The sequence below is a fragment of the Flavobacterium sp. genome (genome assembly GCF_035299005.1).
In the GTDB taxonomy this organism is placed as follows: Bacteria; Bacteroidota; Bacteroidia; order Flavobacteriales; family Flavobacteriaceae; genus Flavobacterium.
The window spans coordinates 1-57,671 of record NZ_DATGXL010000005.1; the positions used below are offsets into that span (position 1 = coordinate 1).

42 protein-coding genes, 1 tRNA gene and 1 riboswitch (1 of these 44 running past the window's edge) are annotated in these 57,671 nt (G+C 31.4%); of the genes, 34 read left to right on the top strand and 9 right to left on the bottom strand.

All coding sequences use genetic code 11. The features are described 5' to 3' along the window. A partial coding sequence (locus tag VK164_RS02820) for a S8 family serine peptidase (RefSeq protein ID WP_324207892.1) occupies positions 1-3,228 on the bottom strand: 3,228 nt, incomplete at its 3' end. 108 nt (positions 3,229-3,336) lie between these two features. On the opposite strand from VK164_RS02820, the gene VK164_RS02825 reads away from it, so the two are divergent. The 5 genes from VK164_RS02825 to VK164_RS02845 all read left to right on the top strand — a co-directional run bounded on the left by VK164_RS02825 (position 3,337) and on the right by VK164_RS02845 (position 10,360). Further along, positions 3,337-3,418 (top strand) — tRNA-Leu (locus tag VK164_RS02825). A 148-nt stretch (positions 3,419-3,566) separates the two neighbouring features. Further along, positions 3,567-5,990 carry a TIM-barrel domain-containing protein gene (locus VK164_RS02830; protein WP_324207893.1) on the top strand — a complete coding sequence of 808 codons (2,424 nt, stop codon included), beginning with the start codon at positions 3,567-3,569 and terminating at the stop codon, positions 5,988-5,990. 1 nt (position 5,991) lies between these two features. After that, positions 5,992-7,647, top strand: coding sequence for an alpha-amylase family glycosyl hydrolase (locus tag VK164_RS02835; RefSeq protein WP_324207894.1), 1,656 nt, complete (start codon positions 5,992-5,994; stop codon positions 7,645-7,647). Between the two features lie 3 nt (positions 7,648-7,650). After that, complete coding sequence (locus tag VK164_RS02840) at positions 7,651-9,060, top strand: alpha-amylase family glycosyl hydrolase (protein WP_324207895.1); 1,410 nt, start codon at positions 7,651-7,653, stop codon at positions 9,058-9,060. A gap of 91 nt (positions 9,061-9,151) precedes the next feature. Next, entirely contained in the window at positions 9,152-10,360 is a 1,209-nt protein-coding gene (locus VK164_RS02845) for an NAD(P)/FAD-dependent oxidoreductase (RefSeq protein WP_324207896.1), read from the top strand. Between the two features lies 1 nt (position 10,361). Here VK164_RS02845 and VK164_RS02850 read toward each other — a convergent pair whose 3' ends face one another. Both VK164_RS02850 and mutY read right to left on the bottom strand, forming a co-directional pair. Further along, positions 10,362-10,763 (bottom strand): single-stranded DNA-binding protein, encoded by a 402-nt coding sequence (locus VK164_RS02850; RefSeq protein ID WP_324207897.1) that lies wholly within the window; start codon positions 10,761-10,763, stop codon positions 10,362-10,364. A gap of 38 nt (positions 10,764-10,801) precedes the next feature. Next, complete coding sequence (gene mutY, locus VK164_RS02855) at positions 10,802-11,851, bottom strand: A/G-specific adenine glycosylase (protein WP_324207898.1); 1,050 nt, start codon at positions 11,849-11,851, stop codon at positions 10,802-10,804. Positions 11,852-11,979: 128 nt separating this feature from the next. Between mutY and VK164_RS02860 the strand changes: the two genes are divergently transcribed. Together VK164_RS02860 and VK164_RS02865 are read left to right on the top strand one after the other, a co-directional pair. After that, entirely contained in the window at positions 11,980-12,273 is a 294-nt protein-coding gene (locus tag VK164_RS02860) for an HU family DNA-binding protein (RefSeq protein WP_008254909.1), read from the top strand. Positions 12,274-12,537: 264 nt separating this feature from the next. Further along, positions 12,538-14,088: a ribonuclease E/G gene (locus VK164_RS02865; RefSeq protein WP_324207899.1), complete on the top strand. Its 1,551-nt coding sequence runs from the start codon at positions 12,538-12,540 to the stop codon at positions 14,086-14,088. Between the two features lie 76 nt (positions 14,089-14,164). Here the strand turns inward: VK164_RS02865 and VK164_RS02870 are convergent, their stop codons facing one another. Together VK164_RS02870 and VK164_RS02875 are read right to left on the bottom strand one after the other, a co-directional pair. After that, on the bottom strand, positions 14,165-14,926 hold the full coding sequence (locus tag VK164_RS02870) for an SIMPL domain-containing protein (RefSeq protein ID WP_324207900.1): 762 nt from the start codon (positions 14,924-14,926) through the stop codon (positions 14,165-14,167). Positions 14,927-15,004: 78 nt separating this feature from the next. Further along, complete coding sequence (locus VK164_RS02875; RefSeq protein ID WP_324207901.1) at positions 15,005-15,445, bottom strand: nucleoside deaminase; 441 nt, start codon at positions 15,443-15,445, stop codon at positions 15,005-15,007. Positions 15,446-15,487: 42 nt separating this feature from the next. On the opposite strand from VK164_RS02875, the gene VK164_RS02880 reads away from it, so the two are divergent. After that, entirely contained in the window at positions 15,488-17,263 is a 1,776-nt protein-coding gene (locus VK164_RS02880) for a 1-deoxy-D-xylulose-5-phosphate synthase (RefSeq protein WP_324207902.1), read from the top strand. Then, positions 17,256-18,200 (top strand): DUF3078 domain-containing protein, encoded by a 945-nt coding sequence (locus tag VK164_RS02885; RefSeq protein ID WP_324207903.1) that lies wholly within the window; start codon positions 17,256-17,258, stop codon positions 18,198-18,200. The genes VK164_RS02880 and VK164_RS02885 overlap by 8 nt, the downstream gene beginning before the upstream one ends. 46 nt (positions 18,201-18,246) lie before the next feature. On the opposite strand, the gene VK164_RS02890 is transcribed toward VK164_RS02885, so the two are convergent. Together VK164_RS02890 and VK164_RS02895 are read right to left on the bottom strand one after the other, a co-directional pair. After that, complete coding sequence (locus tag VK164_RS02890; RefSeq protein WP_324207904.1) at positions 18,247-18,861, bottom strand: deoxynucleoside kinase; 615 nt, start codon at positions 18,859-18,861, stop codon at positions 18,247-18,249. Next, complete coding sequence (locus VK164_RS02895) at positions 18,861-19,604, bottom strand: hypothetical protein (protein ID WP_324207905.1); 744 nt, start codon at positions 19,602-19,604, stop codon at positions 18,861-18,863. Before VK164_RS02895 ends, VK164_RS02890 begins: the two co-directional genes overlap by 1 nt. 177 nt (positions 19,605-19,781) lie before the next feature. Between VK164_RS02895 and VK164_RS02900 the strand changes: the two genes are divergently transcribed. The 5 genes from VK164_RS02900 (at position 19,782) to VK164_RS02920 (ending at position 26,616) form a co-directional block, all read left to right on the top strand. After that, a complete protein-coding gene (locus tag VK164_RS02900) occupies positions 19,782-20,681 on the top strand; it encodes a GLPGLI family protein (protein ID WP_324207906.1) in 900 nt (299 codons plus the stop codon). A 13-nt stretch (positions 20,682-20,694) separates the two neighbouring features. Continuing rightward, on the top strand, positions 20,695-23,427 hold the full coding sequence (locus VK164_RS02905; protein WP_324207907.1) for a TonB-dependent receptor: 2,733 nt from the start codon (positions 20,695-20,697) through the stop codon (positions 23,425-23,427). A gap of 270 nt (positions 23,428-23,697) precedes the next feature. Then, positions 23,698-25,185: a DUF6973 domain-containing protein gene (locus tag VK164_RS02910; protein ID WP_324207908.1), complete on the top strand. Its 1,488-nt coding sequence runs from the start codon at positions 23,698-23,700 to the stop codon at positions 25,183-25,185. 12 nt (positions 25,186-25,197) lie between these two features. Next, positions 25,198-25,554 (top strand): hypothetical protein, encoded by a 357-nt coding sequence (locus tag VK164_RS02915; RefSeq protein WP_324207909.1) that lies wholly within the window; start codon positions 25,198-25,200, stop codon positions 25,552-25,554. 576 nt (positions 25,555-26,130) lie between these two features. Then, positions 26,131-26,616 (top strand): hypothetical protein, encoded by a 486-nt coding sequence (locus tag VK164_RS02920; RefSeq protein WP_324207910.1) that lies wholly within the window; start codon positions 26,131-26,133, stop codon positions 26,614-26,616. Between the two features lie 209 nt (positions 26,617-26,825). Here VK164_RS02920 and metK read toward each other — a convergent pair whose 3' ends face one another. Next, on the bottom strand, positions 26,826-28,076 hold the full coding sequence (gene metK, locus VK164_RS02925; RefSeq protein ID WP_324207911.1) for a methionine adenosyltransferase: 1,251 nt from the start codon (positions 28,074-28,076) through the stop codon (positions 26,826-26,828). 285 nt (positions 28,077-28,361) lie between these two features. Between metK and VK164_RS02930 the strand changes: the two genes are divergently transcribed. The 9 genes from VK164_RS02930 (at position 28,362) to VK164_RS02970 (ending at position 41,780) form a co-directional block, all read left to right on the top strand. Continuing rightward, positions 28,362-29,249 (top strand): T9SS-dependent choice-of-anchor J family protein, encoded by an 888-nt coding sequence (locus VK164_RS02930; protein WP_324207912.1) that lies wholly within the window; start codon positions 28,362-28,364, stop codon positions 29,247-29,249. Positions 29,250-29,713: 464 nt separating this feature from the next. Further along, positions 29,714-31,006, top strand: coding sequence for an O-acetylhomoserine aminocarboxypropyltransferase/cysteine synthase family protein (locus tag VK164_RS02935; protein ID WP_324207913.1), 1,293 nt, complete (start codon positions 29,714-29,716; stop codon positions 31,004-31,006). Positions 31,007-31,074: 68 nt separating this feature from the next. Then, positions 31,075-32,040 carry an alpha/beta fold hydrolase gene (locus VK164_RS02940; protein WP_324207914.1) on the top strand — a complete coding sequence of 322 codons (966 nt, stop codon included), beginning with the start codon at positions 31,075-31,077 and terminating at the stop codon, positions 32,038-32,040. 90 nt (positions 32,041-32,130) lie between these two features. After that, the gene (gene thrA / locus VK164_RS02945; RefSeq protein WP_324207915.1) at positions 32,131-34,545 is read left to right on the top strand and encodes a bifunctional aspartate kinase/homoserine dehydrogenase I; all 2,415 of its coding nucleotides are present in this window, start codon (positions 32,131-32,133) and stop codon (positions 34,543-34,545) included. Positions 34,546-34,637: 92 nt separating this feature from the next. Beyond that, on the top strand, positions 34,638-35,810 hold the full coding sequence (locus VK164_RS02950) for a trans-sulfuration enzyme family protein (RefSeq protein ID WP_324207916.1): 1,173 nt from the start codon (positions 34,638-34,640) through the stop codon (positions 35,808-35,810). A gap of 152 nt (positions 35,811-35,962) precedes the next feature. Further along, positions 35,963-36,068: riboswitch (SAM riboswitch) on the top strand. A gap of 96 nt (positions 36,069-36,164) precedes the next feature. Then, a complete protein-coding gene (locus VK164_RS02955; RefSeq protein ID WP_324207917.1) occupies positions 36,165-37,157 on the top strand; it encodes a homocysteine S-methyltransferase family protein in 993 nt (330 codons plus the stop codon). Between the two features lie 160 nt (positions 37,158-37,317). Continuing rightward, a complete protein-coding gene (gene metH, locus VK164_RS02960) occupies positions 37,318-39,990 on the top strand; it encodes a methionine synthase (protein WP_324207918.1) in 2,673 nt (890 codons plus the stop codon). Between the two features lies 1 nt (position 39,991). Then, positions 39,992-40,948: a methylenetetrahydrofolate reductase [NAD(P)H] gene (gene metF, locus VK164_RS02965; protein WP_324207919.1), complete on the top strand. Its 957-nt coding sequence runs from the start codon at positions 39,992-39,994 to the stop codon at positions 40,946-40,948. A 442-nt stretch (positions 40,949-41,390) separates the two neighbouring features. Beyond that, entirely contained in the window at positions 41,391-41,780 is a 390-nt protein-coding gene (locus VK164_RS02970) for a tetratricopeptide repeat protein (protein WP_324207920.1), read from the top strand. A gap of 53 nt (positions 41,781-41,833) precedes the next feature. On the opposite strand, the gene gldA is transcribed toward VK164_RS02970, so the two are convergent. After that, the gene (gene gldA / locus VK164_RS02975; RefSeq protein WP_324207921.1) at positions 41,834-42,739 is read right to left on the bottom strand and encodes a gliding motility-associated ABC transporter ATP-binding subunit GldA; all 906 of its coding nucleotides are present in this window, start codon (positions 42,737-42,739) and stop codon (positions 41,834-41,836) included. A gap of 263 nt (positions 42,740-43,002) precedes the next feature. On the opposite strand from gldA, the gene VK164_RS02980 reads away from it, so the two are divergent. The 11 genes from VK164_RS02980 to VK164_RS03030 all read left to right on the top strand — a co-directional run. Further along, positions 43,003-43,830: a prephenate dehydratase gene (locus VK164_RS02980; protein WP_324207922.1), complete on the top strand. Its 828-nt coding sequence runs from the start codon at positions 43,003-43,005 to the stop codon at positions 43,828-43,830. Between the two features lie 42 nt (positions 43,831-43,872). Next, positions 43,873-44,955 carry a bifunctional 3-deoxy-7-phosphoheptulonate synthase/chorismate mutase type II gene (locus tag VK164_RS02985; protein WP_324207923.1) on the top strand — a complete coding sequence of 361 codons (1,083 nt, stop codon included), beginning with the start codon at positions 43,873-43,875 and terminating at the stop codon, positions 44,953-44,955. A 129-nt stretch (positions 44,956-45,084) separates the two neighbouring features. Further along, positions 45,085-46,734 (top strand): hypothetical protein, encoded by a 1,650-nt coding sequence (locus VK164_RS02990; protein WP_324207924.1) that lies wholly within the window; start codon positions 45,085-45,087, stop codon positions 46,732-46,734. A 118-nt stretch (positions 46,735-46,852) separates the two neighbouring features. Further along, complete coding sequence (gene rsgA, locus VK164_RS02995; protein WP_324207925.1) at positions 46,853-47,830, top strand: ribosome small subunit-dependent GTPase A; 978 nt, start codon at positions 46,853-46,855, stop codon at positions 47,828-47,830. A gap of 24 nt (positions 47,831-47,854) precedes the next feature. Continuing rightward, a complete protein-coding gene (dtd, locus tag VK164_RS03000) occupies positions 47,855-48,307 on the top strand; it encodes a D-aminoacyl-tRNA deacylase (protein ID WP_324207926.1) in 453 nt (150 codons plus the stop codon). A 5-nt stretch (positions 48,308-48,312) separates the two neighbouring features. Then, positions 48,313-50,214, top strand: a complete 1,902-nt coding sequence (locus tag VK164_RS03005; protein ID WP_324207927.1) for a DUF3857 domain-containing protein — start codon at positions 48,313-48,315, stop codon at positions 50,212-50,214. A 4-nt stretch (positions 50,215-50,218) separates the two neighbouring features. Then, positions 50,219-52,252, top strand: coding sequence for a DUF3857 domain-containing protein (locus VK164_RS03010; RefSeq protein ID WP_324207928.1), 2,034 nt, complete (start codon positions 50,219-50,221; stop codon positions 52,250-52,252). Between the two features lie 200 nt (positions 52,253-52,452). After that, on the top strand, positions 52,453-52,779 hold the full coding sequence (locus tag VK164_RS03015) for a nucleotide pyrophosphohydrolase (protein ID WP_324207929.1): 327 nt from the start codon (positions 52,453-52,455) through the stop codon (positions 52,777-52,779). An 87-nt stretch (positions 52,780-52,866) separates the two neighbouring features. Continuing rightward, complete coding sequence (locus VK164_RS03020; RefSeq protein ID WP_324207930.1) at positions 52,867-53,193, top strand: multidrug efflux SMR transporter; 327 nt, start codon at positions 52,867-52,869, stop codon at positions 53,191-53,193. Beyond that, a complete protein-coding gene (aroA, locus tag VK164_RS03025) occupies positions 53,193-54,452 on the top strand; it encodes a 3-phosphoshikimate 1-carboxyvinyltransferase (protein WP_324207931.1) in 1,260 nt (419 codons plus the stop codon). The genes VK164_RS03020 and aroA overlap by 1 nt, the downstream gene beginning before the upstream one ends. Positions 54,453-54,511: 59 nt before the next feature. Then, positions 54,512-57,671 carry the 5' portion of a gliding motility-associated C-terminal domain-containing protein gene (locus VK164_RS03030; protein WP_324207932.1) on the top strand. 332 nt of this gene lie beyond the right edge of the window, so the window shows 3,160 of its 3,492 coding nt (coding positions 1-3,160); it begins with the start codon at positions 54,512-54,514; its stop codon lies beyond the right edge, outside the window.

Consider the following 57,671-nt stretch of genomic DNA (forward strand, 5'->3'; position numbering starts at 1 on the left):
AACTACATTGGCACCACTATTAACAGTTACTGAACAAGCTTCTAAATCTCCAGTAGAAGTGTAATTCCCCGCAAAGGTTACAGCAACATTACGCAATGGAGCGCCATTACTCCATGAAGAACCATTCCAGGTGGTGGAAATATCTCCGCATGCAATTATATTTATAGAAACTACTTCATTAGGAAGCCATCCATTATTATTGTTTTTAATATTTACTTTGAATGAAGTTGATGCAGCTGTACTTTCCGTGTTAATGTAATTTAATAAACCTGTATCAATATCATTTTGTGTAAAAGTACTACCAACAGATAGGTTTGTTGTGTTTAATCTTAAATTTCCAATAGTTGGGGGAGAAATTAATGTGTATACCTGTTGACTTGAGCTTTGAGTTGAAGTGGTGGCTTCAATATCTGTATTTGAGATAGTATAGGATGAATTTGTTAATGTTGTTATTCCATTTTTCACTAATGATGGGGGATTTGCAACAGTACTTAAACTGCACAAGTTTAACGTCCAATTATCAATGGTTCCATCATCACCTGCATATGGGTCATTTACATATAGTAACCAATTTCCATTTGAATTTAAATTCTGAAAAGTACTCATAGGTTCAAAAGGCAAACGATTTCCTGTTAGTGCAGGAACTGAAGTTGTACAAGTAACCGTACTTCCGGAATCAATAAATGTTGCATCAATATTGTCGTTATCACCACAAACTTCTTGAGCTACAATAGTGTATGTTCCGTTTGGTGCTTCTAGATAAATTGTTAAATCTTGTATATATGTATGCTGTAAAAGTAAATTAATATTTGTATCACCAACTGTAAAATTATTAGGAACATTTATTGTAGAGACGCTCCATCCATTACCCATTGCCAATGCTCCTGAATTGTCTGTAGCGTTTGAAATTGCAACATTTGTTCCGTTTGAATAAGTATAGCCGCAACCAATAGTTCCTGTTTGGAATGATTTTATAGTTGATGGATTTCCAGTTGCACATCTATTTACTGGTATAACTCTCCAATAATATACAGTCTCAGAATTTAAACCAGTAACAAGTACTGATGTCTGAGTTTCTGTAGTGTTTCTTACAAATGTTCCAAATGTTGGACTTGTAGAAATTTGTAAATTGTAATTTTCAGCATTAATATTTGGAGCCCAGGTCAAGGTAGGTGAGGTAGAAATGCCAGTACTACCATCTGCAGGAAGGTTTGTTATCTGAGGATAAGCTGTAAAACTTGGATGATATATTGTTAAAGTTATTTTTTTTATTTCGCTTTCAGTGCCATTATTTCCTACAATATCTATTTCATAAGTTCCTGCGGCAACTGAGGCTAAATTATTTACTGTAACAGTAAAAGTGCCAGAAGCACTCATTGAGCTAGGTGATATAACTACATTTGCGCCAGCTGGTACATTTTGAGCTGTTAAATTAACATTAGCACCGCCAGTTTTAGATAAATCAAAATTATAAATTACATTACCAACACTTGAGCAAACTGTTTTTGTGTCAGCTATTGATTTAAATGTAAAGTTAGAAGTAATACCTGTTACTACTAGAGCAAATCTTTGTGGGCCATCAGACAGTGTTCCTTTATGAGTAATATTAATTGTGTATATAGCTCCAGCTGTAGGTGCATCAATATTAATTCTCTCAACATTGTCAACATTGTTGTCACCAGATCTAATTGCATTTGCAGTAGCGCTAGATTGTAATGCCCATGGGTAAAAAGTACTGGCTCCTTGAGTAATTCTAATGTCTAAATCGTTTGTTAAATCTGGAATAGATTCATTAAGTGTTCCGCTATTTATTTTACTTGCATCGGGAACGTCTGTCCATGTTATTGAGCCTAAAAGAGGAGTTGTGCCTCCCGTAGCAACTACTTGCATTGTAAATGTTTGCCCCTGATTTAATGTTTCTTCAGAAATCCAAGAAGTTAATCCGTTATTTGTAATGGCTTCTGCACAACTTTTAGCATCCAGATAACCCCAACCGTATTGAGCGTCAGGGCCAGGTCTACCTCTATCTGTTGCAGTATGAGTTGCTAAACCTTTTAATGTGGCAGCTCTCATGAATTTTCCATTCACATTGTTATAATGTTGTTGTATTAATGTTAATGTGCCTGTAACATTTGGTGCTGCCATTGATGTGCCTAGCATTGTTGTGTATTGTGTGGCTGTACCGCCAGTTCCAGAACCATTTCCTGTTGAATAAATTCCAGATCCAGTGCCAGCTCCATCTCCAGTAATGTCTGGCTTTATTCTTCTGTCATCTGATGGTCCTTGGCTAGACGAGCTATGAATGGTTCCGCCTAGAGTAATTGCTCCAGTTGTAGCGTTAATTGTTGCATCTTGAGCATTTGCTACAGTTAGTATATTTTTTGCATTTTTATTTCCGTTTAATTTGTCATAATTTGCTGTTGTTGGACTAGGATTTGCAGTGCTTCCATCATTTCCTGCAGACATTACAGGTAGATAGTAAGGAAAGTTATAGGTTATGACATCCCAATTATATGCTTCAGCAGAGTATGCGCCAATATACCATGGGGTACCTGAAACGCTTGAAATAGGTACTCCATAAGAATGATTTGAAAGTAACATTCCATTCATTGCTTCTGCTATGGCTTCTGATTCATCATTGTCCCAATCAAAAGTTCTTGCTGTAGCTGTTGGTGCCATTCCTTTTGATGCAGCTACAACACCACTAGCTAATACAGTTCCTGTAACATGAATAGCATGAAAACTATTCGTATTTCTTACAGTGACTCCATCTCCAAATGTTGTTCTTCCATTATATTCTTGGTGAGTTGCTAATATTGCACCACCATCCCATATTCTAGGGACCATTCCAGTTCCAGTAAGATTAAGTCCTAGGCCGCCTCCAGAACGTAAAAAATTTACTCTGGTTGATGTTGCAGCTTCAACATTATCTATAGAATAATAAATAGGAATTCCGTCAGAAGTGATATACATTAATTGATCAAATCCACCTTTTGTATTTTCTCTGAAAATAGGTAAATTGTGTTTCTTTGAAAAAAGTAGCACTTCTTTTTTTTGTGTTTCTTCTCTTTTTTTAACCTGTAGGTAAAGTTCTTCGCCTTTTTTTAGATCATATTCGGCAGTTATTTGAGCAACTTGTTCTTTTGTTTGGCTAAAAGAAATACAAGAAAGTGTTAAAAACACTACTAAAAATTGAAATTTGATTAGGTTTTTGTAATTATTAGTCATAAAATTGGGGGATTTATAACGGCTAATGTAATAAAAATAAATTAAGTAAAAAATTTGTTATTTGTTTGATAGTTAAAATTGAATATTTATATTTGCACTCCAATTATCGCGGGTATGGTGAAATTGGTAGACACGCCAGACTTAGGATCTGGTGCCGCAAGGTGTGAAGGTTCGAGTCCTTTTACCCGCACATTTAAAATAAACCCTTAGCTACTATAAAGTTAAGGGTTTTTTTATTGTGTTTAATTTTATAAATCTATGCTCTTTTGTTACATTCAACACAACTCTTATTTTTTTGTTTTCTTTTTTGTTTATACATTTGAATTCACACAAAAAATATGAGAAAACTACTTTTTTTTCTTTTTTTATCTGCATTTTCCTTTGCTCAAAGTGTCGATAGAAAATATATAAATTTATCACAAACTGAAGATGGAATTTCAATAGCCGTTTCTGATGGAAATTATTACATAAAGTTTATTAACGAGAAAATAATTGAAACTACTTTTGTTCCAAATGGTGAAACAAATAACACAATTTCTAATGCAGTAATTTTAAGTACTAAGATTAAAAATCTCACTTTTTATTCTGAGGCAAATTCAATAGATTGTTATCCGAGTTTTGGTACATTTAAAATTAGTATTCAAAAATCACCATTTAAAATCACTTACATCAATAAAGGTGTAGAAATTCTTTCCGAAAAAGATGGCTATGTCAAGCATAAGCACATTCCGTTAGAATCAGTTCGAGAAAACATAAAAGTTGATTCTACAGAAATGCTACAATTTAATATTTCATCAGATGAAGTGCTTTATGGTGGCGGTGCTAGAGCAATAGGCATGAATAGAAGAGGAAATAAATTAGCACTATATAACAGAGCACATTATGGTTATGAAACCCGTGCTGAGCTTATGAATTTTTGTATTCCTCTGGTTTTGTCTTCTAAATTATATGCAGTACATTTTGATAATCCTGCAATCGGCTACTTGGATTTGGATAGCCAAAAAAATAATACATTATCCTACGAAACCATTTCAGGAAGAAAAACATATCAAGTAATTGTCGGTGATTCTTGGGATGATTTGTTGAATAATTATACTGATTTAACAGGTAAACAACCTCTTCCACCGCGATGGACATTTGGAAATTTTGCTTCTCGATTTGGTTACCATTCCCAGCAAGAAGTTGAGAATACTATTCAAAAATTTGAAGATGAAAAAATTCCTGTCGATGCAATAATTCTGGATTTGTATTGGTTTGGAAAATCTATACAAGGTACAATGGGAAATTTGGATTGGGATAAAGATAATTTTCCAAATCCAGAAAAAATGATGGCTAATCTAAATGAAAAAGGAGTAAAGACCATTTTGATTACGGAGCCCTTTATATTAACCACTTCATCAAAATGGCAAGAAACTGTTGATAAAAAGGTGCTGGCAATTAATAAGAATGGAAATCCAGCGACTTGGAATTTCTATTTTGGAAATACGGGTATTATTGATATTTTTAAATCAGAAGGGAAAGAATGGTTTTGGCATGTATATAAGCGACTAATAAGTCAAGGTGCACAAGGAATTTGGGGTGATTTAGGTGAGCCTGAAGTTTTTCCATCAGAGGTTATAACAGTAGGAGGGAATGCTGATGAAATACATAATATTTATGGGAATAATTGGGCAAAATTAATTGCAGAGGGTTATAAAAAAGATTTTCCAAATGCTCGACCATTCATTTTAATGCGTTCTGGTTATTCAGGTTCTCAGCGTTATGGAATGATTCCTTGGAGCGGCGATGTGAATAGAAGTTGGGGCGGTTTGCAGAGTCAAATGGAAATTGCTTTGCAAATGGGCATGCAAGGAATGAGTTATATGCACAGTGATTTAGGTGGATTTGCTGGAGCTAACTTAGATGATGAATTATATGTCCGTTGGTTGCAATATGGTGTTTTTAACCCTGTCTTCAGACCTCATGCTCAAGAAGAAGTGGCCTCAGAACCAATTTACAGAAGCGATTGGGCAAAAAAGCTTGCAAAACAAGCCATAGAATTACGTTATCAATTATTGCCTTATAATTATAATTTAGCATTCGAAAACTCCCAAACAGGAAAACCTTTAATGCGACCTTTGTTTTTTGAAGAACCAAATAATAAAGAGCTACTATTAAAATCTGATGGCTATTTATGGGGGAACGATTTTTTAGTATATCCAGTTACAGAAAAGGGCCAAAAAACAAAAGAAATCTACTTTCCAAAATCAGCTAACTGGTATGATTTCTATACAGGTAAAAAATATGAAGGTGGGTCGACACAAATTGTAGATTTAAAAGAAAATGAAATTCCAACTTTTGTTAGAGGAGGAAGTTTTATTCCTATGAGTAAATTAATGCAAAACACCCAAAACTATAGTCTAAATAATTTTGATGTTCATTTTTATTTTGATGAGTTTAATGAAAAAACAAAATTAAACTTATATAATGATGATGGTGTTACGCCAAATTGTTTTGAAAATTTAAAATATGAAAAATTTGATTTTAAAAGTAAATATAAAAATCAAATTTTAAATTTAAAAATAGAATATGATCGAGCATTTTTAAATACTGAAAGTAGAAAAGTAAATGTAATAATTCATGGTTTTGATCAAAAGCCATCTAGTGTTATTTTGAACCAAAAAAGAATAAAAAAATCTAAATATAAATTTGAAAATAATCTAATAATAATTTCTTTAGACTGTGAATTAGATTTAACACATGAAATCGAAATTAAACGTTAATATGAAAAAATCACTTCTTACAATTGCACTTGTTTCTTTATTAATTTCAAGTTGTTCATCAACAAAAGAGATAAAGAATACTACTACTAAAACACCTTTCATATGGGAGGGAGCAAATGTTTATTTTTTAATGACGGATAGATTTTTAAATGGAAACCCAAATAATGACAACATCATCAAAAGAGATAAACCAACAGCTAAATTGCGTGGTTTTGAAGGCGGAGACATTAGTGGCGTGATTAAAAAATTAGACGAAGGTTATTTTTCAGATTTAGGAATTAATGTAATCTGGATGACTCCTGTTGTTGAACAAATTCATGGTTCGGTGGATGAAGGAACAGGTAATACTTATGGTTTTCATGGTTATTGGACAAAAGACTGGACAACACTTGATCCAAGTTTTGGTACCAAAGAAGAGTTAAAAGAGTTAGTTGATAAAGCACACGCTAAAGGAATTAGAATTATGCTTGATGCCGTGATTAATCATACAGGTCATGCAACAGAAATAGATGATAAATATCCCGATAGTTGGGTGCGTTCAACACCTAATTGTAAATATAATTCATATGATTCTAACATAAATTGTACTTTGGTTACAGGACTTTTTGATGTAAAAACCGAAAGTAAAGAAAATGTAGAATTGCCACCTTTTTTAGTTGAAAAATGGAAAAAAGAAGGGCGTTATGAACAAGAAATTGTAGAATTAGAAGCTTTTTTCAAGAAAACTGGTTATCCGAGAGCGCCTAGATATTACATTATGAAATGGTTATCTGATTATATTTTAGATTTTGGCATAGACGCTTATAGAGTAGATACCGTAAAACATACTACTGAAGATGTTTGGGCAGATTTTGGAAAAGTTTGTGATATGTCTTTTGCTGAATTTAAAGCTAACAATCCTACAAAGGTATTGGATAATAACGCGTTTTTTATTGTTGGAGAAGTTTATGGGTACAATATTGGTAGCAAACGATTATACGATTATGGTGATAAAATAGTTGATTATTATGCCAATGGTTTTACAGGATTAATCAATTTTGATTTTAGAAACGAAGCAAAAATGAATTATGAAGAATTATTTTCAAAATATTCAAATATTCTTCAGAATGATTTAAAAGGAAATACGGTAATGAATTACGTCTCTTCGCATGATGATGGCTGGCCTTTTGATAAAAAAAGAGAAAAGACGTATGAAAGTGGTACGAAACTATTACTTGCTCCTGGGATTTCACAAATTTATTATGGAGATGAAACAGCTCGATCATTAGATATTGAAGGAACCACAGGTGATGCAACACTTCGTTCTATGATGAATTGGGATGATATTGCAAGTAAAAAATCAACAAAAGAATTGTTAGTACATTATCAAAAATTGGGAGTTTTTAGAAAAAATCATCCTGCAATTGGAGCTGGTGTACACCAAAAGATATCAAGTAATTATTATTTGTTTACTCGAACATTTTCGTCGGAAAACTATATAGATAAAGTTATAGTGGGCTTAGATTTTCCCATTGGAAACAAAGAAATAAATGTTGCAAATTATTTCCCTGAGGGCACTAATGTAAGAGATGCTTATTCAGGACAATTAGCTAAAGTAGAAAACGGAAAAATTACAATCAATACAAATTATACCATATTATTAATAGAAATTTTATAAACAATGAAAAAGATATTTTTATCAGTTATGATGCTTTCAGCTCTATTTAGTTGTAAGCAAGAACCTAAACAAGAAGACACAACAGCAGAAATTGCAGCATTTTCTCCTGAAGTAGAAGAAAACGGAGTAATATATGAAGCAAATATTCGTCAATATTCTCCTGAAGGAACTTTTAATGAATTCACTAAAGATATCCCAAAATTAAAAGAATTAGGAGTAAAAGTTATTTGGTTAATGCCTGTTTTTCCAATTTCTGAAACCAAAAGAAAAGCAACTGGTGGAGCGGATAGCAAATTTGCATCTGAAATGCCAAAAGAAGAGCAAGCTAAATATCTAGGAAGCTATTATGCAGTAACCGATTTTAAAGCGATTAACCCAGAATTTGGTACCATTGAAGATTTTAGAAAATTAGTAAAAACAGCACACGAAAATGGAATTTATGTAATTTTAGATTGGGTGCCAAATCATACGGGTTGGGATCATGTTTGGTTAAAAGAACATCCAGAATTTTATACTAAAAATGAAAAAGGGGAAATTACACATCCGAAAGATACTGACTGGACTGATGTTGCAGATTTGAATTATGACAACAAAGAGCTTCATAAAGTGATGACGGCTGATATGATGCATTGGATTAAAAATGAAGGAGTTGATGGATTTCGTTGCGATGTAGCTGGTTCGGTTCCTGTAGAATTTTGGCAAAAAGCAATTCCGGCGTTACGTAAAGAAAAAAATATTTTTATGTTAGCAGAAGCTTGGGAACCAGCTTTACTAAAAGATAATTTATTCGATATGGTTTATGGATGGGATGCACATCATACATTCAATAAAATTGCGCAAGGGAAAGAAACTGTTGCTGCTTGGGATGCATATATTGAAAAACGCATGAAAGACTATGAAGCAAATGATATTTTGATGAATTTTGTGGACAATCATGATGAAAATTCATGGAATGGAACTATTAAAAGTAGGTTAGGAGCAGCAGAAGAGGCAATGACGGCTCTGTCATATGTTATGCCAGGTATGCCATTAATTTATAGCGGCAACGAGTATGGATTAGACCATAGTTTAAAATTCTTTGAAAAAGATTCAATTCCAAAAACAAAAGGTGCCGATTGGGAATTAAGATCAAAATTAGGAAAATTAAAAGCGGAGAACATAGCTTTAAATGGTGGAAAAAATAAAGCAACTTATAAGAGAATTAAAGCCTCTAATGAAAATGTTTTAGTATTTGAAAGAGAAAAAAACGGCAAAAAAGTAATTTATATGGCAAACTTTTCTGCAAAACCAGTTGATGTAACTATACCATTAAAAGGTAAATTTAAAGATTATATGACTGGTAAAACTATGGAGTTAAATGAAAAACAAATTCATTCATTAACACCTTGGCAATATTATATTTTGACAGAATAGTCAAATAAAAAATAAAATTTTAAAGTCCTGTTGTTTTCGGCAGGACTTTTTATTTAAAAATTATAACCGATATTTGTAAAAAACAAATCCTTTGAATTCAAAATACGACATCATCATAATAGGCGGAGGTGCAGCCGGATTTTTCACAGCAATCAATATTGTTGAAAAAAATAGCAATCTAAAAGTAGCTATTCTTGAGAGGGGGAAAAACGTTTTAGAAAAAGTACGAATCTCGGGAGGTGGAAGATGTAATGTAACACACGCTTGTTTTGTTCCAAATGATTTAGTAAAATTTTATCCACGAGGAGAACGTGAACTAAAAGGGCCATTTCATCAGTTTTGTTCTGGTGATACTATTGAATGGTTTGAAAAACACGGTGTGGATCTTAAAATTGAAGAAGATGGAAGAATGTTTCCTGTTTCTAATTCATCACAAACTATTATTGATTGCTTTCTAGATGCTGTTAAAAAACTAAAAATAGATGTTTTAACGAATCATAGTGTTCAGGAGCTTTATAAAACTGATGTGCACTGGAAAGTGACTACATTACAAGGAGTTTTTGCTTGTCAAAAAATTGTAATGGCTTCTGGTAGTAATCCAAAAATGTGGGAATTGCTTCAAAACTTAGGGCATAGAATTGTGGTACCTGTTCCGTCTTTATTTACTTTTAATATTAAAGATCCACGAATTAAAGATTTGATGGGACTCTCAGCTTTTGCGACTGTAAAAGTTAAAAAATCAAAATTACAAGCCTCTGGCCCATTATTAATAACACATTGGGGTATGAGTGGCCCCGGAATTTTGAGGCTTTCAGCTTGGGGAGCAAGAGAATTAGCCGAAAAAAAGTATCAGTTTTCTATCCAAGTAAATTGGTTAAATGAGACCACTATTGAAGAAACAATAGATATGTTAAAAAAGATTAAAGAGCAAAATGCTAAAAAACTAGTTGCAAAATATGCGCATTTTGAATTACCAAAACGGCTATGGGAAAATCTTGTAAAAGCGTCTGGAATTGAAGAAGAAACCAAATGGGCAGATGTAAGCAAAAAGCAATTAAACGCTTTTGCAGAACAACTTATTAATGCAGAATTTCATGTTAGCGGGAAAAGCACCTTTAAAGAAGAATTTGTAACCGCAGGTGGAATCGACTTAAAAGAAGTCAATTTCAAAACCATGGAAAGCAAAATTCTTCCAAATATTTATTTTGCAGGTGAGATACTAAATATTGACGCCATCACAGGTGGGTTCAATTTTCAAAACGCCTGGACAGGTGGATTTATAGTTGCAAATTCGATTTAAATTAATAAGTTGAATCATCTGGTGCACTTCCAGTAGGAAGCGAAGATTTGCTTAAATCCGTTTCTTTTTTGGTTGTTAAAAACGTAAATTCTGTTACTTGAATTTCTGTGGTATATTTTGTTGCGCCATCTTCAGCTTGCCATTGACGAGATTTGATTCGTCCTTCAATATAAATTTTATCACCTTTAGAAAGATATTTTTCACAAATTTCGGCAGCTTTATTACGAACTACAATGTTATGCCATTCGGTAGAAGTAATTTTTTCACCTGTTGTTTTATTTATGTACACTTCGTTAGTAGCTAAAGGAAATCTTCCTATACAATTACCTCCTTCAAAGTAATGCATTTTAATTTCATCTCCAAGATGTCCTATCAAAATGACTTTATTTAATGTTCCGTTCATGGCTTGTATGTGTTTTTGGGTTATTCAAAAGTAATAATTTATAATGAATTAAAACAATTTGAAAGCATAAAATTATGAATTACAATTGGAAATGGCAATTTTTCAATTTCAGCAAGTGTTTTTGAATCAGGTAATTTTGCATTAAAATTTAATTGAAAAAAACTAATATGTAAATTTTGATGCGATAATTTATGAAGAATAATCTTCTGATTTAAAATAAAAATCTCATTAGGTTTTTGATTAAAAAAAACCATAGAATTAAGTTGACTCATAAAATCATGTTCTGAAACTAACTCTTCCGTTTCAATCATCGGGAATTCATATAGATTTTTCCAAATACCTTTGCCTTCTCGTTTTTGAACAATATAATTGGAATCATTGTCCTTTAAAATCAAATAATTCAAATAACGATTAGTTACTTTTGTTTTTTTAGTCTTTACAGGTAATTCTAAAACTTTTTTATGTTGAAGCGCAGCACAACTTGAATTTAAAACACAAGAATTACAATCTGGATTTTTTGGGACACATTGTAAGGCGCCAAATTCCATTATTGCCTGATTAAAAAGAGCTGGATTGTCTATAGGTAATACTTCTTGAGCGATATTCTGAAACTCTTTTTTGGTTTTACCAACTGAAATATCACTATCAATATTAAAATAACGACTCAATACTCTAAAAACATTTCCGTCTAAAACAGCAACGGGTTCGTTGTATGAAAAAGAAGCAATTGCTGCGGCGGTATATTCGCCAACACCTTTTAATTTTAATAAATTTTTATAATTTTCAGGAAAAACACCATTTAATTCAATTGCAATAAATTTTGCAGTTGCATGTAAATTTCTTGCTCTGGAATAATATCCTAAACCTTGCCATAATTTCAATACTTGTTCTTCTTCAGCGTTTGCTAAATCAAAAATAGTAGGAAAAGCTTTTGTGAAAGCATTAAAATAAGGCAAACCTTGAGCAACACGCGTTTGTTGCAACATGATTTCTGACAACCAAATTAAGTATGGATTTGTGGTGTTTCGCCATGGTAAATCACGCTTATTTTGTAAATACCATTTAATTAAAGAGTTAGAAAATTGCATATTTTTATATTGGTCAACAAAAATAAATCTTTAGTAATTAAAATTTAATCAATTATGATTGATTTATTATTTTTTTAATTCTTATATTTGCAAACTCAAAAAAATACACAATATAAATACGAAAGAAAATGACGAAAGCAGATATCGTAGCGAAAATTTCAGAAAAATTAGGACTTGAAAAAGGAGATGTTCAAGCAACTGTTGAAACTTTTATGGAAGAAGTAAAAAATTCATTAGAAACTGGTGACAATGTTTACTTAAGAGGTTTTGGAAGTTTTATTATCAAAACAAGAGCTGAGAAAACAGGAAGAAACATTTCTAAAAACACTACAATTAAAATCCCTGCACACAACATTCCAGCATTTAAACCGGCTAAAGTGTTTGTAGAAAGCGTTAAAGAAAAAACAGAAGTTACAGTATAAAAATAAATTATTAATCTAAACACCAACATGTTATGCCAAGTGGTAAAAAAAGAAAAAGACATAAGGTAGCAACTCACAAACGTAAAAAAAGAGCGAGAGCAAACCGTCATAAAAAGAAAAAGTAGTTTAAAACTACTTTTTCTTTTTTTAGAAAAAAGTTCATTGAAATTAGCCAATTTGAAATTGGCTATCGGGAAAAATCCTGTAAAATTATTGTTTAATCCATTTGTTCCAAGTTAATTGGAATGGATAAAAATGTACCGCATGAACAAAGAATTAATTATTCGATCAGGTTCAGACGCTGTAGATTTTGCCTTATTAAAAGATGGAAAACTAATTGAATTACACAAAGAAGAGGAAAAACAAAGCAATTTTGCTGTAGGGGATATTTTTATCGCCAAAATACGCAAACCTGTCGCTGGTTTAAATGCCGCATTTGTTAACCTAGGTTATGAAAAAGATGCTTTTTTGCATTATCATGATTTAGGCCCAAATCTTCCTTCTTTGATGAAATTCATCAAACTTGTAAGCGCAGGTAAAATAAAAGATTATTCACTCAAAAATTTTCCTTTTGAAGCTGAAATCAACAAAGACGGATCTATTATGGATATTTTAAGTCCAAATCAGTCGATTTTAGTTCAAGTGGTTAAAGAACCTATTTCTACAAAAGGTCCCAGAATTAGTTCTGAGATTTCTTTAGCAGGAAGATACGTGGTTTTAGTCCCTTTTTCAGATAGAGTTTCTGTTTCTCAAAAAATAGAATCAAGAGAAGAAAAAGACAGATTAAAAAGACTGGTTCAATCCATTAAACCAAAAGGATTCGGTGTTATTGTACGAACAGTAGCCGAAGGCAAAAAAGTAGCCGAACTTGATAAAGATCTACAAACCCTTTTAGACAGATGGTCATCGATGAGCAGAAGATTACAAACTGCACATCATCCATCAAAAGTTCTAGGAGAGTTAAACAAAGCTTCATCTATTTTAAGAGATGTATTTAACGATACATTTTCTTGTATTCATGTAGATGACGAAGATTTGTATTTAGAAACGAAGGAGTATTTGCAAGAAATAGCTCCGGATAAAGTGTCTATCGTAAAACACTATCAGTCAAAAGAACTGCCTCTTTTTGAGAAATATCATATAGAACGACAAATAAAAACGTCTTTTGGAAAAACAGTTTCCATGAGCAAAGGTGCTTATTTAATTATTGAACACACAGAAGCTTTACACGTTATTGACGTAAATAGCGGAAACCGTTCAGCAAAAGCATCAAGCCAAGAAGATACTGCTCTTGAAGTTAACATGATTGCTGCAGCAGAAATTGCTCGACAACTAAGACTCAGAGACATGGGCGGAATTATTGTGGTGGATTTTATCGATATGCAAAATCCAGAAAACCGCAAAGTGTTATATGATTTCTTGAAAGAAGAAATGAGTGACGATAAGGCCAAGCATAAAATCTTGCCTCCTAGCAAATTTGGATTAATTCAAATAACTAGACAAAGAGTTAGACCTGAAGTTAATATCAAGACTAGAGAAGAAGACCCTAACAATGAAAATGGGGAAATTGAAGCTCCTATTTTGATTATTGATAAAATAACGGCTGACCTAGAACGCATTATCAAAGACCATAAAAAAGTTGTACTTAACGTGCATCCGTTTGTGGCAGCATACCTTACCAAAGGTTTTCCATCATTACGTTCAAAATGGTTTTTTGAACATAAAAAATGGGTGAAAATTATACCTCGTGACGCTTACACGTATCTAGAGTTTCATTTCTTCGATAAAGAAGGCAATGAAATTATAGTAAAATAATATAGGATGTATCCTGTAAAAATAAAAACCGCCTTTCGAAAGATTGGCGGTTTTTTTATGTCTTAAAATTCAAAATTTAATCCAACTCATATTCCAATCTCACAGTAATTCTAGCTGTTTTGTTTTTGCTATACGTATCATTGTTCCCGCCATAGCTATCTTCTTCGGTAGAACCTTGACCTGTAATTTGGAAAACACCCATGCTTGCCGATTTCAATTTTCCTAAACTTCCATCTGCCGTTTTTACAATTTTTTGTGCACGTTCACTAGCGTCTTTTGAAGCATTTTGAATCAAACTGTGCTTTAAACTTGGCAAATCAGAATACGTATATTGAATAGAATTAGAAGACAATTCAATTCCCGAATTAATCAATTCAGATGTTTTGCTTGAAACTTCTTCAATTCGTTTCATTAATTCAGGGTTTTTCTTGGCTGAAAAAGTAATGGTTTGTGTAGCTTCATAACCATCAAAAACTTGTTCGTATTTAGTTTGGTAAGCTACTTCTGAATTTTCGGTTCTAACCTCTCTAAAGCGTTTGTTGAATTGTACCGCTCCAAACGTAAATTCTTCTTTCTTGAAACCTTTGTTCAAAAAGAAATCAGAAACAATTTTTTGATCAGAAATCATCTTGTTATAAGCTTCTTTAATGTCAAAACTCTTGGTTGTAAAACTTCCCGACCATAAAATCTCATCAGAAACGAAATCTTTTGTTCCTAATCCAATTACTGAAATAGTGTCTAAATTTTCATTACGATTTTTAAATGCTGAACCTAAAATAAATGCTGTAATAATTATTGAAATTCCAATAATTAAGGTTGATTTTAATCTACTTTCCATACTTTATAAAATTAGCTTGTTTTCTAATGCTATATCAAAAGGTATACCAAGTTACAAATTTTTAACTCGCTTTGAAAATTATCGCTTATTTTTAAAAAAAGCTTTCATCAAATCACTACACTCTTTTTCTAAAACACCTGAAATTACTTGAGTTTTCGGATGTAATTGTGTTCCCATTTTTTGAAAACCTCTATTTTCATCGGAAGCACCAAAAACAATTTTAGAAATTTGAGACCAATACAAAGCGCCTGCACACATTTGGCAAGGTTCTAAGGTTACGTACAAAGTACAATCTTTTAAATATTTTCCACCTAAGAAGTTTGCAGCGCTGGTTATGGCTTGCATTTCGGCATGAGCGGTTACATCATGAAGCAATTCGGTCAAGTTATGCGTGCGAGCAATTACTTTATTATCGATAACAATAACAGCTCCCACAGGAATTTCGCCTTTTTCAAAAGCTACTTCAGCTTCTTGTAAGGCTTTCTTCATAAAAAAGGCGTCGTTAAAAATATTCTCCATAAGTACAAAAATACGATAACCAATTCTTACTTTTGTGCTGTAATGGAAAATTTGCTTTCAAAAATTAAAAATCCTACCGATTTAAGGAAACTTCCTGGAAATCAATTACCTCAATTGGCCAAAGAATTGAGAGACTTTATCATTGATATTGTTTCCAAGAAAGAAGGGCATTTGGGTGCGAGTTTAGGCGTTGTGGAATTAACGATTGCGCTACATTACGTTTTCAATACACCAGAAGATTTACTGGTTTGGGATGTGGGTCATCAAGCTTACGGACATAAAATCTTAACCGAAAGACGCGCTGTTTTTCATACGAATAGGGAATTGAACGGGATTTCTGGTTTTCCTAAACGAAGTGAAAGTGTTTATGATACGTTTGGTGTTGGACATTCCTCAACTTCAATTTCGGCCGCTTTAGGAATGGCTTTGGCTTCGCAATTAAAAGGAGAAGTTGGTAAGCAACATATTGCGGTGATTGGAGATGCTTCCATTGCAAGCGGAATGGCTTTTGAAGGTTTAAATCATGCTGGTGTTACTGATGCAAATTTGTTAGTAATTTTAAACGATAATGCCATTGGAATTGACCCAAGTATTGGTGCTTTGAAAAACTATTTGACAGCCGTTAAAGAAGGGAAAAATCCAAAACAGAATAACATTATCAAATCCTTGAATTTTGATTATTCGGGTCCTGTTGACGGGCACGATTTGCCAAAATTGATTTCTGAATTAGAGCGATTAAAATCAGTTAAAGGACCAAAATTTTTACACGTTATCACCACCAAAGGTAAAGGATTGCAATTAGCTGAAGAAGATCAAGTAAAATATCACGCACCGGGAAAATTCGATGCTGAAACTGGAAAAATCCATCCAAAAGACGAATCGAATTTACCTCCAAAATTTCAAGATGTTTTTGGATACACTTTAGTAGAATTAGCTAAGCAAAACGAAAAAATTATAGGAATTACTCCAGCTATGCCTACAGGAAGTTCTATGAAATATATGATGGAAGCATTTCCAAAACGCGCAATTGACGTTGGAATTGCTGAACAGCATGCTGTTACCCTGGCCGCTGGAATGGCTACACAAGGAATGGTGGTTTTTTGCAACATCTACTCTACTTTTTTACAACGCGCATACGACCAAGTGATTCATGATGTGGCTTTACAAGATTTACCTGTTATTTTTTGTTTAGATAGATCAGGTTTGGTGGGTGAAGATGGCGCAACACATCATGGGGTATTTGATATTGCCTATTTGAATTGCATTCCGAATTTAATTATTGCGGCACCAAAAGATGAAATGGAGTTACGAAATATTATGTTTACCGCTTCAGAAGGATTGAATCATCCAATTGCAATTCGCTATCCTAGAGGAAGAGGCGAAAACGTGAATTGGGAACAACCTTTTGAGAAAATTGAAATCGGGAAAGTAGAAAAAATTCATAAAGGAAATAAAGTTGTTATTTTATCCACTGGAACCATTGGGAATAATGTGACTAAAGCTATACTTGAAGTGGAAAATCCAAATTTTTTCTCGCATTATCATTTTCCATTCATAAAACCATTAAATGTTGATTCTATTAAATCCATTATAAATTCACATGAGCACATTGTTACTATTGAAGATGGTGTTGTTACAGGAGGTTTTGGAGAACAAATTAATACTATTATAGTTTCTAAAAACTTGAACAAACCAGTAGTTAATTTAGGAATTCCTGATAAGTTTATTGAACAAGGTACGGTTTTTGAGCAACAACAAATTTGTAAAATCGACGTTCAAAGTTTAATTCAATTATTTAATACTATATCACATGATTAAAAAAGCCTACCTACTAGGATTTTTATTTTTTGCCTTACAAAATAATTTTGCGCAAATTGTTAGAACCGAATTACCTGATTCAACCTCAAATTGGACTAAAGAAAACAAAATAGGATTAGATATCTCCCAAATTACTTTTGTAAATTGGAATGCAGGAGGAAATAATTCAGTTTCTGGGTTGTTGAAAGGGCAATTTATAAGAACTTATACTAATGGAAATTTACATTGGAAAAATGAATTAATTACACGTTATGGTATAAATAAACAAGAAGCTCAAGATGTTAGAAAAACGGATGATCAACTTCAAGTAAATTCTACTTTTGGATATAGAAAAGATACAATTTCAAATTGGTACTATGCAGGGAAGTTTAACTTTAATACTCAATTTGCAAATGGTTACGCTTATCCCAATACTGATTTAGCAATTTCAAAACCATTTGCACCAGCCTATATATTTTTAGGAATCGGAGCTGAATATTCTAGAAAAGATTTGAATTTTAATCTTTACTTGTCTCCATTAACAAATAAAACAACCCTTGTTTTTGACCAACGATTAGCTAATCAAGGAGCTTTTGGTGTAGATAAAGCAGTTTACGATATTGATGGTAATTTAATTAGAGAAGGAAAAAACACGAGAACAGAAGTAGGTATTTTAGTGACGAATCAATGGAAAAAAGAAATATATAAAAATATTAACTTAGAACACAGAATTAGCTTATACACCGACTATATTAATAAATTTGGCAATATTGATGTAGATTGGCAATTGCAATTAGCAATGGTCGTAAATCAATATGTGAAAGCAAACATTGGAACCCACTTGCTTTATGATGATGATATCAAATTTAAAGAAGAAGAGGCTGGCGTTCAAGTTATAAAAGGACCAAGAGTTCAATTAAAGCAATTATTAGGTGTAGGAATTGAATATAATTTTTAATTATTTTAGAATAAAAAAAAGGGACATTAAATCCCTTTTTTTTATTCTAAAATAATCCGTTTAACTCGGCATCAATTCTATTAATAATATTTCCTAAATCTTCTGGATTGTTAACAAAATCTATATTGTCTACATCAATAATTACAAGTTTCCCTTTGTCATAGGTTTGAATCCAAGCTTCGTATCTTTCGTTCAAGCGACTTAAATAATCAATTGAAATTGAGTTTTCGTAATCTCTTCCTCTTTTGTGAATTTGACTTACTAAATTAGGAATTGAACTTCTTAAATAAATCAATAAATCTGGAGAACCAACCAAGCCTTCCATTAATTCAAATAAAGAAGTATAGTTGTTGTAATCCCTATTTGCCATTAATCCCATAGCATGAAGATTAGGAGCAAAAATATGTGCATCTTCATAAATGGTTCTATCTTGAATAATGTTTTTTCCACTTTGTCTAATTTGCAATACTTGACGAAAACGGCTGTTTAAGAAATAGATTTGAAGATTAAAACTCCAACGTTCCATTTGATGATAAAAATCGTCTAAATATGGATTATCTACTACATCTTCAAAGTGTGGTTCCCATTTAAAATGTTTTGCTAATAATCGGGTAAGCGTTGTTTTTCCTGCTCCAATGTTTCCTGCTACTGCTATGTGCATTATGGTAAAATTATTTTATAATTAGTAATTTCATTTTGGGTAAAAATAGCTAAAATTCCATCCGCAAAGAAAAAATTAGTAACGAAATTTTCAGCAATTTTAATTTTTAAATTCTTGTTGTTTTTAATTTCATAATAATACAGTTGATTTTCATGGCTATAGATTGCTATTTCGTCATTAATCAATTGAATTTTATCAAAATTTGGTAACTCGCCAAGTGTTTTAATTGTTCCGTAAATTGAAATAGAGTAGAGCTTATTTTTAGTATCAAGCCAATAAAAATTGGTATAGTTTGAATGATAATATTTTACAGGGCTTTCCAAACTAGTTGTAATCCAATTAAGAGCATCATTTGTTAAATTATATAGTCCAATTTTTGAAGAGATTGTATCAAAAAACCATAATTTGTTTTGAGAAGATAATGCAATTGCTTCAACATTAACAGACTCAGATAAGAAATTAAAATTTATTTCTTTTATTTCATTTAATTGATTGTCTAATAAAATTGCAGTGTTGAAATCGTTATAAAAAACCACAATTTGCAATGGATTTTGAAAATCAACTCTCGAAATTTTTCCTAAACGCACATTTTTATATTCAAAATGATTTTGTAAATGATTTTTTAAAAGAACATTGTCTTTTGTGGTATAGAAGTTTTGCTGGTTGTCAAATCCTAAAAATAGTTCAGCTTGTATTTTAGTGCAATTGATTTTTTCTGTTAAAATTGTTTCTTGAGAAAACATGCTTTTAGCAAAAAGAAAAAGAAAACAAAATAACACAGCGTTTTTTCGTAACATTGTTTTAAACTAATTTGAGATTCAAGTGTCTAATATACTACTTTAACACAAAATTAGTAGATAAATTGTGTAACAATTTGCACTTTTGAAGGTCTAAACATGTATCTAATTTATTCTATAACAATGAAAAAAATAATTATTGCTTCAATTTTAATGATTTCTGGTTTTATACAAGCTCAGAATTTTCAAGGTATGGCGGTTTATGAATCAAAAACAAGTACAGCAGATTTTATGAAAGGCATGCAAGGAAATAAAGATATTACTCCTGAAATGCAAAAACAGATTGAAGAGCGTATGAAAAAAATGTTTGAAAAAACATTTATTTTAAATTTTGATAAATCGGCTTCAATATATAAAGAGGAAGAAAAATTAGATGCACCAGGACAGCAAGGTGGAGGCAGAATGATGATGTCTATGATGGGTGGAGGCGGAACGCATTATAAAAATGTAAAACAAAAACAAGTAATTGTAGATAAAGAATTTTTTGGAAAAGAATTTTTAATTAAAGATTCATTGCCAAAATATGATTGGAAATTAGACGGAGAATCAAAGCAAATAGGAAGTTATACTTGTTTTAAAGCAACAGCAGTTGTTAAAGTAAGTGAATCTGATTTTAGAAATTTTAGATTTAGAAATAAAGAAGGCGATAAAAAGGAAGAAACTGTAAAAGATTCTACTAAAGCAAAAAAAACAAACTTTACAGATGATTGGGAAATGCCAAAAGAAAACACCATTACTGCTTGGTATTGTCCAGAAATTCCAGTCAATCAGGGGCCTGAAAATTATTGGGGGTTACCAGGGCTAATTTTAGAAGTAAACGATGGTAAAACAATTATTCTATGTTCAAAAATTGTAATGAACCCAAAAGATAAAGTAGAAATTGTTCCTGCTACCAAAGGAAAAGAAGTAACTCAAAAAGAATACGACGAAATTGTTAAAAAGAAAATGGAAGAAATGCGTGAAATGAATTCGGGTCCTGGAGGACAACAACGTGGCGGATTTAGAATGAGTGGAGGAAGATAATTTATTTTAAAGTATGAAACAATTAATCACATTTCTTATAATGGCACTTTCTACAGGTGCCTTTTCTCAAAATATTCGTTTTGAAGGTGTTATCAAGGATTCAACAGGTGTTGGGTTAGAAATGGCAAACATTATGGCTGTAAATCAGCAAACAAAAGCAATGGATGCCTATGCTATTACAAATGAAGCAGGAAAATTTGTTTTGAATTTGAATGCTAATACTGCTTATATTATCAAAGCAAGTTATTTAGGGTACGAAAATTATGAAAAAACGATTCAAACCGGTAGTTCTAATATGAATTATAACGTAGTTTTAAGAGAAGGAATTCTGTTAAAAGGAGTTGAAATTGTTCATGAAATGCCAGTGCGAATTTCGGGAGATACAATTATATATAATGCTGATTCATTTAAAAATGGAACAGAACGAAAATTAGAAGACGTACTAAAAAAATTGCCAGGAGTTGAAGTAAATAAAGATGGAGAAATTGAAGTTGAAGGCAAAAAAGTCCAAAAGGTGATGGTGGAAGGGAAAGATTTTTTTGATGGAGATACAAAATTAGCCACAAAAAATATTCCTGCTGATGCATTAGATAAAATCCAAGTTTTACGAAATTATAACGAGGTTACTAATTTAAAAGGATTAGAAAATAACGAGGAAAATGTTGCGCTTAATATTAAATTAAAAGATGGGAAAAAGAACTTTTGGTTTGGGGATATAACAGCAGGTATAGGTGTTGGACACGAAGAAGATAGGTATATTGTTAATCCGAAATTGTTTTACTACAATCCAAAATTTAGTTTAAATGTTATTGGGAATAAAAATAATATTGGTGAACTACCATTAACAGCTCAAGATTATTTTAAGTTTACAGGCGGATTCAAAAACATGATGCGAAAAGGCGGTTCTTCTTTCAATGTAGTGTCAAATGATTTAGGTATTTTGGGACTTCGTAATAACCAAGCAGCTAATATTGAATCCTCTTTTGGGGCGGCAAATTTTAGTTTCAATCCTTCAAAAGCATGGACATTAAGTGGTTTTGGAATTCTATTAGGGAACAAAACTGAAATTGAAACAAAAACCGTATCAAATCGTACGGATGAATTGCCTGATGGCTCAACTCAAATAGTTTCAGAAACAAAAGAAGATTTCACTAGACAAGACAGTAAACAAGCATTGTTGAAATTAAGTTCGAGTTATGTTCCTTCTGAGAAAGTGCATTTTGATTATGATGCGCTGGTAAAATTTTCAGATCAAAAAGAGAATACAAGTTTATATTCTAATTTGCTTTCTGATATTTATACCAATAAAAAACAGAATCCATTTTCTATCAATCAAAATCTTAATTATTATTACACATTAAGTGATAAACATGTTTTTGCTTTTGAAATGCAACACATGTACCAAGATGAAGATCCTTTGTATAATGCTAATCTAGAAACACAGCCTTTCGTTTTGTCGGGTTATGACACTACTCAAACTAGAGACGATATTAGTCAAAAACGTTTTGTAAAAACGAATAAGTTAGATTCGAAATTTGATTATTATTATATGATTACACCCAAAAGCAATATTAATTTGACTATAGGAAATACTTATTCGTATCAAAATTTCGATTCTTCTATTTTTCAAATATTAGATAATGGTACACAAAATAATTTAACCGCTACCGAGAACAGTAATGATGTAAACTATATGTTTAACGATGTGTTTCTTGGAGTGCATTATAAATTTTTAACAGGAAAATTCACATTCAATCCTGGATTTAGTGTGCATCAATACAATATGAATGACGAGCAACTAGGGACTTCAAATAAGCAATCTTTTACAAGAATTCTACCAGATGTTTATGCTTTGTGGCAAATAAAAAAATCTGAAACATTAACTTATAATTATTCGTTGACCAATAATTTTACTGATATCAACAAATTAGCACAAGGTTATGTTTTTTCAAATTATAACAGCTTGTTTAGCGGAAATAGATATTTAGAAAATTCAACTTCTCAAGTACATTCATTGCGTTATTTTAAATATAACATGTTTAATTTTGAAAATATTTTTGCAAATATTTCTTATACTAAACAAGTTGATGCTATAAAAAACAAAGCATTATTTTCTGGAGTAAATCAGGTTTCTTCTGCGGTCAATATTAATTCTAGTTTTCCAGAAGAATCATTGAGTGGAAGTGCAAATTATGGGCGTTCGTTTTTTAAATATTATAAAGCTAATGCTCGTGTTTCTATTGGATGGAATAAGTTTAATAATATTCGTGTTTATCCAGATGCTGATACAGACCCAGATAATAACCCAACAGCTATTCAAACTACGGAATCACTTAATCAAAGTTATTCATTAGGATTTTCGACTAATTTTAAACAATTGCCAAATTTAGGTGTGTCATACAATTATTCAATTAGTGATAATTTTTCTGATATTGTATATACCGATAGTCCGTCATTAACTTTAGAGTATTATTTCTTAGAAGCGTTTTCTTTCACATCGGAATATAACTTTTTTCATAATTACAATAAATCAAAAACAATTGATAGCGAATATGATTTCTTATCAGCGAATATTATGTATCAAAAGAAAGATAGTAAATGGGAATGGAAATTATCAGGAACCAATTTGTTGGATACAAAATCACTAGATAGCAATAGTTTTAGTCAATTAGGAGGTACAAGTACTTTTTCAAGTTACAAAGTACAACCGCGATATTTGATTTTAAGTTTGAAATATAATTTGTAAAAACTCATACTCCATTAAAATACGTTGTAACATATTTTTAATACGTACAATTACCTATTTAAAATAGTATCGAACGTATTTAAATAGGGTTTTAAAGAAATCCCAAATTCAAATAGAGTTTGGGATTTTTTATTAAAACTTGTCTATTAAATAAATCCATAAATATAAAATCAAAAACTTTAACAAAATGTACAGAAAATCTGTAATATAGTTTCATTTTACCTTTATTATATTTATAGCGAAAATTTCATTACTTAAAAAAACATTTTTATGAGGCAACAAATTAAATTCCTCCTTTCTTTTTTAACTATTTTACTTTTTTTTACTTCTTGTAGTGAAGATTTGTATGAAAACCAAATTCCACAAACGAAAAGTAAGTTTAATATCAAAAAAATAAATCATTCTGAAATATATAAAAACAATGCGATAGCGCAAAAGTTAGGACAAATTCAAAATTTCAAAAGCAAACTTGCCAATAGCAGAGTTGTTTATGATCCTATTTACGATTTCTTTATAAATACAGATGAAGCACTTTATATTGCTGACGGTGTTTCAGAATCGTATACATTTCCTGTTTATAGAGCCAGTGAAACTACAGTTTTAGAAAACCTTGTTATTCATGTTGAAGAGAATCAAATCTTAACCTATTTAGTTGATTATGGTCATCCTCTAAATGAACTTCAAAACATGACTCAGCAGCAATTAGAACAAAATGTAGTAAAACATTATTTAATTGATTTTAATCCAAGTAATGTATTAAGTAATCGAGTAGCAATGGCACAATATGTATGTTTTCAATCGTATGTATGGGATCCAAGTATTCCTTGTAATGAAGGGGAGCTAGTTGGTGCTGGACAAGGAATATATTGTGGTGGATGGGTTGTTCAAAGTTCATATTGTCAATGGGTATATGACACTTCAAATGGTGGTTCACTTAATGGAACTCCTGATGAAACCGAAGATATTTCTGATGGAGTTGAAAATATTGGCAATGGTGCTATTTCAAATTCAACTATAAACACATCATTTGTAGGCTGTTCAAATTGCCCAGATATTTCTTTAGAATTAGAAGAATTTTTATCAAATTTAACTTCTGATCAATTGAATTGGTGGAATAACCCAAGAAATAGAAATGCTGTAGAATCTATTGAAGGTTATCTGGCACAAAATAATTTCAACGCTCAAAGCAATCAGTTTGTAAAGGAGTTGATTGATGAATTATTAAACAATCAGCAACCTGTTTTTACTATATCTGACTATCCTGGAAAAAATGACGGAATGCCATTTGGATGGTGGAAGGACAATCAATATATGTTGTCCAATTTTGACATATTGGAGGAAGATCCAAATCCAGCTGAATTACTTGCCTTTAGTCTTTTTCCAGATAAAGCTTTATTGCATATTCAAAATTCTACAACTGCATTGGACAAAGCTCAACAATTAGTAGCAAACAGTACGTTAACAGGCATTGAAGATGGCAGGGCAGATGCATTTAGACATGCTTATTGGAATGCTCTAGGTACTGCTGAATTTGGTTCAAATATTACTCAAATATTTACTGATGCTCATGAAGCATATTCAAGTGGATTACCAAAACAAATGGATTTACATAATAACCAAAAAGGTCGTGAAAAATCAATAAGTATGTCATTTAATTTTTTAACAAGTGATTCCGACATTGCAGATTCTATTTTAATTGAAGTTTATGTTGGGCATTTACTATTCATTCTTAATGGAATTTTAACACCAACTGACTAAATATATAATCTCATGAAAACAAAAGTTATTCTATTTATTATGACTACTCTATTAATTTTATTTTATTTTTTATATAATTCTGATCCTAATTTTTCAAGCAAAAAATACAATCAAAAAGAATGGTTGGGAAATCCCAATAGCAGAATTCATATGGTTAGTGACATCATTAATCAAAAAAAATTAATTGGTAAAGATTCTGTTCAAGTTCAAAATGAATTAGGTAAATCTAATGAACCACCAAATAGTAATGAGTGGAAATACTTATTAGGTTATAAAGGATATTTGAGTGCAGAATTTTATTTCTTAACAATTCATTTTAATAATGGAAATGTAGATAAAGTATATGTTGATGTAATAAAGGAAAATTAATTCAGTCTATAACCACTGTTTGTAGTAATAGCGGCTTTCGAGCATAACTGAAAGTCGCTATTTTATTGTTAAATCTGGCAACAGAAATTTCCATTAACAAAAATTCGGGCACTATAATTTCTTCAACTATAATAAATGACTAAAATTATGAAAACTACATACTTCTTTGACCCATTTTCGGCTGCTTTACAAGTTTTATTGCTTATCGGATTTATTTTTATATTATATTATCTAATTAAATTATATAGAAAAATAGTTAAATTTTTAGATAAAAATAGTAAATAAATTTAGCCATGAAAAATATTATTTATACTATCATCTTTACAATATTATTATTAATCAGCTTTTTTTTAAAGAAGAGTTTATCTATTTTAGTATTTACGATAATTATTATGTGATTTCATATTTTACAGTTGCGGTTTATATTGCTTTGATATTTTTCTTTGTGTTCTTAGGTAGATTGATTTTTAAGAGGTTAAAAAATAATTAGAAAAAAAGAAATTACAAGCATTGAATTTAAACCTTTAGAGCTATCAACATACGAATGGTTTCATGGAGGTGAAAGAGAAAAAATATATGGAAAAGTATAACGAAACCAATCCATTAGAAAATTGGATAAGTACAGATAATAAATTATCTCAAATGTTGTCTGAAATCGAAACAGTTTCAAATTCTGAACAAGAGCAAGCTAAAATTGCTTTTCATAGATTAGCGGAAAATTATAATTTACCTAAATATCCTGATGACGTTCAAGATAGAGAAACTATACAAGTTGCTGATTTTCATTTATACAATCCTATTTCTATATATGAAGTTTTAGGCAAAATTAAGTTTGTAGATAAAAATCTTCAAAATCTAAAATCTAATGTTCTTTTAGCTGCATATCTAATAATAAATAACCTTGAACCATTTATAGATGAAGAATTAGACGAATTTTTAGGTAATAATCAATTATCTGGTTTTGGCTATAAAGGAGAGGATGTAGATGTTGAAATGATCCCAATTATTGAAGGAGAAAGTTGGTTTGAAAAAGGGTGTACATTTTTTACAAAAGAGATATAATTCTTTTTAAAATATTAAAATATGGAATTTAAAATTGACAACTTTAGCTTGAGCCTTTTTTTATGGCAACTTTTTATTTTTGTTTTTACAATTTTATTAATCTATTTATTGTATAAATTTATTAAAGGTTTAAAGAAAAGAAAATAATTAAAAATAGCAAACTTAAAAAATCCCGCAACCGCGGGATTTTTTTATTATGAATTACTAAATTATAGTTTAAAGGCAGTTTTTACTTTGTCTACAAAATCTAATTTTTCCCATGTGAACAATTCAACTGTTAATGTTTTTGTCTCGCCTCCAGGAGCAGAAAATGTTTTTGTTACTGTCTCAGGGGTTCTTCCCATGTGTCCGTAAGCAGCCGTTTCGCTGTAAATCGGATTTCTTAATTTTAAACGTTGTTCAATAAAGTACGGACGCATATCAAAAATGCTTTCTACTACTTTACTGATTTCACCATCTGTTAAGTTCACTTTTGCAGTTCCATAAGTATTTACGTTGATTGATGTTGGTTCAGCAACACCAATTGCATAAGATACTTGTACTAAAATTTCATCAGCAACACCAGCTGCAACTAAATTTTTAGCAATATGACGTGTAGCATAAGCAGCAGAACGGTCTACTTTAGATGGGTCTTTTCCTGAGAATGCACCACCACCGTGAGCACCTTTTCCACCGTAAGTATCTACGATAATTTTTCTTCCTGTTAAACCAGTATCTCCGTGAGGTCCTCCAATTACGAATTTTCCTGTTGGGTTAATGTGGTATTTAATCGCATCATTAAATAAATGAGCGTATTGAGGATTTTTAGCAATCACTCTTGGAATCAAAATTTCTATAATATCTTTTTTGATTTTCGCTAACATTGTTGGTTCGTCAGCAAAGTCATCATGTTGTGTAGAAACTACAATGGCATCAATACGAACTGGTTTGTTGTCATCGGAATATTCTAAAGTAACCTGAGATTTTGCATCCGGACGTAAGTAAGTGATTTCTTTGTTCTCTCTTCTTAAATCAGCTAAATCTTGTAATAACTGATGAGATAATTTTAAAGCTAACGGCATGAACTCAGCAGTTTCATTTGTGGCATAACCAAACATCATCCCTTGGTCACCAGCACCTTGTTCTTCTTTGCTTGCTCTGTCAACTCCTTGATTAATATCTGCAGATTGCTCATGAATTGCAGATAAAACTCCACAAGAATTTGCTTCAAACATGTATTCGCTTTTCGTGTAACCAATTTTCTTGATTACATCTCTTGCGATAGTTTGTACATCTAAATAAGTGTTTGATTTTACTTCTCCAGCTAAAATTACCTGACCTGTAGTAACTAATGTTTCACAAGCTACTTTTGACTCAGGGTCAAATGCTAAAAAGTTATCAATTAATGCATCTGAAATTTGATCCGCAACTTTGTCAGGATGCCCTTCACTCACTGATTCTGACGTAAATAAATAAGCCATAATTAAATTTTATTATAAATTAAGTGAGAAAAAATATGATTGCAAATAGCGTAAAGGAGTAGGGAATACTGCTTTAGCATTTTTTTAATGAGGTCGCAATCAGTTCAAATTTTTCCTCTTTGTTTTAGGGTGCAAATGTATGAAATGAAATTGAATTCCAAATAGTTGTTTACTTATTTTTTTTAAAAATGTACTTTATCGGAATTTTTGTATGCTTTATCGAAAATATGACTTGTAATTGCTTGTTATTCATATATTTATGTTGAATTTTTAAAACATATTGATATGGTTAAAAAACTACTTTCTTTTAGCTTTTTGTTAGTATCGCTAACATTTCAAGCGCAAAATTTAATTAGCGAAGGTTTTGATACTTATGCTAATTTAGCGACTTCTGGTTGGACATCAACTAATCAAAGTACTGTTATTGGAACTAACCCAGATTGGTTTCAAGGGAATCCTGTAGCTAGTGGAGGCCCTTTTGACTCCTATGTTGGGGCTACTAATTCTTATGTTGCATGTAATTATAATAGTACTGCTGGAGCCAATACGATTAGTAATTGGTTAATGACTCCTGTGGTTAGTCTTGTTAATGGAGATGTTATCACTTTTTATACAAGAACTGTCACTTCACCTGCATATGCAGATAGGTTACAATTAAGAATTAGTACTAATGGAGCGGCTTCAGCTAACCCAGTTGGTGCAACAGGAGTTGGTGATTATACCACTTTAGCTTTAGATGTAAATCCATCACTAGTTGCTTCAAGTTATCCTAATGCATGGACTCTGTATAGTTATACGGTTTCTGGTTTGCCAACAGCTACTAATTGTAAAATTGCATTTAGATATTTTGTTACAAATGGAGGTCCTTCTGGAGCTAATTCAGATTATATTGGAGTTGATTCATTTTCTGTAGATAGACCGTTAAGCTCTGATTCGTTTTTTAAAAATAATTTTTCACTATATCCTAATCCTGTTAATAATGTGCTAAATATTTCTATAAAAAATGAATTGTCCATTACTAAATTGACAATTACTGATATAAATGGAAGAATCGTGATTTCAGAATCTTCAGTAATTAATTCTTTAAATGTTTCAGATTTATCATCGGGTATATATTTAGTATCTATTGAAACGAATGAAGGAAAAGGGACTGCTAAATTTGTAAAAAATTAAAAGATATTTTACGTAATTTAAAAGAAAAAAGAGGCTTTTGCTTCTTTTTTCTTTTATAATAGATTTTATTTTTGTTATTTATTGTTTTATATGAATAAAAATCTATAAAATTGTTTTAAAATAACAAAATTTAGAAAAATAATCTATTTATTTTTTTATTTTAGAAAATAAATCTAATTTTGCTCCATCAAATTAAAAGAAATAAAAATGAACTTTACAATTTGCTATATCTGTATGACAATGTGGAATAATCCGCAGAGGTATTGTATTGCATATTTTTAAAGAAACTTAAATAATCAATATAACCTCTGTCTAAAGCAGAGGTTTTTTATTTCTAATAACACAACAGTATGAAAATAGCAATTTACAATCCAAGACGATGTTGTCGAATGTGTAGCTGAATCAAACTCAGTAAAATCAAAAAAATACATTTAAAAACACAATAACATCAAAAATAAAATATCATGAGCACAAATAAATTTGCAACAAACGCATTACACGCAGGACACGACATAACTAAAAATGGAGGAACAAGAGCCGTTCCAATTTACCAAACTACTTCCTACGTGTTCAATAACTCAGACCACGCTGCCAATCTTTTTGGTTTAGCCGAAGCTGGTTTTATTTATACAAGATTAAATAATCCAACAAACGATATCTTAGAAAAACGTTTAGCTAAATTAGAAGGCGGAATCGGAGCTGTCGTAACCGCTTCAGGAACTGCTGCTATTTCAACTGCTTTATTAACATTATTAAAAGCGGGCGACCATATAGTAGCTTCTAACAGTTTATATGGCGGAACATATAATTTATTAAATGTGACTTTGCCAAGATTAGGCATCACCACAACATTTGTTGATCCATCAAATCCAGAAAATTTCTTAAATGCAGCTCAAGAAAATACCAGAGTGTTCTTCGCCGAAAGTTTAGGAAATCCAAAATTAGATGTACTCGATTTAAAAGCCATTTCAAAAGCCGCACAAACCTACAAAGTGCCTTTTATTGTGGATAACACAGTGGCAACACCCTTTTTGCTAAACCCAATCGAACACGGAGCTAACATCGTCATTCATTCATTAACGAAATACATCGGTGGAAACGGAACTTCGCTTGGAGGTGTTATCATTGATGCAGGAAATTTTGACTGGAGCAACGGAAAATTCCCAGAATTCACAGAACCTTCTGCAGGTTATCACGGATTGAAATATTATGAAGTATTAGGTGCAGCTTCGTTCATAGCAAAAGTTAGAATCGAAGGTTTACGCGATTTAGGTGCTGCTTTGAGTCCATTTAATGCATTTCAAATTATTCAAGGATTAGAAACATTGGCTATCCGAATCAAAAAGCATAGTGAAAATGCTTTGGAATTAGCGAAATGGTTGCAAAAACGTTCAGAAGTGGCTTGGGTAAATTATCCAGGATTAATTTCTTCAAAATATTATGATTTAGCCCAACAATATTTACCAGAAGGACAAAGTGGTATCGTAACTTTTGGATTAAAAGGCGGTTATGAAGCCGCTAAAAAAGTAGCTGATGAGACTCAATTTTTCTCATTATTAGCGAATATTGGTGATACAAAATCATTAATCATTCATCCTGCAAGTACTACGCACCAACAATTGTCAGAAGAACAACAAATTACAACTGGAGTAACGAAAGATTTAATACGTTTATCAGTTGGATTAGAAGATATTGAAGACTTGAAAACCGATTTACAAAGTGTTTTCGAAAAATTGCCAGTTCAAAATTTAGTTTAGGTTTTTGTTTGTTTCAAAGACTGCCAATAGTTCGCACCTAAAGGCAGTCTTTGTTTTTTTAAAGAAAAATGTGTAAGATTCAAAAGTTCGTATTTAATACTGTTCCATTGCAAAATGGAGTAGTACAATCAAAAGTGATTTTGTCCTATCAATTGTTTGGTCAATCTATTGGTTCGGCTCCTTTGGTAGTGGTGAATCATGCTTTGACAGGAAATTCGCAAGTTATTGGTGAAAACGGTTGGTGGCAATCCTTAATTGGTGATGATAAAATTATCGATACCAAAAAATATGCAGTTTTAGCTTTCAATATTCCCGGAAACGGCTATCAAGACAAAGAAAATTTGATTGAAAATTATCAAGATTTTACAAACCACGATATTGCTAATTTATTCTGGAAAGGAATTGATTCGTTTAAAGTGAATCAAGTTTTTGTAGTCATTGGCGGAAGTTTAGGCGGTGCAATTGCATGGGAAATGGCAGGAATTCGACCAAAAGCGATTTCAAATTTAATTCCAGTAGCAACAAATTGGAAAGCTTCTGATTGGTTGATTGGAAATGTGTTAATTCAAGATTTGATTCTGAATAATTCCAAAAATCCAATTTACGATGCTCGAATTCACGCTATGTTATTGTATCGAACATCTGAATCATTACAAGAAAAATTTAACACCAAATTGCAAAATTCAGAAGGATTGTTTCAAGTAGAAAGTTGGTTGTTGCATCACGGAGAAAAATTGCAAAATCGATTTCAACTTTCGGCCTACAAACTCATGAATCATTTATTGAAAACTACGGATATTTTTAAAAGCAACAATAAATCAGATGTCATCAAAAGTATCTCGTCAAATATTCATCTAATAAGTGTGGACACAGATTACTTTTTTACGGCAAACGAAATCAAAACGGCTTTTCAAGAAGTCAAGAATTACAAAAACAACGCATTTTATCACGAAATCAAATCCATTCACGGACACGATGCTTTCTTGATAGAATTTGAACAATTAAACAACATACTAAAACCTATATTTAATTAAGATGAAATCGCTCACAGAACTTTTTGCGAAAGCAAAATCCAATAAAAAAGCGATACCATTTTTTACCACTGAAAAATAAAATCTAAAAAAATGAAAATATTAAAATTTGGAGGAAAATCATTAGCAAACGGAGAAGGATTGCAAAAAGTAATTCAAACGATTGCTCAAAAATATTTCAATAGCGAACCCATTGCAGTCGTAGTTTCGGCAAGAGGAAATGCTACAGACGAATTGGTAATTTTACTAAAAAAAGCGCAAGCCAACATCAGTTTTCAAGCAGATTTTGAGCAATTCAAAAAATACCAATTGGAAGGCTTGAAAGAAAACATATTTGAAGAAGAATTCTCAGTTTTACAAAAGTTATTAGAGGGTGTTTCGCTTTTAGGAGATTACAGCGAAAAAATCAAAGATCAAGTCATTGCGTATGGCGAAATTCTATCCGCAAAATATGTAGCTTATGTGTTGAATGAGAACAGCATTAAAGCACAATTTTCAGATGCGCGACAATTGATAAAAACGGATATAAATTTTGGAAATGCACAACCAATTGACGCTGTTTCAAAGCGAAATGTCTTGGATTATTTCGAAAAAAACACAGATAAAGTCAACATTGTAACTGGTTTTATAGGTTCAACGTTACACAACGAAACCACTACTTTAGGAAGAAATGGTAGTAATTACACCGCTTCATTATTAGCGAATTACTTAAACGCTGAAGAATTTCAAAATTTCACACACGTTGACGGAATTTTCACCGCCAACCCAGATTTAGTTGCTGATGCAAAAAAAATCGAGCGATTATCGTTTAACGAAGCGAATGAGTTAGCAAATTTTGGAGCACAAATTTTACATGCCAAAACCATCATTCCTTTGGTGGAAAAAAACATTCCGTTGCGCATTTTAAACACCTTCAATCCAGAAAGTGAAGGAACTTTAATCACTTCCGAACAAACCAATGAAGGGATCAAATCGCTTTCGGTTTTAACCAATGTGTCGTTGATTAATTTAGAAGGAAGAGGTTTATTAGGAAAAACTGGTGTAGATGCGCGAATTTTTCGAGTAATGGCTGAAAACGATATTAGTGTTAGCATCATTTCACAAGGTTCTTCGGAAAGAGGAATTGGTTTGGTAGTGAGTTCTGATAAGGCTTCCAAAGCATTAGTTGGTTTGGAAAAAGAATTTGAAACCGATTTTTATACGAAAGATGTCAATAAGATTTCGGTAAACGATAATATTGCTGTGATTTCGATTATTGGGCAAGATTTAACCAATTTTCATAAACCATACACGGCTTTAATCCGAAATAAAATCACACCAATTTTGTTGAATAATACAGTTACGGGAAGAAATATCAGTTTGGTGATCAGTCAAGATGAATTCAAACGCGCTTTAAATGTGATTCACGGCGAAATTTTTGGAGTAGCGAAAAAAATCAACATCGCTATTTTCGGTCACGGTACGGTTGGTGGAACTTTGATTTCCCAAATTTTAGAATCCGCAAAAAACATTGAAAAGCGAAAAGGAATCAAGCTGAATGTATTTGCGATTGCGAATTCAAAGAAAGTATTGTTGAATAAATTCGGAATTAGCGAAAATTGGAAAGCAACTTTAGAAGATAAAGGGCAAGATTATAAAGTGGAAGATATTATTGGGTACGCGAAAGAACATCATTTGGAAAATTTAATCGCGATTGACAACACCGCCAGTTCGACTTTTATTGAAAATTATATTTCGCTTGCTGAAAATAGTTTCGATTTGATTTCGTCAAATAAAGTCGCCAATACAGTAAGTTATGATTTCTATAAAAAGCTGCGAAAAGTCTTAAAAGATAACCAAAAAGAATATCTATACGAAACCAATGTTGGTGCAGGTTTGCCTCTAATTGATACGATAAAATTACTGCATTTGTCAGGTGAAAACATCACCAAAATTAAAGGTGTTTTCTCTGGGACATTAAGTTATTTGTTCAATAATTTTTCAGTTGAAAACAAAAAATTCAGCGAAGTATTGCAAGAAGCCATCGATAAAGGTTTCACCGAACCCGACCCAAGAGAAGATTTAAACGGAAACGACGTTGGACGAAAATTATTAATCCTAGCTCGCGAATTAGATTTACAAAACGAATTTGAAGAAATCCAAATTCAAAATTTAATTCCAGAGGCTTTACGTGAAGGAAGCGCAACGGATTTCTTAAAACGCTTATCAGAATTAGACGGAATTTATCAAAACATCAAAGACGCTCAAGGTCCAAATGAAGTGTTGCGTTACATTGGAGAATTATCAGGCGATTTGCAACAAGACAAAGGAAAATTGGAAGTAAAATTAATCTCAGTTTCAGCCAATTCTGCTTTAGGTTCGTTAAAAGGTTCGGATTCTATTTTCGAAATTTATACTGAATCTTATGGAGAACAACCAATCGTAATTCAAGGCGCAGGAGCTGGAGCATCCGTAACTGCAAGAGGCGTTTTTGGCGATATTTTACGTTTATCTGAAAAAAAATTATAACCACCCAAACTCCAAAACCTGCAAAATGTAAAAGTCTTGTGGGTTTTACACTTTAACAGTTCAACGACTAAACAATTCAACAAACAAAAACCATGAGTAACCAAAATTTAGGATTAGAAACCCAAGCCATCAGAACGCAATTAGAACGTACGCAATATTTAGAACATTCCGTTCCGTTATATCTAACTTCCAGTTTTATTTTTGAAGATGCGGAAGACATGCGTGCTTCTTTTGCAGAAGAAAAAGAACGCAATATTTATAGCCGATTTTCCAATCCCAATACATCTGAATTTGTTGAGAAAATTTGTTTGATGGAAGGAGCAGAAGACGGCTACGCTTTCGCAACCGGAATGGCAGCGGTGTATTCTACTTTTGCTGCTTTATTGAATTCGGGCGATCATATTGTTTCGGCGAGTAGTGTTTTTGGTTCGACACATACTTTGTTCACCAAATATTTTCCGAAATGGAACATCACCACTTCGTATTTCGATGTCAACAAACCAGAAACAATTGAAAATTTCATTCAACCAAATACAAAAATACTTTACGCGGAATCACCAACCAATCCAGCAGTTGATATTCTAGATTTAGAATTGTTGGGTAAAATTGCCAAAAAACACAATCTGATTTTAATCATCGATAACTGTTTTGCGACTCCTTACATTCAAAATCCAATTCAATTTGGAGCCGATTTAGTGATTCATTCTGCAACCAAATTAATCGATGGTCAAGGTCGTGTTTTAGGTGGAGTAACCGTTGGGCGTTCTGATTTAATTCGTGAAATTTATTTGTTTTCTCGCAATACCGGACCTGCTTTGTCGCCTTTTAATGCTTGGGTGTTGTCAAAAAGTTTAGAAACGTTGCCAGTTCGTATCGAAAAACATTCCGAAAACGCTTTAAAAGTTGCCGAATTTTTAGAAAACCATCCGAATGTTGCTTCCGTAAAATATCCATTTCTAAAATCGCATCCACAGTATGAAGTCGCTAAAAAGCAAATGAAATTAGGCGGAAATATTGTAGCGTTTGAAATTAAAGGAGGAATTGAATCAGGAAGAAAGTTTTTAGATAAAATCAAATTATGTTCCTTATCTGCGAATTTAGGTGACACACGTTCGATTGTTACACACCCAGCTTCCACAACTCATAGTAAATTGACTGAAGAAGAACGTTTAGCAGTAAGCATTACAGATGGTTTAGTTCGCGTTTCGGTTGGTTTAGAAACGGTTCAAGATGTAATCAATGACTTAAAGCAAGCGTTAGAATAAAAGTTTTTAAATTATTTTATAGATTTATATTCTTAATTAATATTAAAAAACGGAATATAAATCTATAAATAATATTTATTTAATGAAATTTCAGAAAATATTTCATTATTTCAATTTTGTCACTACATTTGCAGAGTTCATAAACATACTGTTTGTTATCACGAAAGCTGGAGGGAATAGACCCTGCGAAAGCTTAGCAACCCTACACTTGTAGAAGGTGCTACATTCTATTTCGATTTTATCGGAAGCAGATAACCTAAGGAAATTTTTTTCCAATTTCTTGATAACATATTAATAATATAAACTTTGTGAAACTCTGTGAAAACTTAGCGTAACTCTGTGTAACAAAAAAATATGTCAAAAATTCAAGAAGAAATCAAAAAACGAATTCTCGTGCTTGACGGAGCTATGGGAACGATGTTACAACGTTATAAATTTGAAGAAGAAGATTTCAGAGGCGAGCGCTTCAAAGATTTTCCGCATCCATTAAAAGGAAACAACGATTTGCTTTCCATTACCCAACCAGAAGCTGTAAAATCAGTTCATCGTGCTTATTTTGAAGCAGGTGCTGATATTGTAGAAACGAATACTTTTTCGGGAACTACTATTGGAATGGCGGATTATTATTTGGAAGATTTAGTCTACGAACTGAATTTTCAATCCGCAAAAATCGCTCGTGAAGTAGCAGACGAATTTACTGATAAGCTAAGATTTGTAGCTGGTTCTATAGGTCCAACCAACAGAACAGCATCAATGTCACCAGATGTAAACGACCCAGGATTTCGTGCGGTGAATTTTGATGATTTAAAAATCGCTTACAAACAGCAAGTAGAAGCTTTAATAGATGGTGGTTGCGATTTACTTTTGGTAGAAACTATTTTCGATACGTTAAATGCAAAAGCCGCTTTGTTTGCAATTGAAGAAGTGAAAGATGAGCGAACCATTGATATTCCTATAATGGTTTCCGGAACTATTACGGATGCTTCGGGAAGAACATTATCGGGACAAACGGTTGAAGCTTTTTTAATTTCGATTTCACATATTCCATTGTTGAGTGTTGGGTTTAATTGCGCTTTAGGAGCTGATCAATTGAAACCATATTTGAAACGTTTAGGAAATAATACCTCATTAAATATTTCGGCACATCCCAATGCAGGTTTGCCAAATGCTTTCGGGCAATACGACCAAACGCCTGAGGAAATGCAACAATTAATTCGTGAATATTTACAGGAAAATTTAGTAAATATTATCGGCGGATGTTGCGGAACAACCCCAGATCACATCAAATTAATAGCTGAGGTAGCAAAAGAATTCAAACCTAGAACGCAACAATTGAAATCCGTTTAATCGGTAAAATCCGTGGCATAAAATATTACAATGAAAAACAGAACAATAAAAATACAATTCGAATCATTTTTAAATTCACAACGATGTTGGGTTTGCCAATATGTTAGTGATAGTAAAACCTTTTGGAAGGATGTTGCAAAACACTATAAAAGAATAAGTAATGAGTTATAATTCCGATAAATATTTAAAATTATCAGGTTTAGAACCTTTGATTGTAACTCCAGAAACCAATTTTGTAAACGTTGGAGAACGAACAAACGTAACTGGTTCTAGAAAATTTCTTCGATTGATTAAAGAAGAAAAGTACGATGAAGCGCTTTCGGTTGCACGCGAACAAGTAGAAGGTGGCGCGCAAATCATCGATGTCAACATGGATGAAGGAATGTTAGATGGTGTTTATGCAATGACAAAATTCCTAAATCTAATTGCTGCCGAACCCGATATTGCTCGAGTTCCTGTTATGATTGATTCTTCAAAATGGGAAATTATTGAAGCGGGTTTGAAAGTCATTCAAGGAAAAGGCGTGGTGAATTCGATTTCTCTAAAAGAAGGAGAAGCTACTTTTATTCATCATGCTAAATTAATCAAACGATACGGAGCAGCTGTAATTGTTATGGCTTTTGATGAAAAGGGTCAGGCTGACACATACGAAAGACGTATTGAAATTTGTAAAAGAAGTTACGATATTCTGGTGAACCAAGTAGGTTTTCCAGCAGAAGACATCATTTTTGATCCCAATATTTTTCCAGTTGCAACTGGAATGGAAGAACACAAACTAAATGCTTTAGATTTCTTCCGAGCAACCAAATGGATTCGCGAAAATCTTCCGTATGCAAATATTTCTGGAGGTGTGAGTAATGTGTCCTTTTCTTTCCGTGGAAATGATAAAGTACGTGAGGCGATGCATTCTGCCTTTTTGTATCATGCCATTCAAAACGGAATGACAATGGGAATTGTAAATCCAGAAATGTTAGAGATTTATGATGAAATCGATAAAAATCTTTTAGAACATGTTGAAGATGTTTTATTAAACAGAAGAGAAGATGCTACAGAACGTTTGCTAGATTTAGCCGAAAGTTTCAAAGGTGATGTAAAATCAAATGAAAAAGCTATTGCCGAATGGAGAAATGGTTCGGTTCAAGAACGATTAACGCATTCATTAGTGAAAGGAATTGACGAATTTATCGAAATTGATGTGGAGGAAGCACGCCAGTTGGTTGAAAAACCTATAGAAGTTATCGAAAATCATCTTATGAACGGAATGAATGTGGTTGGTGATTTATTCGGAAGAGGAAAAATGTTCTTGCCACAAGTAGTAAAATCAGCTCGTGTAATGAAAAAAGCGGTGGCTTATTTACTTCCTTATATTGAAGCTTCAAAAGATGGAAAATCTTCTTCGGCTGGAAAAGTATTGATGGCAACTGTAAAAGGCGATGTACATGATATTGGTAAAAATATTGTTTCAGTAGTTTTAGCCTGTAATAATTTCGAAATTATTGATTTAGGTGTGATGGTTCCGCCAGAAAAAATTATTGAAGTTGCGGTTAAAGAAAATGTAGATATTATTGGTTTGAGCGGTTTGATTACACCTTCGTTGGACGAAATGGTGTATTTGGCCAAAGAAATGGATAAGTTGAACATCAAAATTCCAGTTATGATTGGCGGTGCGACAACTTCCCGTGCGCATACGGCTGTGAAAATTGCGCCAGAATATAAAGAAACTGTGGTTCATGTGAATGATGCTTCTCGTGCGGTAACGGTTGCAACCAATTTATTGCAACCAGAGACTAAAATTACTTATGCTAAATCACTTCGTGAAGAATATGATACGCTTAGAGAAGGGTATTTGAATAGAAGTCGTGAGAAAAATTTCTTATCGATTGAAGAAGCGCGTAAAAATAAATTCAAAATCGATTGGAATACGTTCGAACCGGTAAAACCAAATTTCATAGGAACCAAAACCATTGAAGTTGAACTATCGGAATTAGTAAATTTCATCGATTGGACCCCATTTTTTCAGTCTTGGGAATTGTATGGAAAATTTCCAGCGATTTTAGCTGATGAAATTGTAGGTGAACAAGCGACGAATTTGTTTGAAGATGCACAAAAAATGCTTGCTCAAATTGTTTCGGAAAAATGGTTTTCTGCCAAAGGAATTTTAGGAATTTTTCCAGCCAATACAATAAATGATGATGATGTTGAGGTTGTCACTTCAAACGAAGTTGAGAAATTTTTGACGCTTCGTCAACAATCACAAAAAACTGCTGGAGCTCCAAATATTGCTTTAGCCGATTTTATAACCCCAAAAGAAATTGGGAAACGAGATTATATAGGATGTTTCTGTGTGTCAACCGGTTTTGGAGTGGATGAGAAAGCTTCGGAATTTGAAAAACAATTAGACGATTATAATTCGATTTTGGTAAAAGCTTTGGGAGATAGATTAGCAGAAGCTTTTGCGGAATATTTGCATTTAAAAGTTCGTAAGGAAATATGGGGTTATGCTTCTGATGAGGTATTGTCTAACGAGGAATTAATCAAAGAAGAATACAAAGGAATTCGTCCTGCTCCAGGTTATCCTGCTTGTCCTGACCATTTAGAAAAACCAACGATTTGGAAATTATTAAAGGTAGAGCAAGAAATAGGAGTAAAGTTAACTGAAAGCATGGCGATGTGGCCAGCGTCATCGGTTTCAGGTTATTATTTTGCGAATCCAGAAAGTAAATATTTTGGTTTAGGAAAAATTAAAAAAGACCAATTAGAAGATTACGCCAAAAGAAGAAATATTAGTATTGAACAAGCCGAAAAATGGCTCTCACCCAATTTAGCAGATTAAGATGAAAGTAACTGAACATATACAAAACGCCAACGGAAAACCTTTGTTCTCCTTCGAAATTTTACCACCCTTAAAAGGACAAAACATTCAATCCATTTTTGATAGCATTGACCCTTTGATGGAATTCAATCCGCCATTTATTGATGTTACGTATCATCGTGAAGAATATGAATTCAAAGAGTTAGAAAATGGTTTACTGCAGAAAAAAGTAGTTAAAAAACGACCGGGAACGGTTGGGATTTGTGCTGGAATTCAGAATAAATATCAAGTAGATGCTATTCCGCATATTTTGTGTGGTGGTTTTACCAAAGAAGATACTGAAAATCTGTTGATTGATTTAGATTTCTTAGGAATTGATAATGTCGTAGCGCTTCGAGGTGATGCAGTTAAAAGCGAAATTTACTTCAAACCTGAAAAAGAAGGCCATGCTTATGCTTCAGAATTAGTAACACAAATCAGCAATTTGAACAAAGGGATTTATTTGGACGAAGATTTACAAAATTCCACTAAAACCGATTTTTGCATTGGAGTTGCAGGTTATCCGGAAAAACATATGGAAGCTCCAAGTTTAGATAGTGACATTCATTTCGTAAAGCAAAAAATCAAAAATGGTGCAGATTATATCATCACCCAAATGTTTTTTGATAATAAAAAATTCTTCGATTTTGTGGCAAAATGCAGAGCCGCTGGAATTACTGTTCCAATTATTCCGGGGTTAAAACCTATAGCTACTAAAAAACAGTTAAACTTAATTCCGCATCGTTTTAGCGTTGAATTGCCTGATGATTTGATTATGGAGGTAGTTAAAGCAAAAGATAATGATGCCGTAAGACAGATTGGAATAGAGTGGTGTACACAACAAAGTAAAGAATTGGTGGCAGCTGGAATTCCAGTTTTACATTACTATTCTATGGGAAAAGCCGAAAATGTAAAAGCAATAGCAAAAGAAATTTTTTAATTATAATTCTTTTTAAAGTCGAATCTCCTATGTGTTTTGCGCTTAGGAGATTTTTTTATGTCAAAATTGAATTTTGTTGTAAATAGAGTGATGTATCGCAAATTGTAACTATCATACTTTCAGATTAATAAATTGTTATTAAATCGTGCTACAATAATTTAAGAAGTGAAACTTTGTAAATTTGTCGACGAAAAACACATAAATTCGATTAAACACATAAATTTTAATAAAAAACGTATTTTTTCGAATTTTTCTGTATTTCATCGATTTTTAAATTTTTAAATTAATTTTTTTAAATAAAAAGCATTAAAAAATGAATATTATTTACAAATTGTGTTAAAATTTTTTATTGTATAATGTTAAATATTGCCTTAATTAGTAAATGTATATTTTTTTATTCAAAAAAAGGTTGTAAATTTATAATGAACAAAAACCAAATAGTATGAAAAAAATTATCTACACTTTCGTAATTTTATTCATTTCTCAGTTAAACTTTGCAAATGAATTAGACTCAATTCTTTCAAAAGCTAGGGAGTTTGGTAAGCAGAAGAACTATACAGAAGCTATAAAAGCTTATGAATCATACATTAAAAATGCTGGAGATGAAAACTTAAAAGAAGTTTTTGTAGAGGTTGCAAATTGTTACTTTTTAGATGGAAAAAAAGAAGTTGCTGTAAAATATATCAAAAAAGCAATTACTAAATATGGTTTTACTGAGGATGAATTTATTTACAGTACAACTTTAAATCAAGATTTATCTGAATATGCACTTTCTGTTATTTATGATGATTATTTTTCTTTAAGAAAGCAATATCTGGCAACATTGAATTAATTGAACTAAATTATAGAATAAATCTCCTTATGAATTTTTATAAGGAGATTTTTTTATTTCTTTTTTGCTGTTTTTTCTCTGAAAATTTGTTCTAAGTTTTTACTTTTCAATACAATTTGTAATGTTCTCAAATTGTTTGATTGTGCAAAATCAAACAGCGTTGGACGCATATCAGTAGTTGAGGTAAAGGTTAATTCCCAAACTAAATCATGAGTGTTTATAGCAGTTTTTAAATTAAGAAGTGAAATAAAAATATTCTCATCAACCTTTTTGTCAAATTCTACCTCAATAATTTGTTCTGCTTCTTCAGTAACAAGATTATTTAGTTTTTTATCGGTTACAATTTTTCCTTTATCAATAATAATAATTCTATCGCAAATAGCTTCTACTTCTTGCATAATGTGTGTTGAAAGAAAAACTGTTTTGTCTTTCCCAATGTTTTTTATCAAATCACGAATTTCTACTAATTGATTTGGGTCTAAACCTGTTGTTGGCTCATCTAAAATCAACACATCAGGATTATGTAATAAAGCCGTTGCTAATCCCACACGTTGACGGTAACCTTTTGAAAGTTCGCCTATTTTTTTATGACTTTCAGGTGTTAATCCTGTTAAAGTAATTACTTCATCAATTCTCGATTTTGTCACTTTGTGTAAATCGGCGTTAAAAGCCAAATATTCTCTAACATATAAATCCAAATACAACGGATTATGTTCTGGTAAATATCCAACCGACTTCTGTACTTCTTTTTGTGCCAAAGACACATCGTGTTCGTTAACAACAGCTGTTCCGCTATCGGCTGTTAAATAAGTGGTCAAAATTTTCATCAAGGTTGATTTTCCAGCACCATTTGGGCCTAAAAAACCAACAATTTCTCCTTTTTTTACAGAAAAACAAATGTTGTCTAAAGCTTTTTGGGTTCCGTAATTTTTCGAAATATTTTGAACTTCTATTGACATAGCTTATAAATTTTAGCAAAAATAACCTTTTTTAAAAGAACTCAAATTTATTTAAAAAAGTATTTTAAAACCATATTTTTTATTACTTTAGCAAAACGCAATGTCAAAAGCACTATGAATATAAATAGCACATTTTTTTATAACAATTCTTTTAACTTCTTCTACATAAAGAAGAGGGATTGTTTTGCTATTAAATAAATCAAGAAATTATTTTATAAACATACAATCCCGATTTACATCGGGATTTTTTTTGCACATATATTATGGAAGTTAAAGTCGCAATTCAGGGAATTCAAGGGTCATTTCATCATCAAGTTGCACATCATTATTTTGGAGAAGCAATTATTTTGGATGAGTGTGGTTCATTTAGAGAAGTTGTAAACAGTCTAAAGAATAATCAATCTGGCAAAGCAATTATGGCGATTGAAAATTCGATTGCAGGCGCTATTTTGCCTAATTATGCTTTAATCGATTCAAATGATTTGCACATTATTGGTGAATATTTTTTGGATATTCATATGAATTTGATGGTATTGCCCGGTCAAAAGATCGAAGATGTTAAGGAAGTACATTCGCATCCAATTGCCTTGTTGCAATGTGCTAATTTCTTCAACCAATACCCACATATCAAATTGGTAGAAAGTTCTGACACTGCAATTACCGCAAAACGTATTCAAGAAAATCAATTAAAAGGAATTGGTGCTTTGGCTGGACCAGTTGCTTCCGAAATTTACAATTTGGAAATTATCGCTGACGGAATTCACACTGTAAAAAGTAATAAAACACGATTTGTGGTTTTAAAAGCGTCCAACAAAGAAATTTCGAAAGGACTTATTAATAAAGCATCGATAAAATTTGAATTAGATGATACACCGGGTTCATTGGCAACCGTTCTAAATGTGTTGAATAATTGCAAATTGAATCTAACAAAAATTCAATCATTACCTATTATAGAGGCACCTTTTACTTATGCGTTTTTTGTTGATGTGGTTTTTGAAAAATATAAACATTTTGAAAAAGCGAAAAAAGTAATGGAAATTATGACAACACATTTCAAGGTTTTGGGCGAATATGAAAGAAGTAAGCAATAATAATTTAAGAATAAATAGTAATTTTACAGTGAAATAATGGTTATGGAAAATAAAAAAGAATTACGCACTTGGTTAGATGATTTTCAGTTGAATCACCCAATAGTTATTGCTGGACCTTGTAGTGCTGAAACCGAAGAACAAGTTTTAAAAATAGCACACGAATTGAAAAATTCGGACGTTTCGATTTTCCGTGCAGGAATTTGGAAGCCTCGCACACGTCCAGGCGGATTTGAAGGAGTAGGAGAAATTGGATTGAAGTGGTTGCAGAAAGCCAAAGCAGAAACAGGTTTGTTAATGGCAATCGAAGTGGCAACGGCAGCCCATGTAAAATTAGCATTAGCACACGATATTGATGTATTGTGGATTGGAGCTAGAACCACTGTAAACCCATTTGCAGTTCAAGAAATTGCAGATGCTTTACATGGGACAGATAAAATTGTATTACTGAAAAATCCTGTAAATCCTGATTTATCTTTATGGATTGGAGGTTTAGAACGCTTATACAATGCGAATATTAAGAAATTAGGTGTAATTCACAGAGGATTTTCTACCTATGAAAAAACAAAATACCGTAATAATCCAGAATGGCAAATTGCGATTGATTTACAAAACCGTTTTCCTGATTTACCTCTGATTTGTGATCCTTCACATATTACAGGAAAGCGAGATATGATTCAAGAAGTTTCACAACAAGCCTTAGATTTGAATTATGATGGATTAATTATTGAAACACATATTGACCCAGACAACGCGTGGAGTGATGCAGCACAGCAGGTAACGCCAATGGTTTTAAAGCAAATGTTTTTAGATCTAAAAGTGCGAAAAATTACAGATGATGAAAGCGAATACAACCAAAAAATGGCTAAACTCCGTATGCAAATTGATGAATTTGATGGCAAATTGTTAGAGATTTTGGGAAATCGTATGAAAGCTGCCGATAAAATAGGTTTGTTAAAGAAAGAGAAAAACGTTGCCATCTTGCAGAATCAACGTTGGAATGAAATCCTAGGTAAAATGATTTTGGAAGGTGAAGAAAAAGGCTTGAGTAACGAATTTGTTATGCAATTATTTAAAGCAATTCACCAAGAAAGTATTATGCACCAAGAGAAAGTCATAAATAAGTAAAAATCATAAATGTTTTAAAGGCAATCATTTGATTGTCTTTTTTGTTTAATAAATGTTTTTAACAAATAAATTTTTATGAATTTAAGTTGTATTATTGCATCAAATTTAAAACTATAACATTTTTATTTAATGAAAAAATTATTATTTGTAGCTATTATTACATTGTTGTCAGGGATTAATTTGTCTCAAGCGCAATATAATATTGAAAATTTAAAATTAACTTACGGTGAAGAAATTACAGATGAGAAAGGAAAAATTGTAAAAATAATTGGAGAATCTAATGATAAAATTTATGCATTAGGGTTAAAAGGGAAAGGATATTTTTTGAAAATTTTCACTTCAAAAGAAATGAAATTAGTTAGTAATAAACCAATTGAACTTCCAGAAGTAAAGGATAAAGAAATTGAATTTGAAGAAATTATTATGTTAAATGGTAGAGTTTTCATTATTGGAAGTGTATATCAAAGTAAAGAAAAAATCTTCAAGTTAGTAGGTATTGAGTTTTCTGAAGACGGAAAATTAAGTAAAAATATGATTTCCTTGTTTGAAGCCGAAGTTGAAAAAAAATCAAGAAGAGGAGATTTCTACTTTAAAACATCAGCTGATGAAACTAAATTATTAGCAATGCATGCATCATTATTTGGTAAAGAGGATGCAATGAAATATGATTTAAAATTATTTGACTCAAGTTTAACGACTTTATTTTCTAATACAGAAAAAGTTTCTTTTGATGATAATAAAAAAGATTTTGAATTTACAATTTCTGACTTTGATGTGAATTATAGAGATGATGCGTTTTTAGTTATTAATGAAAGTTACAGAGATAGTAAAAAGAAAGAACAAGTTGAAAAATTTCAAGTTTTTGCTTTCAAAAAAGGTAATGGATACAAAAAAGAAATAATTGATATTAATTTTAAAGGGAAAGAAATTATTAATTGTTCAATGATGTCAACAAATAATGATAAAGTACAATTAGTTGGTTTTTACTCATCAGTCAGAGAAAATGGTAAAGCAAATAGAGAGTTGAAAGGAATTTTTAATGCAACTATTGATATTAATTCGAATATTAATGATAATTTAAAATTTAATGAATTTGATTACGCTACTAAAGTAAAATTATTAGGAGAAAGAAAAGCAAAAAAAGGTAAGGACGTAAAGCCGTATTATAAAATTCATACTATTATTGAAAAAAATGATGGAGGGCTAATTATTTTATCAGAAGAGCGATTTATTTATGTTGGACAAACTCAAGGTATAGGGCCATTTGGATTAACACCAATTACTTATTACACAAACGAAATGATTGTTACGTCATTGAAACCGGATGGTTCTTTAGAATGGAGTAATGTAGTTGCAAAAGATCAAAATGCAACAGCTACAGTAGCTTCAGTTTCAATGTTTGGAATGGGTGGAAATGGTGGATTTAATGTCGCTATCGGTATTTCTTTTCAATTAGGAGTTATGGGTAAGGGCCCAGAATATTTAAGTGCTATTCCTATTTACGCAGATGGTCAGTTAAATGTACTTTTTAATGACAACAAAAAAAATAAAGGGATTACGGATATGGATGAAATCAAGACATTAGGGAATTATAATAATGCCGTACCAACTTTATTTCAATTTGATAACCAAGGAAATATTACACGTAAAGATCCTGAAGAAGTTATTAAAAATGAATTGGTAATAAGGCCAGGAGTTTATTATAGAAAGAGTAATAAAGAGTTTATTATATATGCTTCAAGAAAATCACAAGATAAGTTAGGCAGAATGACATTATAATAATTTAAAAAACCAAGAAATTATCTTCTTGGTTTTTTTATAACCTTTTAATATGAAACACTATATTTGCTGTAATTAATTGAAGTAGAATTTGAAAACTTCTAACTTTTAACTTTGAATGACAGGAATCGTATATAAATCTACCGGAAGTTGGTACACCATTAAAACAGAAAATGGTGATTTTTTGGAGTGCCGCATTAAAGGTAAATTTAGAATGAAGGGTATCAAAAGCACCAATCCTATTGCTGTTGGTGATCTTGTAGATTATGATATTGAAAACACAACTGATGAAACTACAGGAGTCATAATAAACATTCATGAACGCAAAAATTATATTGTTAGAAAATCAGTCAATTTATCACATCAAATGCATATTATTGCGTCTAATATTGATGTGGTTTTTTTATTGGTAACCATTAATAATCCGCCAACAACAACAAGTTTTATAGATCGATTTTTAGTAACAGCAGAAGCTTATGGAATAGAAGCTGTTTTAGTATTTAATAAAATCGATACGTTTGATGACCCCACATTAGACGAACAATTATATTTACAACACGTTTACACTGAAATTGGCTACAAGTGCCTAAGGGTTTCTGCAAAAGACGGAAAAGGAATTGACGAATTAAAAGCGTTAATGAAAAATAGAGTGTCAATGTTTTCTGGTCATTCTGGAGTTGGGAAATCTACTCTAGTAAACACATTAGAGCCTTCGTTGAATTTAAAAACCAAACAAATTTCTGAATCGCACGCACAAGGAAAACATACTACAACTTTTGCGGAAATGTTTGATTTATCATTTGGTGCTAAAATTATTGACACACCCGGAATTCGTGGTTTTGGAATTGTAGATATGGAAAAGCAAGAAATTGGCGATTATTTTCCAGAATTTTTTGCCCTGAAAGATCGATGTAAATTCAACAATTGTTTACATAAAGATGAGCCACATTGCGCCGTTAAAAAAGCACTTGAAAATGATGAAATCGCTTGGTCGAGGTATAAAAGTTATACTCAAATTCTAGAAGGAGATGAAGAGCAATATCGCGCAGATATTTATGACGCTGAGCGAAAGGCAAGTGATGAAACCAGAAAGTAAAAAGTAAAAAGAATCAAGTAAAAAGTGAAAGCAGTTATTCAAAGAGTTTCAGAATCATCGGTTACCATTAATAACGAAATTGTAGCCCAAATTCAAAAAGGACTTTTAGTTTTAGTTGGAATTGAAGATACAGATAACCAAGAAGATATTGTTTGGTTAACATCAAAAATTGCTAATCTTCGCATATTTGCTGATGAAAAAGATGTGATGAATTTATCTCTTAAAGATATTGATGGTGATATGGTTGTTGTAAGTCAGTTCACTTTACATGCACTAACAAAAAAAGGGAATCGCCCATCTTATATAAAAGCGTCAAGACCCGAAATAGCTATTCCGCTTTATGAATCTTTCGTAAAACAAATGGAAATAGAATTGGGTAAAAATATACAAACCGGGCAATTCGGAGCCGATATGAAAGTGAGTTTAGTGAATGATGGTCCGGTAACAATTATAATCGATACAAAAAATAAAGAATAAACCTAATGAAACAGTTTTCCCTAACATTTTTACTGTTAAATTCTATTTTAATTTTTTCACAAGAGATTAAATATTCAAGTTTGCTAATCCCTAAAGATTTAGCTGAAAATGCCAATAGCATTATTAGAAATCAAGAAATATTGATTTCGGTTAATTCACAAAACTCTTTAACTATTAAAAAGAGAAAGGTCGTTACTGTGCTTAATAGTTTAGGGTTGAATAATGTTGACGCAAAAGAATATTATAGTAAATCAGAAAAAATAAAAAACATTGAGGCTATTATATACAATGATTTTGGTTCTGAAATTAAAAAGATAAAAAAGAAAGATTTTAGAGACCAAAGTGTTGCTGATGGGTTTTCTGTATTGACAGATGGAAGAATGTTGTACTTAGATTATACGCCAACCAGTTATCCTTTTACAATTGCATTTGAAAGCGAAGTTGAAACTATTAATACAGCATTTATTCCAACATGGTATCCTATAGACGATTATTTTGAGAGTGTTGAAAAATCTTCAATAACGGTTAATTTTATTAATTCTTTAGGCTTTAAATATAAAGAAAAAAACTTTGAAAATAGACTGATAAAAAAAAGTGAAAGTTCAAATACTATTATGTTTTCTGCGGAAAATATTTTAGCTGAAAAGCCAGAAGATTATGCTCCATCGGCAGACAAAATTCTTCCAAATGTAGTTTTTGGATTAGATAAATTTAATTTAGAAGGATTTGAAGGTAGTGCTAAATCATGGCAAGAATTTGGAATATTATGGTATAAAAATTTAGTTTCAGAATCGGAAGAGATAAGTGAAGAAACTAAAAATAAGTTAAAAGCATTAGTGGCAAATGAGACGGATGATTTAAAAAAAGCACAAATTGTTTATGAGTTTATGCAAAATAGAACTCGATATGTAAGTATTCAATTAGGAATTGGTGGTTGGAAACCAATGTTGCCATTAGACGTTGATAAATTAGGTTATGGTGATTGTAAAGCGCTCTCAAATTATACAAGAGTTTTATTGAAAAATGTTGGAGTTAATTCATATTATACAGTTATATATGGTGATTCAAGGAAAAAAGACTTTGAAAAAGACTTTGTTTCAAAACAGGGAAATCATGTTATATTAACGATTCCGAATGGAGATAAAAATATTTTTTTAGAATGTACCAACCAAAAAATTCCTTTCGGTTTTGGAGGGGATTTTACTGATGATAGACATGCATTGTTGATTAAGCCGGATGGAGGTGAAATAATAAAAACAACTATTTACACCGAATCTGATAACATCCAACTTACCGAGGGTTCTGTAAAATTAAATAGTAATGGCGCAATCAGTGGGGTCGTTAAGATTGTTTCTAAAGGAATTCAGTATGATGATATATATGGTATAGAAGATGAAGCAAAAGAAGATGTTGAAAAACATTATAAATCATCTAGATTTCATTGGTTGAATAATTTAAAAATAAATGCTTATTCATTTAAAAATGATAAAAAGCTAATTGAATTTACGGAAAATCTTACTATAAATGCTGAGAATTATGTAAGCATTGTTGGAAACTCATTTATGCTTCCAGTTAATATTTTTAATCGAAAAACTAACGTTCCTCAAAGATATAGAATCAGAAAACAGCCTTTTGAAATACAACGAGGTTATACGGATATAGATATTATACAAATTAGCATACCCGAAGATTATAAAATAGAAGCTTTGCCAGACAATATTACAATTGAAAATAAGTTTGGAACATATAAGTTTGAGATACTTACAAATAATAATTTAATTAATTATAAAAGAACCTTAATAATAAAACAAGGGTTTTATGACAAATCAGAATATGAAAATTATAGACAATTTATTGAACAAATTGTAAAACATGATAATTCAAAAATTTTATTTAATAAACTATAATAGTATGGAAAAAATTAAATTCATAATTTATTTAACAATAATATTTTTTGTAAATATTGTTTTTTCTCAAGAATATAAGCTTGGAAAAGTGACACTTGATGAGCTTAAACAAGATCGATGTGCTACGGATACATCGGCGGTTGCTGAATATCTTTTTTCTAAAGGAAAAACATATTTTGAGTATAGTCAAACAGATGGATTCAAAATAATTACGGAAGTTGAGAACAAAATTAAAATATATAAAAAAGAAGGTTATTCTTACGGAAATTATGAAGTGCTATTTTACATAGAAAACAATAGTACCAAAGAACAAATTACTTTTTCCAATGCTATAACGTATAATTTAGTTGGGGATAAAATTGAAAAAACAAAATTAAAAAGCGAGGGAGAATTTGAGGAACAGGTAAATAAAAACTGGGGCATAAAAAAAATTACAATGCCAAATGTAAAAGAAGGAACTATTATAGAATATAAATATGTTATTAGGTCACCATTTATATCATCGTTTCCAATTTGGGAATTTGAAAAGAAAATACCAGTTTTATATTCGGAATATGTTACTCAAATACCAGAATACTTTATTTTTAACTCAAATATAAGAGGAGGATTGAACCCAATAATTTCTGTTGATAAAAAGAAAAGAACAATAACTTTAAGAGAAATTGAACGTGTTCAAGGAAAAGGTATATATGAGACAGCAGTAAAGAATAATTTTGTTACAACAAATATAGATTATGAACAAGTAGAGACTAAATATATACTAGATAGTATTAATTCGTTTAATGACGAAGTGTATGTAAATAATATAAAGAATTATACATCTTCTATTAGTCACGAATTGGCGGCTACTAGATATCCAAATCAAGATTACAAGAATTACGCATTAAATTGGGAAAATGTAGTTCAAACAATATATGATGCTGAAGAGTTTGGAGGTGAGCTTAATAAAACAAATTATTTTGAAGTGGATATTGAGGCTTTATTAAATAATATTAATTTAGATGAGCAAAAAATAGATGTCATATATAATTTTGTAAAAACAAAAATGAATTGGAATGGGTATATGGGATATTATACCGATAGAGGTGTTAAAAGTGCATATAAAAATAATATCGGAAATGTTGCAGATATTAATTTAATTTTAATTGCAATGTTGAGATATGGAGGCATAAATGCCAATCCTATTCTTGTAAGTACAAGGTTAAATGGAATTCCTGTTTTCCCCAATAGAAATGGTTATAACTATGTTATTGCTGGAGTTGAATTAGATAATAAGACAATAATTTTATTAGATGCTACTAATAAAAATGCAAATCCAAATATTATTCCAGAACGGGCAATGAATTGGTTTGGAAGGATGATTCGTAAGGATGGGACGTCTGAAATGGTAGATTTATATCCTAAAAAAAATTCTATTGAAAATGTTTCGATGTTGGCAGAATTACAATCTGATGGAACAATAAAAGGCAAGCAAAGAAAGCAATTAACAGATTATTATGCGTTTTTATTTAGAAATGAAAATGGAAATAGAAATCAGGAAAATTATATAGAGGAGCTAGAGAAGATAGAAAACCTTTCGTTAGTTGAAGAATATAAATTAGATAATTTAAACGATTTGACGAAACCAATTATTGAAACGTATAGCTTTACTAGTAATAGCCTTGTTGATATTATTGGTTCTAAAATATATTTTTCACCAATGTTATTCCACCAGTTGAAAGAAAATCCATTTAAAGCTGAAAACAGATTATATCCAGTAGATTTTAATTTTCCAATCAAAGATTCCTATACCTTTAGCATTAAAATACCTGAAGGATATGTTTTAGAATCAAAGCCTGAACCTATAAATTTAATTATGGAAGAGAATATGGGGTCATTCAAATATACTGTTGCTGAAAACATGGGTACAATTCAGTTTGCTTGCAGTTTAGAGATTAATACTCCAATCATAGAAAGTTCATATTATCAACATTTAAAAGAGTTTTTCAATCAAATTGTCTTAAAACAAAACGAGAAAATTGTACTAATAAAGAAATAATATGAAACAAAATTCAATAAGATTTTTAATTTTAACTCTGGTAAACACAGTGCTTTACAGTGTAATTATTTACTTTATGGAAGTAAAAATGGAAACTTTTAGATTTGTTTTTCAAGCACTTTTTTTTGGGGTTTTTATGGGATTTCTGCAAGTATTTGGAATTCCGTTTTTGAATAAAAATAAAACAGATAAAAAATAATATGGATTTAAAAAATTCACAACTAGAAGTCGATAATTGGATAAAAGAACATGGTGTTCGTTATTTTAATGAGTTGACAAATATGGCGCAATTAACAGAAGAAGTAGGAGAAGTTGCTCGAATTATTGCCCGCAGATATGGTGAACAATCTGAAAAAGAATCAGATAAAAATAAAGACTTAGGTGAAGAACTTGCAGATGTTGTTTTTGTTGTGTTGTGTTTAGCCAATCAAACAGGTGTAGATTTACAGGCTGCTTTTGATAAAAAAATGGATTTTAAAACAAAACGCGATCACGATAGACATCATAGTAATGAAAAGTTAAAGTAATTGTATGATGTAAAATTGTATAATGTATATTGATTTTACAACTTACATTATACAGCATACACTATACAATTATACATTAAACAAAAAATGAACTGGATTTTACTCATAATAGCAGGTTTATTTGAAGTTGGTTTTGCAACTTGCCTCGGAAAAGCAAAAGAATCAACAGGAAATACTTCATTACTTTGGTATGGAGGTTTTCTTATATGCCTTTCTATCAGCATGATATTATTAGTAAAAGCAACCAAAGAATTGCCAATCGGAACAGCCTACGTTGTTTGGACTGGAATTGGGGCAATAGGTAGTGTTCTTGTAGGAATCATTGTTTTTAAAGAGCCTGCAACTTTTTGGAGAGTTTTTTTTATTACAACATTAATTTTATCCATTATTGGATTAAAAATGGTTACTAAATAATGAATTTACACTTAGAAAAGGCAGAAGGCAGACTGCAGAAGGCAAAAGTTAAAATTACTGGGTCAAAATCTGAAACCAATAGGTTGTTATTGTTGAAAGCTTTGTACGCAAATTTAATTTTAGAAAACACATCTAATTCAGATGATTCTGAAGTTATGCAAAAAGCATTGCAAAACTCACAAAATCCTTTGTCCAAAGACCTTTGCTCTGAAATAGATGTTCACCATGCTGGTACTGCTATGCGATTTCTTACGGCTTATTTTTCTATCCAAGAAGGAAAAGAGATTTTGCTTACTGGTTCGTCTCGTATGAAAGAACGACCAATTAAAATTTTGGTTGATGCATTAAATCAATTGGGGGCCAAAATCAGCTATGAAGAAAATTTTGGTTTTCCACCTATTCGAATCAAAGGAATGCAATTAACTCAAAATAAAGTATCGCTCCCTGCTGATGTAAGTAGTCAATATATTTCCGCTTTGTTGTTAATTGCACCCAAATTAGAAAAAGGTTTAGAATTAACAATGGAAGGAGAAGTTACATCTGCTCCATATATTAATATGACATTGACTTTATTAAATGAAATAGGAGTAGAAACTTCTTTTAAAAAGAACGTAATTAAAGTAAATTCAAAACCCAATATCCAACGCACAATCTCTTTAACAATTGAATCAGATTGGAGTTCAGCTTCATACTGGTATTCCATTGTTGCTTTGTCTGAGGTTAACACGCAAATAACACTTTCAAGTTATAAAAAGAATAGTTTACAAGGTGATAGTATTTTGGTCGAAATTTATAAGTATTTTGGTGTTGAAACAATTTTCAATAATGATAGTTCCATTACTATTTCAAAGCTAAATATCCATAAAACAAAGCCTTTAATTTTTAACTTAAAAAATTCCCCAGATATTGCTCAAACTATTGCGATAACATGTTTCGGTTTAGGAGTAGGCTGTCATCTGTCAGGTTTACATACTTTAAAAATTAAAGAAACAGACCGTTTAGAAGCATTGAAATCAGAATTATTTAAACTTGGTGCAAATATTACAGTTACAAATGAAAGTTTATCATTGAAACCTTCAAATTTATTCAATCAAAATGTCATGATTTCCACTTATCAAGATCATCGAATGGCTATGGCTTTTGCGCCATTAGCTCTGAAAGTTCCATTAGTAATTGAAGATGCTGAAGTGGTTTCAAAATCATATCCAAATTTTTGGGATGATTTGAAGGTAATAGGAATAGAATGTTTTAGAAAGTAAGAAATTTAACGCAACCATTTATGAAAATATACATCTACTAACAAATGTAACTATAAGCAATGTATAAAACAGTTCAAATTATTTTATTTATATTTTTAAGTAATATAAGTTTTTCTCAACTTTCAAATTTTACTTTTCAAGTTACTCCTCAAAATGAAACATGTTTAGGGAATGGTAGTCTAACATTTGCTGTTTCTGGAACTGCTGCTGGATCAACATTGTCATATAGTGTTTATTTATTGCCAAATATAGTTTCGCCTATTGCGGTTTTAAATTCAAGTACCCTAACAGGTTTGAATTCAGGTGATTATCTTGTTGTTGCAACGCAGTCGCTTGGCGCTTTGTCTGGGTCTCAACAGCAAAATGTGACAATCAATAATAATATAGCTACATTAGATTATACACTTGTGGGTCAAAAGGTTAAATGTGGGAATGATGGTGCAATAACAGTAAATATTATTAGTGGAAATCCAGCTAGTTATGAAATTGTATCTGGACCGGTAACAACTTCACCTCAGACATCTAATTCTTTTAGTAATTTAGGTGTGGGGATTTATGAAATAAAAGTGACTGATGTTTGTGGAGATGCTGTTGTGCAAACTTATACACTTGTACAAGCATTAATTTCATTAGTAATTGATCCAGGGTTGACTTCAGGACAATTACCATCGTGTAATACTGTAAATTTGACTAATTTTTTTGGGGTCCCAATAGGTTATGAAATTGCTTATCCAATAACATTTGAATATACTGTATATCCCCCAGGTGGAGGTTCTCCTTTTGTTTCAAATGTTATAGCAAATAACACTTTTTCATCTGTTAGTTTAACAATACCATTCTATCATAATCAGAGTTATTATTATGATATCAAGGCAACAGATGCTTGTGGCAATGTTTACCAAAGCAATAATAACTTGATAAATAAAAAAATTGACTTTACAATATTAGTTTCGAAAATTGATTGTACGACCAAGCAATTATCACTTACACTTGATTATTTTGTAGCGCCATATACAATTGATTTTGTTGCTTTTCCAGTAGGTTTTAATCCTACAACCTTTAACACAATTCATCCAGGACCTTTTACATCAGGAACAACTGTTTATGGAGGTATTGGAAATTCATTTCCAAATGGTTCATATACAATCCAAGTTACTGATGCCTGCGGGAGAACAGTATCAAAAAATGTTACAATTCAAGATTCTGTAGTTAATCCATCATATTTTGCTTCTTCTAATGGGTGTGGTCAAGTTACGGTTTTTTTGCAAGGGGCAATCATGCAGTCGGTGATTATTACCTCAGCACCAACAGCTTATACATATGCGATACCACATAATGTATCAAGTTTTATCGACCCTATAACTAATATTTTTTCTATTAGCGGTCTTCCAGTTGGAACCTATAATTTTCAAATTACTGATACATGTAATAATATTTATAATCTTACCATTGTTGTGCCTCCTTATTCACAAACTCCATTTGTGGTATTACAGAAGCCTGGGTGCGATGATGGATATGGCTCTGTTAGGGTAGATTCTAATGTTTTAATATCTAATGCTGTATTATTAAGTGGACCATCAAATTATACAGGAACATTCCCTTTGCCTTTATCAATAATAGGAGGAACTTCTATTTATTTATCTAATTTACCCGAAGGAGATTATGTAGTTCAGTCTACCAATTTTTGTGGAGTAACAAGAACAGATTCAATACATATTGTTGGATATCAAGAAATTCAAACTAATGTACAGTTGCAAAAATATTGCGGCTCATTTAATTTATATCTTGAGCATAGCAGTAATACAAATAATTCAGATAATAGTGAAGTATTTTGGATTCAAAAATATAATTCAGCTCTTAATTTATGGGAACATCCTATAACCGGATATGATTATGTTGAAGGTTCACTTTTGACTGGGATGAATGGAATTTCTATTTCTAATTATGTCAATAATATAAATTTGCAATTTAGCGGAATAATGAGAATAGTTAAAGTTTCTAAAATTTATTCTTTTACTGGACAGTCTATTAATTGTATAAAAACTATTCATTCTTTCGAAATTGCAGATGGACCAACAATCATAAATGTTGACACTATTGGTTGCCTAAATGGTAATTCTGAAGCTATAGTAATTGCAGATGGCGTCCCACCATTAAATTACAGAATAACGACTAAGGATGGCGCTCCTTTTTTGATAGAGAATAATAATTTAAGCTCTTTTTCAAGTTTGTCACCAGGAATTTATAATTTTCAAGTTGAAGATTCTTGTGGAAATATTGTAAATAGTTTGGTTGAAATTACGTCAATTGCTCCTTTTGGAATAACTTCAACATTATTATGTAATAATGAGCAGGCTAGTTTGAGTGTGCCGAATTACCCTTTTTTAACCTATGAGTGGTGGAAAGATTCAAATCCTGCCAATATTTTAAGTACTTCTAATGTGTTAAGTTTTAATCCATTTAACAATTTGGGTGATTATGGAACTTATAAAGTTAAAATCACTAACGCAAGCAACATCTCTTCTTGCTTCAATGTTGAACTTTCAGAAACTATTTCAAATGTTTTTGAAAGCCCAAAAGCAGGATTAGATTCTAGTATGTCATTTTGTGAAAATCAACAAGTAATAGATTTGAATGATTTTTTAAGTGGTAGTTTTGATTCAAATGGAGTTTGGTCTGAAATATCTGGAAGTAATACTTTAGCTGGTAATTTATGGAATGCAAATTTATTACCATATGGAACATATCAATTTTTATATACAGTTTCTTCAGCAAATTGCGGATTCGATGATGCTTTAATTACGCTTGAATTGAAAGAGAAACCTATATTGACAAATGTTCCAAATAGTATTGGAGTTTGTGTTGGAGATGATATTTTAATAGATGTTGGTATTGAAAATGTAAATTATTTATGGGAAGGTCCAAATGGATTTTTTTCAACAAATCAAAATTTATTGATTCAAGATTCAGATTTGTTTGATTCAGGAGTTTATAGTCTAATTGTAACTAAGGATGGCTGCGAGTCGGATATTCATAATATTGATGTGTTAATTAGTAATCAGCCAAATTTTATTCTTAAAGAAGATTGTCTTGATAATGTTAAAACATTGGAAGTTATTCCGCAAAGCGATAGTTTTAACATAAATGATGTTACAATTGAATGGATTGGTCCTAATAATTATACAAGTAGCACAAATCTAATTCAAATTCCTTCTCAAG

Coding starts and splice junctions, on each gene's coding strand:
- VK164_RS02830 (WP_324207893.1), top strand. CDS start 3,567: ATGAGAAAACTACTTTTTTTTCTTTTTTTATCTGCATTTTCCTTTGCT.
- VK164_RS02835 (WP_324207894.1), top strand. CDS start 5,992: ATGAAAAAATCACTTCTTACAATTGCACTTGTTTCTTTATTAATTTCA.
- VK164_RS02840 (WP_324207895.1), top strand. CDS start 7,651: ATGAAAAAGATATTTTTATCAGTTATGATGCTTTCAGCTCTATTTAGT.
- VK164_RS02850 (WP_324207897.1), bottom strand. CDS start 10,763: ATGAACGGAACATTAAATAAAGTCATTTTGATAGGACATCTTGGAGAT.
- mutY (WP_324207898.1), bottom strand. CDS start 11,851: ATGCAATTTTCTAACTCTTTAATTAAATGGTATTTACAAAATAAGCGT.
- VK164_RS02860 (WP_008254909.1), top strand. CDS start 11,980: ATGACGAAAGCAGATATCGTAGCGAAAATTTCAGAAAAATTAGGACTT.
- VK164_RS02865 (WP_324207899.1), top strand. CDS start 12,538: ATGAACAAAGAATTAATTATTCGATCAGGTTCAGACGCTGTAGATTTT.
- VK164_RS02870 (WP_324207900.1), bottom strand. CDS start 14,926: ATGGAAAGTAGATTAAAATCAACCTTAATTATTGGAATTTCAATAATT.
- VK164_RS02875 (WP_324207901.1), bottom strand. CDS start 15,445: ATGGAGAATATTTTTAACGACGCCTTTTTTATGAAGAAAGCCTTACAA.
- VK164_RS02880 (WP_324207902.1), top strand. CDS start 15,488: ATGGAAAATTTGCTTTCAAAAATTAAAAATCCTACCGATTTAAGGAAA.
- VK164_RS02885 (WP_324207903.1), top strand. CDS start 17,256: ATGATTAAAAAAGCCTACCTACTAGGATTTTTATTTTTTGCCTTACAA.
- VK164_RS02890 (WP_324207904.1), bottom strand. CDS start 18,861: ATGCACATAGCAGTAGCAGGAAACATTGGAGCAGGAAAAACAACGCTT.
- VK164_RS02895 (WP_324207905.1), bottom strand. CDS start 19,604: ATGTTTTCTCAAGAAACAATTTTAACAGAAAAAATCAATTGCACTAAA.
- VK164_RS02900 (WP_324207906.1), top strand. CDS start 19,782: ATGAAAAAAATAATTATTGCTTCAATTTTAATGATTTCTGGTTTTATA.
- VK164_RS02905 (WP_324207907.1), top strand. CDS start 20,695: ATGAAACAATTAATCACATTTCTTATAATGGCACTTTCTACAGGTGCC.
- VK164_RS02910 (WP_324207908.1), top strand. CDS start 23,698: ATGAGGCAACAAATTAAATTCCTCCTTTCTTTTTTAACTATTTTACTT.
- VK164_RS02915 (WP_324207909.1), top strand. CDS start 25,198: ATGAAAACAAAAGTTATTCTATTTATTATGACTACTCTATTAATTTTA.
- VK164_RS02920 (WP_324207910.1), top strand. CDS start 26,131: ATGGAAAAGTATAACGAAACCAATCCATTAGAAAATTGGATAAGTACA.
- metK (WP_324207911.1), bottom strand. CDS start 28,076: ATGGCTTATTTATTTACGTCAGAATCAGTGAGTGAAGGGCATCCTGAC.
- VK164_RS02930 (WP_324207912.1), top strand. CDS start 28,362: ATGGTTAAAAAACTACTTTCTTTTAGCTTTTTGTTAGTATCGCTAACA.
- VK164_RS02935 (WP_324207913.1), top strand. CDS start 29,714: ATGAGCACAAATAAATTTGCAACAAACGCATTACACGCAGGACACGAC.
- VK164_RS02940 (WP_324207914.1), top strand. CDS start 31,075: ATGTGTAAGATTCAAAAGTTCGTATTTAATACTGTTCCATTGCAAAAT.
- thrA (WP_324207915.1), top strand. CDS start 32,131: ATGAAAATATTAAAATTTGGAGGAAAATCATTAGCAAACGGAGAAGGA.
- VK164_RS02950 (WP_324207916.1), top strand. CDS start 34,638: ATGAGTAACCAAAATTTAGGATTAGAAACCCAAGCCATCAGAACGCAA.
- VK164_RS02955 (WP_324207917.1), top strand. CDS start 36,165: ATGTCAAAAATTCAAGAAGAAATCAAAAAACGAATTCTCGTGCTTGAC.
- metH (WP_324207918.1), top strand. CDS start 37,318: ATGAGTTATAATTCCGATAAATATTTAAAATTATCAGGTTTAGAACCT.
- metF (WP_324207919.1), top strand. CDS start 39,992: ATGAAAGTAACTGAACATATACAAAACGCCAACGGAAAACCTTTGTTC.
- VK164_RS02970 (WP_324207920.1), top strand. CDS start 41,391: ATGAAAAAAATTATCTACACTTTCGTAATTTTATTCATTTCTCAGTTA.
- gldA (WP_324207921.1), bottom strand. CDS start 42,739: ATGTCAATAGAAGTTCAAAATATTTCGAAAAATTACGGAACCCAAAAA.
- VK164_RS02980 (WP_324207922.1), top strand. CDS start 43,003: ATGGAAGTTAAAGTCGCAATTCAGGGAATTCAAGGGTCATTTCATCAT.
- VK164_RS02985 (WP_324207923.1), top strand. CDS start 43,873: ATGGAAAATAAAAAAGAATTACGCACTTGGTTAGATGATTTTCAGTTG.
- VK164_RS02990 (WP_324207924.1), top strand. CDS start 45,085: ATGAAAAAATTATTATTTGTAGCTATTATTACATTGTTGTCAGGGATT.
- rsgA (WP_324207925.1), top strand. CDS start 46,853: ATGACAGGAATCGTATATAAATCTACCGGAAGTTGGTACACCATTAAA.
- VK164_RS03005 (WP_324207927.1), top strand. CDS start 48,313: ATGAAACAGTTTTCCCTAACATTTTTACTGTTAAATTCTATTTTAATT.
- VK164_RS03010 (WP_324207928.1), top strand. CDS start 50,219: ATGGAAAAAATTAAATTCATAATTTATTTAACAATAATATTTTTTGTA.
- VK164_RS03015 (WP_324207929.1), top strand. CDS start 52,453: ATGGATTTAAAAAATTCACAACTAGAAGTCGATAATTGGATAAAAGAA.
- VK164_RS03020 (WP_324207930.1), top strand. CDS start 52,867: ATGAACTGGATTTTACTCATAATAGCAGGTTTATTTGAAGTTGGTTTT.
- aroA (WP_324207931.1), top strand. CDS start 53,193: ATGAATTTACACTTAGAAAAGGCAGAAGGCAGACTGCAGAAGGCAAAA.